Below are 55,651 nucleotides of genomic sequence, written 5' to 3' on the forward strand. Positions count from 1 at the left end.
AGGGTTACAAGCCCGTGGGGGTTTGGTTGTACCAACCCATCAAGAAGCCTCGTGGCCAGGAATTGAGTATGGAGCAGAAAGCCTACAACCAAGCGGTATCGCGAATTCGGGTTCAGGTTGAACACGTGATTGGGAGTACGAAACGATATCGAATCGTTCGGGATGCATGTCGGTTGCGAAAAAGCGATTTTGTGGGTACGGTGATTCACTTGTGCGCTGGCTTGCACAATTTCAGAGTGACACGAAAGCCTGTTCAGTATCCTAATCATCCTAAGCCTAAATTGACATAAACTCTAATATCTGAAAGTAGGGCTGCAGAATTAGGTTTGGGTCAGGTTTCTTCACTTGAGCAACATATCCGCTCATATCGAAACGGTAGAGATTTGACCTCAATACCAAGGGGAGTGAAGGTAATTGATTTGTTCGGTCTGAAGGCCGAAGATGTATTAACACGTTTCCCCAAAGTTTATCAGCACGTTTTGGAGAACGTAAAGCCGGAAAGAGATGTCAACCGGGATAGGTCAATTCGAGACAATTGGTGGTTATTTGGTCGTAACAGAGATGAAATAAGAACGGCTATAAAACCATTAAAACGTTATGTTGCAACAGTTGCTACAGCGAAATACCGAATTTTTCAGTTTCTGGATACAGATATATTACCAGACGATAAACTTGTAGTAATTGCATCTGATGATGCATACATTTTAGGAATTTTATCTTCGTCGATTCATGCATATTGGGCATCAGCTACAGGTGGGCGGATGGGTGTTGGGAATGATCTTGTTTACAATAATTCCAAGTGTTTCGCTACTTTTCCATTCCCCAATATTGAACTGGAACAGCAAACCCGTATTCGTGAACTAGCTGAACAATTAGACGCGCACCGTAAACGCCAACAGGCCGCAAACCCTACCCTGACACTAACGGACCTCTACAACGTCGTTGAAAAGTTAAGGCAGTCCGATGGGTCGGCGGGTGAACCCTTAACCGCCAAAGACCAAACAATTAACCAACAGGGGTTAGCATCGGTGGTGCTCAGTTTACACCAGCAGATTGACGCGGCCGTTGCCGATTCCTACGGATGGCCGCACAACCTGCCAGACAGTGAGATATTAACCCGCCTTGTTCAGCTAAACCATGAACGGGCTGCTGAGGAATCCGCCGGACAAATCCGCTATCTACGCCCGTCGTATCAGGCCCCCGGCCAACAGCAGTTAATTGGACTGACAACCACGGCAACCAAAACCAGTGCCCCCGTTGCCGATGCTGTAAAACAGGAATGGCCGAAAGAGTTAGCCCAACAGATGCAGGCCGTTCGGGATACGGTGCAACAGTCGGGCGTTCCGCTCAGTACCAAACAGGTTGCCGCCTTTTTTGCGAAAACACCCCCCGGCAAAGTACAACCGTTGCTGGATACCTTAGCCGCCCTTGCCCTCCTGCGCCAAACCGCTGACGGAACCTATGCCATGTAAAAACACCAATTCAGATAGGTAACTCATACGGGGTGCCTTTCCAATAGTTGAGGGTTTGGCGTTCGCTATCGCTGAGGATTAGCATCTGAGCGGGTGGGAACAAAGGCAGTTGCCCCCCGCCCGCCCCGTTGATAGCCCGCAACACCCTACGCCGTAAAGTATTGGGCGGGTTAGTGATCTTATTTCTGGCGTTGTGTGCCGCCTGACTGTATGGGTCCTCTTTCGAGCCTTTGGCGTACTGTCTGTGCTGGCTATCGAGCATCAGCATCAGGTCGTCGTCGTTGCGTAACATAGTGGCCGATACAAACCGTTGCCCCGGTCGGGGTTTCTCAATCAATACCCCCGTTACCGGGCAAATAACCGGATCGGGTTGGGTGGTAGTTGGTGTGTTTACCGTGTCAGGTTGTAACCCTGAATACAAGGGGTTAATTCGTGACAAATCGGGGGTTTCGATGTTGGTTAATTCGTGACAGGTTGAGGGCGATAAATTCCCACAATCGGGAATGACTAACCCGGTTAATTCGTGACAGGTTGAGGGCGGGTTTATAACAGCTCCATTACAGCTATTGGGGATTTGTGGAGGGTCCGTTTTTGGCGGGTTTCTCTTATTAACCTCTACTCTTTCGGCCTGATTTTCCTCTGGTAAAATACCGTGTTTTGTCAGGTGCTGCCATGCCGCCCGGCGTTCGTCAATACGTGTCAGCAGGTGGTCGGGAACGGTGGTTAATTGCTCCCACGTTTGGGCAATCAATGCTGCCGTTTGAGCGGGCCGATTTTCGCCCCGTCGGTGTTTGTCGAGTAGTGCCCGGTAACGTCGTTCTGTGCGTAGCAACCGTTGATTGTGGGTGTTTGCCTGGGTTGTGGTCAGGTTGTCGGGTATCTGCCAGAATCGGGGGTTGCATCCATCCCGGTAAATCTCCCGTTCGCGGGCTGTCAGTGCATCAGGTTTGATTGTTGGGTCGTCAAATAGAATCCGGTTAAAGGTATCCATCAGCAACGCCCCCAGCGGGCGGTAATTGGTTACAGTCAGCAGATCGGCCAACGTGTTGAGACGCACCCCCGTTTTATCAAAGTAAACCATTTTGGCAACCTTCACCTCAACCCGTAGCAGGTTCCCATCCAACCCCCGCTGTTTGCCCTTGTCGTACAACTTCACCGTAAACCGCTGGAACCGGCATTCATGGTACGGGGTCTTACTGCCCGTATCACACCTAAAAGGTTTGTTCTTATAGCAGATCAGGTTATCCAGTAGTTGAGCAACCGGAAAAGGCAGTTCCACATTTACCCCAAATTCAATGGTGTTGATTTTTGAGTTGAACGGGTCGATACCGTATAGGGTCACTAATTGATCGAGCGTCAGCAGCAGGTCGGTAGCCGTGAACTGATCGGCGTTATGTTCGCCGTAGTTGCCGAACTTGTGTAAACTACCTTTTGTCTCAACCCGCTGGCCTTCGCCCGTTCGTCGGGGAACGAGCCGGAAGATCAGCCCCCGGTCAAAGGCCTTCCGTATTGGGTTGAGAATAGCCCCGGTATTGGTATCGACCAACGCCCCGAACGTCAGCCGGTCATTATTCAGCAGAACCGGTACGCCGTTCGGGTCATTCCATAGTCCAACGTCCAGCATTTTCATACCATCAACCATAGTTGTAGTAAACCGCCCGACACGAGCGGCCGGGCGGTTGGGTTACGATGTGGATAGAATCAGAGAAGCCCGCGATTGATAACCGTCGATACAAACGCGTCCCGTTCTTTGGGATACGGATAATAGGCGGGAAAGTAGCGGAGGGACATACGCCCGGCATCCGTGGCAAATCGTACTAGTACGCCGTTCTGAACCTTACTGCCATTGCGCCCGAATGTCAGCACGTTGCCAATATATACGCCGGTATGGGCGGTAGGTTGAAGACCCGTAAAAAACGTGATCTTCCGTTTTCCCCCTTTGCCCGTTCCCTCTTTCTTTTCGGTGTTGGGACCGCGTAGAATGAAGTTAGCGTCTATGTTGTCATTGAACCGTCGGTCCTCTGCAATCAATTCACGCGGAACCTTGCAAAACCCCGGCTCACATTCTTTAACAATATACCGGCCTTTGTCGGGGTCGAGCGTAAAGGTCAGGTAGTGCGAAGCTGGTAAATACATCATCGGCCCCTACCCTCCACCGCCTTAGTGTGTTTAAACCGTCGGGATTCTTTCAGTGCGGCCAATACGTCAGCACGCCGATAACGAACCCGCCCGTTTATTTTGAGCGGAACCAGAACGGCCGGGCGGTCGTCTGAATCTTTGGCCCAATCATGAAGGGTAGTCAGTGACACCTGAAACCGGTCAGCCGTTTGCCGACGGGTCAGCAGTTCGGGTAGGTCAGCCCCAACAGGCGGGGGTGGTGTGTAGGTCGCTAACTCCGAGCGAACCGCCCCGCGTACCAACTCTGTCAGTTGGTCGGGGGTAATCTGAATTTGTGTGATAGTACCGTACATTTTGAACCGTAGTTTATTGTCTACGTTTCAAATTACGCGGGTCTGTATTCGAGCGTCATTCCACTGGAAGGCAACTGGAATGAATTTTTATTTTTTCTGCGAGCGTGCTACCCGTGCCTGCATCAACTTTTGTAAGGAATCTAAAAACGTCTTTCCGTCAGCGTGTTTGTACGTATTAAGTATTCGTTTGCTAACAAGCCCATCAACATCTAATTTTTCAATCCCAAACAAGGTTTCAAACTTTTGTGTCAGTTCGGCAATAATCACTGGTTTATTACTATCTACATTAACTATTTGCTCTGACTTCGCTAATGCCCAAATCACTTCTGCCAAATCGGTTTTATCTCCTTTCCATTGGAGTTTTACTTCTGGGATAATGGGTGTGGGCTCTTGATTATCCACAGTAACACCGATAAACTCTTTAACACTTATATACTTACGAAACTCATTTGAATGCCTTTTATAAATTTCAGGCGCAAACTGTCTTATTAAATGAATGACACGTCGGTTTAAACTTTCTAACCACTGACCCCATAAGTTTAAAGTAATTATGTTTTCGTTAATATACTTAAATTCAAAAACAGGGATAGGGTTGCCAGCGTCATCGGTAACTAAAGAATTAATATCCGTGACTTTTGCCCTCTTCAAAGCGGCCTTTAAATCTTGTAGATGGGTTTTTCTATCTTGTAAATGAGACAATTTCTCAAAAACATACTTGTTCACCCGTAGCCACTGATCTAGGAGTACTTCTATTAATGTTTTAGCATAAATTGTCTGTAATGCCGTTTCGTTTCTGGATACAAAAAATTCCTCTAATACCTCCCCTAATTCGTTGGTTTTAACAAAATCTATGACCTGTTTATTGATTTCTGTGTCTATCGAATGAGTCGAAAGGTCGGTGAACATTAGGGTTAGTTCAATTCTGGTATTCAGGTTGCTAAAAGAAGTAACCCAACTATTTGGTGTTGGCATGGTTGACATCTTGGTTTGGTCGGTAATCACTTTCAATAAGTAACCGTACTCAGATAGTGGGTATGGTTTTACTTAATTCGGAAAAGATGCAGAGAGCGAGGGATTCAACCCCCAGGTACCCCTGAGAGTACTTTGCAGCCGTATTCCTTCAACCACTCGGACACCCCTCTACAACGTATCAGGCTGCGGTTTCCAACCCGTTGTAATGCAACATAACGCGGCCTAAATCAACGGCCCGTACTTCGTCAGCATTCAGGGTTTCAACCCCAACTGTGTCTCCTTTGGCCGGTCCGCCGGTGCGGTTTATAAATTCCACTTCGTACAAATCGTTACCCGCATCGGCGGACCGACCGTAAATATGAACGACGGTGCCCACATCACCCCGGCGCAATCCGAGTGCCGGGCGGTCAGTCAGCAAGGCTACTAATTCGAGTTCCTGAATCATACGGTTGTTAGATAGTTCGGGTCAGGTAGTCAGCTAATCGTTGCAACAGGTCGGAGTGTAATCCATCCGGTATGTAGCCAATGGCCCGGTCTAGGTCAGCAGCCGGTATGGCAATCAGGTTAGCCAGCCGAACAACCGACGCAACCCGTAGCCGATTGTCAGGATTTGGCTGTAACACCTCATCGAAACCCGGTACGGTTTGCCGTAGCTGGGAGGAAATACCACATACCAGAAAATCACCGTAGCCGGGCAACTGACGCAATAACAGAACCGGGCGCGGTTTGTAGGCTCCGTCTGATTGCTGAATTGATGCAATGGCTATATCTCCCTCCTGCATGGTTAAGAACGGTTGCGGGCGGTGTAGGCGGGTACGTCAGAGTAATCAGGCTCATTGTCACCATAGGACCGATTCAGCGCAGCATGAGCAGCAGCCCGAAAATCAGCGCGTTCGGTTTCTTCTGCCTGTTGCTGTATCAAATCCAGCAGACCACTAACAAAGGGGTCTAACTGGTTATCGTGTTGCTCAATATCAATCGTCAGAATTTTAGGCTGTCCCTGTGGGTCAGTAATGAGTGATACACCTTGCATATTGGGTATTGGTTGAGGTGAAAAATCAGGCTACTTTGTGTAATGAAAGAACCGGAACGGCTGAATTGATACCGGAAAAATGCGGATGCTCCAGCATCAGCAGGGCGTTTTGCTCCGATGAAACTTTAATGTACTTCATAAACATTACCTCCGACTTGTGCCCGGTTATTTTCATAATCGAAACCGTTGGCACAGCCGCCAGAAATGCGTTTGTAGCGAACGAACGGCGGGCGGTGTGCGTGGTTAGCATTTCCCATTTTTGCGCGGTCAGCGTCGAACGTTTGCCGCCCTGGGTACGGGTCCGCTCTACCGGCGTTGTTAGCCCGGCTACCTGTCCCAATTCTTTGAGGTACTGGTTAAACTTTTGATTCGACATGGTGCGGGGTGGTACGCCTTCGTATTTGGCGAGTATAGCCAGTACATTCGGGTTGAGGGGTATCGAAACCCGGGCGGCTGTCTTTTGGGTCGTTACGCTCAAAATACGCCCCCCGTAGGTTATGTTTACCGGGCGTAACTCCGAGTAATCCGAAAACCGTAACCCCGTATAGCAACCAATCAAAAACAGGTCCCGAACCCGGTCGAGCCGTAAATCGTGGGTCAGGTCGAGGTTATAGAGGGTTGTCAGTTCGTCGTTATCAAGGTAGATGGTATCAACCTCCTCCTCAATCTTTTTAAAGTCTCTTGACTGAAAGTCGGTGTTTTGGTGTAATCCTTCGGCGTAGGCGTGTTTCAGCAGCATTTTAACTCCGTTTAGCACCGCCCCCACATAGTTGAGTGAATGCCCCTGCGCAGTCAGGTACTTTTTGAACCGGTTGTAGAAGTCGAGCGTAAAGGCATCGTAATCCAGCCCCCGCCCGATGGTTTGCTGATAGTCGGTCAGGATATTCCGAAACTTGATGAAGTTTTTGAGAGTCCCATCGGCAAACCGCGAATTTTTGGCGTTCAGCCGTTTCCCGGCCTTTGCATCGGCTACGAACCGGGTAATAAACTGCGTAAACGTTTCTTTCTCCTCAACCTTTGCCGGTTTAGTTGCCCTGATTCGGCCTAGCTGATTGTCGAGGTGGTGTTTGATCGCTGCGTTATCGAACGCCCCCCCAGCCAACTGCAATGCATTCATAACCCGCACGAATGCCGCCCGGTGTCGGTCGAGGTGGGCGTTAATGGTTTCGTGTTGTTGCCGAACGATACGGTTTTTCTGGTTGGTGTAGGCGCGTTGGTTATCGGTATCCCATTGGTAGGGCTCAATAAATTGCCCGGTTGAATAGACAAACCGTCGGTTTTCGTAGCGGAAAATCAGTGAAACGAGGGTGGCATCCGTGGTGCGGGGGTCTTTGAGCAGGAATTTTACATCTGCGGCAAGGGTATTTTGCATGTCATAACTTGGTTTGGTCGATACCAAGTTACGAATAATCCGTCAACCAGCCTATATCCAGTTGACGGATTGGTTGACGGTTTTACTTTGTTTTATCGAACTATTCTCAATAAAGTACAATCAAGAAAAAAGGCTAATCAGTTGATTTTGAGCTACTTTAACTCTAATCTTGATTAGCCTTAATTTGTAAAAAGTGATCCGGCTGGGATTCGAACCCAGGACCCATACATTAAAAGTGTATTGCTCTACCAGCTGAGCTACCAGATCGTTTTCCCTTCGTTTCGACTATTTGTCGTTGTTTGGGAATGCAAAAGTAGGTGTTTGCTTTTCTAAACGCAAGCGTGATTTAAAAAAAAGTTAGCGGTTGGGTTAAATTTATGGCCTCTACGGCCTCCCGAACGTCATGTACCCGTAGAATGGACGCACCTTTGAGCAGGGCAGTCGTGTTCAAAACAGTAGTCCCGTTTAAGGCCTCATCGGCACTGATTTTGAGTGTTTTCCAGATGGTTGTCTTCCGCGAGAGACCCACCAGTAATGGCTCCCCGAATACCTGGAAATCCGTCAGATGGTTGAGTAAAAAAAAATTTTGTTCGACGGTCTTTGCAAAGCCAAATCCGGGGTCTAAAATGACATCTTTTGCCCCAAAAGCCCGTAAACTTATCAGTTGACTAGCCAGTTCATCGATGACTTCGGTAATCAAATCGGTATAAATAGCCAGCGAATTCATCGTTTGGGGCGTACCGCGCAGGTGCATCAGTATGTACGGAACGGAATCGGATTGGTTCAACCTGCCAACAGTGGCAAACATGGCCGGGTCGAGCGTGCCACCCGATACGTCATTGATGAGGGCCGCTCCTGACTCAATAGCCTGACGGGCTACGTCTGCCCGAAAGGTATCAATCGACAGCAGGGTATCAGGAAAGGTAGCAAGAATGGCTTCGATAACGGGGAGCACCCGGTCGGCTTCTTCGGAGGAGCTTACCGCATCGGCACCGGGGCGGGTGGAGTAACCACCAACATCCAGAAAGGTAGCGCCTTCGCTCAGCATCCGTTGTGCTACCTCAATAGCCCGATCAATGGATGCGCTGTCGGTACTGATCCGGCTACCGGCAAAGAATGAATCGGGTGTAGCATTCAGAATACCCATTACAACGGGCTGCCCCAAATTGACCAGCCTTCCCCGGCAGTTCACGGAGTGCCGCCCAACGGAGTGCCGTCCAAGTGTTTTTTTCGTATCTTTCGGCATTAAAACTAGTCAGTTGGTTAGTCGGTGAGTCAGTTGGTATTTTCTGTGCCCGCACTGACTGACTAACGTATCGATTTCTTTGTGAACACAGAATCCCAATATCGGCAGGTTATTCAGCACTGCAAGGATTTATTCCTGAAAAAAAATAAAGACTATGGTACAGCCTGGCGGATTCTGCGTCTGCCCAGCATCACCGACCAGATTTTCATCAAAGCCCAGCGCATCCGTACGCTACAGGAGATGGGCGCTACCGGAGTATCAGGGGGCCGTGTGGGGGAAGGTATAGAACCGGAGTTTGTGGGTATTATCAATTACTGCGTAATGGCCCTGATTCAACTTCAGTTAGCTAGTGACAGTAATAATGGGTCGGCCAGTATGGACATTCCGGTTGGTGAACTTGAACAACTATATGACGCAGAAGTTAATCGGGTTATGGAGCTGCTGTTTGCCAAGAACCATGATTACGGCGAAGCCTGGCGCGACATGCGGGTTAGTTCCATGACGGATATTATCCTGATGAAATTGCTCCGTACCAAACAAATTGAAGACAATCTGGGTGCTACCCTGGTTTCGGAAGGCATTGATGCCAATTATATGGATATGATCAACTACGCCGTTTTCTGTTTGATAAAACTTAGCATTGAATGAACCCAGCGACCTTATCCCCCAAAATCAAAACCGGTACGCCACCGATGCTGATTGCTGCCCGAATTGCCCGCATTCTGGTTGGGTGCGTTTTTATCTTCTCGGGCCTGATTAAACTGAACGACCCGGTGGGTACGCAGATTAAGTTTGAGGAATATTTTGAGGTCTTCGCCCAGGACGTACCCATGCTGCATGATTTCTTCATGGCCCTGGTACCCTTTACGCTGGTGATGTCGGTGCTGTTTTGTGCGGCCGAAATCATTCTGGGAGTAGCCCTGCTGGCATCCTACAAACCCAAGGTTACGGTCTGGCTGTTGTTCTTCCTGATTACTTTCTTTACGTTCCTGACGTTCTATTCCGCTTATTTCGACCGGGTAACCGACTGCGGTTGTTTTGGGGACGCTATCAAACTAAAACCCTGGACATCGTTCGGAAAAGACGTTGTGCTCACGGTGCTCATTCTGTTTATCATCGGTCACCGGAACAGGCTGCGTTCCCGAAAAACGGGCTGGCTGGTTGCCCTGACCACCGTACTGACCCTGGGACTGGGTATCTACGCCGTTCAGTTTCTACCCCCCGTCGATATGCTGCCTTATGCCGTGGGTAAAAGCATACCGGCCGGTATGAAACCCTCGGAGCCATTGCGGTATAAGTATGTAATGGAAAAAGACGGGAAGACGGAAGAATTCGAGGCCTACCCTGCCGATAAGGCGTACACCTTCAAGGAAATGGTGCTGGTGAATGAAAAAGCAAAACCAAAAATTACGGATTACCGGGTCTGGAATGATGCAGGGGACTTTACGGAGCAAACGTTCGAGGGAAACAAGCTCTTTATCATCATAAAAGACACCAAAGACATCGACCCCGGAAGCCTGCCCGCTATCCGGTCGCTGGTAGAGGGTCTGAAAGGGTCAACCGTCTCTCCCTATATTCTCACCTCTACGAATGACGATGACATAAAGGCCTTTCAGAAGGAGTATCAGCTTACAACCGTGCCCTACTACAAAGCTGATGCTACCGTCCTGAAAACGATTATGCGCTCTAATCCCGGCACCTGGCTTATGAGCAATGGAGTCGTTAAAGGCAAGTGGCATTATAACACGACTCCGAATGCGGAGGAAATAAAGAGAATTGTGAATGAGTGAATGAGCGAGTGAGTGAATCGGTATGCTCAGACCAACTGTGTATATCAGTTATTCACTCATCCACTCATTTGCTCATTCGCTCATTGCGAATGAAAAACATCTTCCTGATTGGCATGCCATCGTCTGGCAAGAGTACGCTGGGTAAGCGCATTGCCGCTATCCTTCACTACCGTTTTGTTGATACCGATAAAGTTATTGTTCGTGAAGAAGGACGCTCAATAGCCGAAATTTTTGCCCGGTCAGGCGAAGCGTACTTCCGGGAAACCGAACGGGATATGCTGCGTTCAATCCGGGCCGGATCGAACCTGGTAGTCTCGACGGGTGGTGGGATGCCCTGTTTTCATGGCAACATGGACTATATCAACGCTACTGGTGTGTCTATCTTTCTGGATGTGCCGGTACCTGTGCTTGCCCGGCGTATTCTGGCTCACGCGCATGAAGACAGGCCACTCAATAACGCCAGCGACCCCGAACTACTGGCCACGCTACAGAAACGCTACGAAGACAGATTCCCGGTTTATACGCAGGCCAACATCATTATTTCCGGCGAAACAACCGAGGATGAAGTATTAAGACGGGTGGGTGAATGGCTTTAAGCAAAACAGGCCTTTCGCGAGAGAGGCCTGTTTTGCTTAAAGAATGCGCTGATTTCACTCAGAAAAAAGTACCTACAGACAGCGTAACGGTTGTGTTGTTGTTGTTGATTTGAGCGGATCCGTAGTTGGCCGTGTTGGGTAGCGTATAGGGCGTATAGGCCGATTTAAACGTGTTGAATGTGCCCGCCACATCCGCAAAGAAGCGATCATTCCGAATGCCAAGCCCACCCGATACGAGAAGTTTACTCCGGTCTATATTATCCAGCTGACGCAGGTAGGGATCGGGTAGATAGGCAGCTCCCCCCCGGATACGAAACAAGCCAGCCCGAAACTCCGCCCCAGCCCGAAAATTTATCGTGTTCTGGTAGGTATTCTGAACGGACGTACGCACGGAATTTTTGAAATCACTATTCGCCTGTGCGTTGCTGTTGTCGGATGTGCTGGCCCGCAGACCACCGTAACCGACGTATTCGGCCGAAGCGGTCAGGAAACCAAGTTTACCTTTCCCCAAAAACACCGTAGCGCCCCCCGATGCCCGGAATGGCGATGTTACGCTGTAATTGAAATCATTGGGCTGAACATCCACCGTACTATTGTTAAGTAACGTACGATCAAAAGCCACCGCACTCACGCTCTGCGAGAACGTTTCCCGTAAACTCATGAACGTTGGCGTGGCCACGTTCGCACCAATCTGTATGTCAGGCGTTAGTTTATAGATGGTACCAACCGATACGTTAAATCCATTGCCTTTAACGCTTAACTGATCGCGTTGCGAGTAGTTGTCAAGCACGGTTCCGTTCACAACGTACTCAGTAAGCACATTGTCGTAAGTGTACCGTACGCTGGACAGGCCCAGGTTTATACCCAGATAGAGTTTATCGTCCAGATTTCCCGCGTACCCGAATGTCCACTGCGACTGCGCCCCGGATGAGGTGAAGGTATTGCGCTGGTCGCGGGGGTTGAGTGGATCGAACCGGCTGTAGGGAGGACGACTGTTAGCCTGCCCCTGAGAGTCGGTAAAGGGCGTGCCATCGATCAAATACTGTTGATAGGCTGCAGCAAGCAGATCAGTGGCCTGATTGGTGTTCGGGTCATACTGGGCATCTATCTGAGCACCCGTTACATTACGGCTGTTGGCATCCAGAATGATTGGGTCGATAAACGAACTGCGATTGTTGCGCCCCTGAAAGGTAAACTGATTGAAATAGTTGATATTCTGGTGATACCCTACGCCAAACGTAGAGCGTTTCCAGCGACCACCGTCTTTACCACCCCCGGCAAAAATAAGGCCCAGCTGCCCGACGGAGAACTTGGCTCCGTTATTCGGGGTGGTAGTGCCCAGATACGCTGACTGCGTGTTGTTCAGGTTGATGGTCGGGCTAATACTGACCTCGGAGCGGTTGTAGAAGGCAAGACCCGCCGGGTTGCCGAACAGCGAACTGGCATCCCCACCGAGCGCGGTCTGGTTCCCGCCAAGCCCCCGAAAACGGGCAGTACCATTCTGTTGTATCTCCGAGAACCGGAAGGCCTCCCCCGCGTAAATATCGCCGGTTTGCCCGAAAGCTATGTCAGCACCCAAAAGAAAAGCTGACAGAAAAAATAGTCGAGTAATCATGGATATAATTTTGATAGGTCCGTATATATCATTTGACAGAAAATACGGCTTTATGTTTAATCCTACTACTATTAATAACGAAAAAGCCCATCGTTTGTCCTAAACGATGGGCTTTTATTTCAACTATTTTATCAGATTTTACCGGGGGCCTCTGGAACCACCCCCGCCACCACCACCACCACCGGAGTAGCCTCCACCACCTGACGGGGCACTTGGTGCGCTGTAGGAACGCTGGGGAGCACTGTAGGTTGGTTGTGATTGCTGAAAACTACGCTGTGGTGCGCTATAGGTTTGTTGCGAAGGTTGATAGCTTGGCTGGCTGGCACTCCCACGAGACCCGTTGTAACTACCTAAGTTACTGGGTGAACTATAGCTTCCCCGGCTGTTCTGACGGGGAGTGGCGTAATAATCGCTGCTGGATCGGCCACCCGACGAAGGCGTTGAACTGTTGTACGACGGTGCGGGGCTGTTAACCGAATTGCCACCTCTGGACGAACCGTTGCCGTTGTCATAGTAGTAGCTACTACCACCCCGGGTACCGCTGCGCGGAGTAGCATAATACCCGTTTGATGTATTACCGCCGGATGTATTACCGGTATAAGCGGGTGTACCGGCCGTTCTGCCACCGCTGCTGCTGCGGGGCGTATTTACAAAAGCGTCATTGTACCGGTTGGTTGAACTTCCGGCACGGGCACCATACGTACGGTTACTGGCACGGTATGGGTCAGCCCCGGTTACGTAGCTGTTGTTAACGTAGGAATTACCATAGTAAGAACTGCCATAATAGCCTCCGTATCCACCACCGTAGTAGCTACTATAGAATGGACTATTGTATCCGCCAAATCCATACGAGTTGAACGGCGAATAGAAACTGTTGTAGCCAAAAGGCGAATAGAACGGGCTATACGCATAAGAACCGTAGAAGGGAGAGTAGAACGGGCTGCCGAAGCCAAACCCAAAACTATTGTACCCATAACCACCCAGCCCCATGCCAAGTCCTAAGCCCAGACCGTTATAAAAACCCGTGTTGTTATACCCCCAGCGATTCCAGCTGTACGCCGATGTAGTGGCTGAGTTGTATCCATTTACAAAGCCGGAGTTATAGGCATTGGTGCCATCATTATTCCAGCCCGGATCGGGCGAAAGGCCCCGGTTCAATTTGCGGGCACTCAGTTCCGTATAGTACTCATCTGTATTAGTACCGCCATTGGCCGCGTACTGCTCGTCGTTGTAATCCGGATTAGCATTACGAAGCGAACGTTGCTGCTGGCGGCTATACCGCTGTGATGGCGCATTTCTGGAAGCCACCGAGCTATAGTCGGATGAATTGCTGGCGTACACGGCAGCATTGCCGGAATTGCCATACAGGTCATCCACTTCACCAGCGTTCTGGGCAGTCTTGAGGCTGGAGCTACAACTCCAGAAACCCATCAGCAAAGCCAGTGTCAGGTAAGAATATGGTTGTTGCTTTTTCATTTGGCAAGGGAATTAAAGTAAAGAAGGCTCATATAAACTCTGCTCTAAATATATAACACAGAATTACCCTGTTTGATTACAAAAATAGCGCAAAAAACTATCTTTGCAAGTTATCAGGTATTAGATTTCAATTAACCAGTCAAGGTTTAATCCTACATTAAAAAAAGCCGGTAAGGTAGTGAATTGGTCAGCCACTCACTACCTTACCGACTGACTAACGCATGGCAAAAGCAATTCCGTCCCGTAGTGAAAACTACTCCGAGTGGTATAATGAGTTAATTAAGAAGGCCGACCTGGCCGAAAATTCAGCCGTCCGGGGCTGTATGATCATCAAGCCCTATGGCTACTCCATCTGGGAAAAAATGCAGCGGGCGCTGGATGATATGTTCAAGGAAACGGGCCACTCCAACGCTTATTTCCCCCTGTTTATCCCAAAATCATACTTAAGCAAAGAAGCTTCGCACGTGGCGGGGTTTGCCAAAGAATGTGCCGTTGTGACGCACTACCGGCTCAAAAATGCGGAAGATGGCTCGGGTATTATTGTAGACCCCGATGCCAAACTGGAAGAAGAACTCATTGTGCGGCCAACCTCGGAAACGGTCATCTGGAGTAGCTACAAAAACTGGATTCAGTCGTACCGCGACCTGCCCCTGCTTATTAACCAATGGGCCAACGTGGTACGCTGGGAAATGCGTACCCGGTTGTTCCTGCGTACCGCCGAATTCCTCTGGCAGGAAGGCCATACGGCCCACGCCACCTCCGACGAAGCCCAGGCCGAAACCCGGCAGATGCTCGACATATATGCCCAGTTTGCGGAAGAATGGATGGCCGTACCGGTCATAAAAGGGGCCAAAACGGCCAACGAACGGTTTGCCGGGGCCGAAGATACGCTCTGTATTGAAGCGCTGATGCAGGATGGCAAAGCGCTTCAGGCGGGTACATCCCACTTTCTGGGTCAGAATTTCGCGAAGGCGTTCGATGTGCAGTTCCTCACCAAACAGAATCAACTGGAGTACGTTTGGGGTACCTCCTGGGGCGTATCAACCCGGCTGATGGGCGCGCTTATCATGGCCCATTCCGACGATGATGGCCTGGTACTGCCGCCTAAACTGGCTCCCATTCAGGTCGTTATTGTCCCCATTTACCGCACAGAAGAGCAACTAGAGCAATTGTCGGCCAAAATAAAGCCGTTGGTGAAGGAACTGAAAAAGGCCGGTGTTCTGGTCAAATATGATGACTCCGATGCCAACAAGCCCGGCTGGAAATTTGCCGAGTATGAACTGCGGGGCGTTCCCGTTCGGCTGGCCATGGGCGGTCGTGACCTGGAGAACGGTACCGTTGAAATAGCCCGGCGCGACCTTAAAACCAAAGAAACGGTACCCTTCGATGGACTCACGGAACGAATTGTGGCCCTGCTCGACGACATTCAGCGGACTATCTACGAGAAAGCCCGTGCCTTCCGGCAGGAAAACACGTTCCGGGTCGACACGTTCGAGCAGTTTCAGGAACAAATCGAGAAAGGTGGCTTTATACTGGCGCATTGGGACGGCACATCAGAAACTGAAGAAACCATCAAGGAAATGACCAAAGCCACTATCCGCTGCATCCCCTTTGATCAGGAACCGGAAGAAGGAACGGACGTGTATTCCGGCAAGCCATCGAAAGGGCGGGTCGTGTTTGCCCGGGCCTACTAGCGCCAAATAGATCGACGGCTTGACCCGGGTTAATTCGGTATAAAACAGGGGCAGGTAAACCGAAAAAAAGAGGATAGTGTGCTGGGGGGGGCTCCTTCCAGCACACTATTCGTTCATTTTCTGGTCAAAATCCTGAACTTTTGACCGCAGCAACGAGTTGGTCAAAAGTTAGCGTACAACCAAACCATGTCGGAAAATCCGGTATTTAATGACTACGCTCCCAACAAAACACATAGCATTATGGCACAAGCAAAATCTGGTGACACCGTTCAGGTGCATTATACCGGAACCCTCTCCGATGGCACTATATTCGATTCATCGGAAGGTCGTACTCCCCTGGAGTTTACCGTGGGCAGTGGTCAGGTGATCAAAGGCTTCGATGATGGCGTGGCGGGTATGAATCCCGGCGAAAAAAAAACCATAAATATTCCGGTAGAAGATGCCTACGGGGCAACCAACGAGGAAATGATCTTTACGCTGAACCGGACGGATATACCAGAGGATATTCCACTGGAAGTGGGCTCAACCCTCAATATGCATGAGGACGGGAATCCACGCCCTGTTCCCGTTATTATTCGCGATCTGACCGATACCAGCGTAACGCTCGATGCCAATCATCCCCTGGCCGGTCATGCACTGACTTTTGACGTTGAACTGGTCGGCGTGAAATCGCCATCAGGCTTGATTTTATAAGTAACAGGTACCGAAAAGGAGGAGCGGGAAGAGAATAATCAAATTATTCCCTTCCCGCTCCTCCTTTTCGGTATTATTCGTCAAGGGTTACTAAGTCATCTAATTCACGCAGGGCTGTTTGAATACCCCGCAGATCGGCGCGGGCTACGTAAGCGGCCAAAGCCACCGTAAGTGCGCCTACGTTAAGGGCAACGGCCACATTCCGGATTCGTTGCAGGCTGCCCCTGGCATTGGTTATGGCTTTCTCAATGCCAGCCGAAACGGTAATGGTATTCGTATAAGCGGGTCGGATGGTCCGTAAAATTAAATCCTGCGCCCGATTAAGGAGACTGTTCTGATACGCATTAAGGTCCAGCTGCTGCTCATGCGAAAGCTCAACCCAATGAATAACCTGATACTCATTCAGCGCACGAGCCATACTGAAATAGCCTTTGGTAATGCCGTTAATTTGGTCTGGCGTAAGATCTTCCATATACAGATTCAGTTCTGAATCAGGCTACTCCCCAAAGTCGCTCTATTACGCTGCTTAAGTTATAGTAAAGCCTGTTTAGTAACACCCAACTTTTTAACGAACGGTCAGAATTAAGCGAAAATGATCCTCCTCCCTGACGATAACGAGCCTATTCTGCTCATCGCAAAAAAAGCCCGCTACTTTCTGACGAAAATAGCGGGCAGAATGGAGCTGACGGTCAGGCCTGTCCGAAAAGACTGACCGCACAGTATGTGTTGAGGTAGTGAATGATTAACCCCCAAAGGGGCATACAGGTTGCTTAGTGCTGAATAGCGATACGCGCTGTGAACTGCTTCTGATCCGGTCCAACCACGAAGGTATAGGCTCCATCGGGTAAACCTGACAAATCGAACCGGCGCACCGACCCTTTGAACGAATCCGTCTGTACCAGTACGTTCTGAGGATCATAAATCGCTACGGTAGACTGCTCGACATTACTAACCGGCAGCACCACTTCAATCTTATTCTTCTCGTAGGCTGTCAGCGTAGGCTTGGCAACCTGCTGGATGTTACGCTCGTCGACGTTGACCGAATTGGCTTTGATTGTCAACCCCTGCGACATCCACCAGGCATTGTTACCGGCGGTCAGATAATACTGCCCATCGGGTAGGTTGTTCAGATTGAACGAAGTTGCATGTTGCTCATTCTTGGCGATAACGCCCCGGTAAAGTACATTGCCATCGGCATCAATAAGTGCCAGATCAACGGAGGTACCAGGCTTTGTATATACACGTACTTTCTTGCTAGCGGACTTCTCAACTTTCACACCACCCATTCCTGATCCATTGTCGGCTTTGGCCACTCCCAGACCTGCCAGACTCCATACTGATAACAGTACTGCGATTGATAAACGGAATTTTTTCATGGTTGTATAATTAATTTTCTTCGGTTGTATAGTTTGTTTTTCCGTGACAAAGGTGTGGCAGGAATGCGATTCGTTGCAAGAGTGTCCCCACTGAAAACCAATGTTTTACGAAAACTTCATTTTATAATTATATCTATTCTAACCAAATTAGGGCGTTTATTGAAAAAGTACAACAAGTCCCTATTTATACCGCATGAATTGTATTTTTCTAATAATTCAAAAAAGTTGTACTTTAGGAATTTCAGGGCCTATTTTTCATATGCAAAGTGCAATTCGTTTAAAACGGGCCGCGTACGCCCATGGCATTCAGGCGGCAAAAATTCACCTTTTCGTCGCTGATTATAGAAAATAGCCTACAGTTCCCGGGTGTCCTGGTGCTATACCGGACCGGAATGGAAAGAATGCATGGTAAGTGAAGTAGCCGAAACAACCCCGCCAGTGCAGTAGCGGTATCGGAAATTGGCCTGCCAGCCATCACATGAGAATATCCCGGACAGCCTGAACGCGTTTGGGCAGATTGGTTTCGCCAAGCATATCGCGGAGATCAATTTCGATATTACGACAGATAGCGGTCATAGGCACATCATTGATACTATTTTCAAACGGATTTTCACTGGTATCCCCTACTACTTCCATCGTGTTAAAAATCCACGCGATAACGGTATAGAACGGAACTGTGAGCCAAATATGCCAGCCACTGAACTTCGCCATCTCGGGTAACAGCCCGTACGGCAGGACAAAAATGAAGAGCCAGGTAAACACGAAACTAAAAAAAGCGTACTGACGCGGAAAGGGAAAAGATTTTATCCGTTCGCAGGCCCCCTGCTGGTTGTAAAACTCGGTTAGCATTCGTTCCATATCGACGTGGTAGTAGTCGTTCAGGTATTGCCCGTTCCGTAGCGCTCGTAATTGGGCCGATTGCTGGCGCAGTAGAAACGTAGCCGGATTGGGATGCTTAATGATTTCCTGGATTTCCTCATCGGAAAGAAAGCGGCTTAGTTCTTTGTCCAGACTACACTGCTTGAATGCCGCAATGCGCTCGATAAGGTCATGAGCAATATCGTGATGAAGTTCCCATACTGGTTTTTGGCGTAATTGTACCCGTAGTGCGGTGATATAGGCCAGATGCCGATAGATGAGTTGCCGGTGTATCTGTTCAACAGCAACATCAGGCTGGGTATTCCTGTTTGAGGAAATGATATAGTCGAGTACCAGGATACTCCACGACCGGCTGGCGTTGGTGATGCTGCCCCATATCCGTCGGGCTTCCCAGAGTCGGTCGTAGGATGAGTTGTTTTTGAACCCCACGTAAAAAGCAACAGCAGTACCAATGGTAGCGACCGGAACAAACGGAATGGCCAGGAACGTCCATTCGAAATATGAGTAAAGCAGGCAAACAGAGGCCGAATAGGAGAAGAAGAAGAAAACGGACGGCCAGGCGAAAGGAAAAACAATACGAAGGGGAACACGTTTGGCAGTAAACATAGGATAAGCAGTAGCGTTAATGTCTTACAGGCGTATTTTTCGAAAGGGAAGCTACTAAAATATCCAATAAATCTGGTCAGCAAGTCTGGATTTTCCCTGAAATATCCCTTAATGAAAGCCAGATTAACAGTTGATTAATTTATTGTTTGCCCGCCTGGCAAGCCGTAGTTTGCGCCCGCAAACTGGTCCGGTTTAGTTGACAAGACCGTTCAAGTAATACCAATAAAGAGTTGAAGGGCCTCATAAGGAAAGACACGCTTTGGGGCCAAAACCATTAACCAGAACAACTTTTTACCTTTATTCATGCGTCTATTTTCGGCTGGGTTAGTATAACTGACCGTAAAAGAGTTACCCTAAAAGATAGTTCTGACAATTCATGAAAAACACACTGGAAGGCCAAACGGCCATCATCACGGGTGCCAGCAGTGGCATTGGAACGGGCGTTGCCAAAGCACTGGCAGCTGCCGGGGCTACCGTCGTTATCAACTACCCCGTCGAGTCGTCAAAGCCGGATGCGGAAGCCGTTTTAACCGATATTATCAATGCTGGTGGTACGGGCATGACGGCCCAATGTGATGTGAGTAAGGAAGACCAGGTCATCAGGATGTTTGCGGCTGTGGTAGCCCAATACGGTACGGTCGACATCCTGATCAATAACGCTGGCTTACAGCGTGATGCGAAGTTTGATGAAATGACCCTCGACCAGTGGAATACGGTCATCAATGTTAACCTGACAGGGCAGTTTCTGTGCGCCCGCGAAGCCATCCGGGAGTTCCTGCGCCGGGGGCCGCGCCCGGATGTATCACTGGCTACCGGTAAAATTATCTGCATGAGTTCGGTGCATGAATTAATACCCTGGGCGGGGCACGTCAATTATGCGACTTCCAAAGGTGGTCTTAAGATGCTGATGCAATCGCTGGCTCAGGAGTATGGCGACCGGAAAATTCGGGTCAACAGCATTTGTCCCGGTGCTATTCAAACCGCTATTAACCGGGCAGCCTGGGAAACACCTCAGGCACTAAATAGCCTGATGAGCCTGATACCGTATAACCGAATCGGCCAGCCCCAGGATATTGGCAATCTGGCCGTGTTCCTGTCGTCCGATTTATCGGATTATATCACCGGTGCCAGTATTTTCATTGATGGTGGCATGACCGTATTTGAAGGCTTCGCCACGGGGGGGTGAAAACTGGTTATTAGTAGTCACTTGTAGTCGTTAGTTGTCATTAAACCGGCCTTTTTGGCCAAACTGGCTAATGACAACCAATGACAAAAAAATGAAAATTCCCGACCATTCATGTCCATAGAAAAGCAGCGTCTTGACGACCCCGCCTGGCGGCAATGGGGCCCTTACGTGTCCGACCGACAGTGGGGAACCGTGCGGGAAGATTACAGTGCCAATGGCGATGCCTGGAATTACACCACCCACGATATGGCCCGCAGTTATACGTATCGGTGGGGCGAAGAAGGGATAGCAGGCTTCTGCGACGAGAAACAGCAGCTCTGTCTGGCGCTGGCACTCTGGAACGGGCAGGACCCTATTCTGAAGGAACGGTATTTTGGGTTATCCAACAGCGAGGGTAATCACGGCGAAGATGTCAAGGAACTCTATTATTACATCGACAATACCCCCACGCATTCGTACCAGCGGATGCTGTATAAATACCCGCAGGCTGCTTACCCCTACGAATGGCTCGTTCAGGAAAATCGCCGGCGAACCCGGCAGGACCCCGAATTTGAACTCCTCGATACCGGTCTCTTCGATGATGACCGCTACTTCGATGTAGTTGTCGAATACGCGAAAGCCGGGCCGCAGGATATACTGATGCGGGTAACGGTGCATAACCGGGGGGCCCAGGCCGCTGACCTGCACCTGTTACCCACACTATGGTTCCGGAATACGTGGGTTTACGGGGATGATACGGATGGAGTCCCTAACTACAAACCAGCCCTGGTCCTGCTGCCCAACGGTACCGTGTCGGTCGAGGATTCGGCCCTGGGTCATTACGTTTTGCATGCGGATGAACAGCCGGAATGGTTGTTCTGCGACAATGAATCCAATATCGCCCGGCTCTACAACACGCATACTGGTTCTCAATACCCAAAAGACGGTATCAATGATCATGTAATTCACGGAGGGAATACCGTTAACCCGGACCATACGGGTACCAAAGCAGCCGCGCATTATAGAGTGACCATCGACGCGGGTCAATCCGTCACCCTGCGTTTGCGGCTTGAACTGGCTTCGCTACCGAATCCCTTTGCTGATTTTGACTTTATTTTCTCGAAGAGGCAGGTAGAGACTGATGAGTTCTACGCCACTGTTCAGCCTAACCAGGCTACTGACGACGAAAAGCGGGTGCAGCGTCAGGCTTTTGCCGGTATGCTGTGGAGCAAGCAGTATTATTACTACGACGTATCGCGCTGGCTGGCCGGTGACCCAAACAGCCCCCCCCCACCCCCCGAACGCCGGAACGGGCGTAATCATACCTGGCTGCAACTCATCAACGCAAACGTCATTTCAATGCCCGATACCTGGGAGTACCCCTGGTATGCGGCCTGGGACTGGGCGTTCCATTGCGTAACTCTGTCCATTATCGATCCTGGCTTTGCCAAGCAGCAGCTTATGGTGCTGACCAACGAGTGGTATATGCACCCCAATGGGCAACTGCCCGCCTACGAATGGAACTTCTCCGACGTGAATCCACCCGTGCAGGCCTGGGCGGCCTGGCGAATTTTCCACCTTGAAATGGAGCGTAAGCCTCCGGGCGAGGAAGATTTGACGTTCCTTCGGGGTATCTTCCACAAATTGATGATCAACTTTACCTGGTGGGTGAACCGGAAAGATGCATCGGGAAATAATATTTTTGAAGGAGGTTTTCTGGGCCTGGACAACATCGGCGTTTTTGACCGTAATACCGTGTTTCCCGATGGCAGTCATCTGGAGCAGGCCGACGGAACCAGCTGGATGGCTATGTATGCGCTCAACATGATGCGCATTGCGCTGGAACTGGCCCGCCATGACACCGTGTACGACGAGATGGCCACCAAGTTCTTTGACCACTTTCTGTACATCGCCAGTGCCATCACTAAAATTGGCGGCAATAATACGGGGCTTTGGGATGAAGAGGATGCATTTTTCTACGACCAGCTTCGGATGAACGACGGCACGGTACACCGGATGCGCGTGAAAACACTGGTGGGGCTCATACCACTCTATGCCGTTGAAATACTGGACGACAAATTGCTAAAATCAAACCCTTCCTTCGTGGAGCGAATGGACTGGTTTCAGAGTCACCGCCCGGATCTGTATAACCAGGTATCGCGCTATACCGAAAAAGGGATGAACCAGAAGCGGTTGCTGAGTCTATTGCGCGGCTTCCGGTTGAAAGCCCTGCTGAGTAATATACTGGATGAAAATGAGTTTTTAAGTCCGCATGGTGTCCGGGCGGTATCGCAGGTGTATCGGGAGCACCCGTATCAATTTACCCTGGATGGTACTACGTTCACCCTCACCTACACTCCTGCCGAAAGTACGACCGATATGTTTGGGGGCAACAGCAACTGGCGTGGCCCCGTCTGGATGCCGACCAATTACCTGCTGGTGGAGAGCATAGAGCGGTTTTATACTTATTTCGGAGACGAATTCACGGTCGAATACCCCATCGGGTCGGGTCAGCAGATAACCCTCAAAGCCGTGGCACTGGAGCTGACGAACCGGCTAATCAGTCTGTTTACGAAAGACAGTGCCGGTAACCGCCCCGTGTTTGGTCAGCACCCTAAATACCGGGACCCCCACTTTAGCGATTACGTCCTGTTCTACGAATATTTCGATGGAGATAATGGCCGGGGTGTTGGGGCCAGCCACCAAACGGGCTGGACCGGCTTAGTGGCCGAACTTATCAATCGGAAGTACCAATAGGTATAGACTATTGGTAGTCATTGCGCTTCGCGGTCATATTTTGTCATTGATGGTCATTAAGCAACTACGGTCAATGACAAAATATGACCACTAGTATCTACGCCCGCGAGGGTCGTAATACCGTAAACCGCTGCTGAAGCAGGTAGTAGCTACCAAACAGCACCGCACTAAAAAACAGGTCACCCAGCAGTGCGTTCAGGAAGAAGGAAGTGCCGTTATAAAACGCAAGCCCGGATACGTAGCAGCTCATCAGACCAGCCGCCGTTTGTGGATAAAAAGAACTGCCGTACCATACCGCAAAGTTGGTGATCAGAAAGAACAGGATGGACGAGGCAACGGATGCCAGGGCAATACGACCGGCCGATGGATGCTGCAGACTCCACAGACCGATTAGCCACACCAGCGCAAAGCTGATGTAAACGGCTTCCATGCTGTTATGAAATCCAATTAGTACATCACTCAAAAGCATAGCCGCAAGCGGAATAAACAACCCCAGCCACTTACGATCGAAGGAAGCGGCCCCAAACAGAGCCAGCGCAGCCACGGGCGTAAAATTAGGCCAATGGGGTACTAACCGAAACAGGGCCGTAGCCAGAATGAGTATAGTCAGTAACGTCAGGCGAATCTGTAAAGGCTTCATGTGTATGATATCAGCAGTTAAGGGATCAACATAAATGGTCGCTACCAGCGAGTGCCGAATTGATCCTGAAATGTATTGTGCAAAGATAACCCCATAAATACTTATGACAAAGTCTACCGGTCGTTGTGCCACAAAACAGCGTTGATTTCGTAAACTCAACGCTTGCCTGTCGGGGATTGGGAACGACCAACCGGTGCATGAACACCTCACTCCTACTCCTCCTTGACCGGGATAAAATGGTTGTCCCTAACCCGTCGTTCGAAACATTCCGATTCAAGGGTCTTCGTCGTACTGACTTTGCTCAGGTATAGGGCAAGTTTCAGGTATAGGACAAGTTATTGTTTTAGTCCCATCGGGGCTTCTTTCAAAACCAACTACAAACGTATCTTCCCCCCTTTACTTTCATCCCTGCTTTTCTCTCGGTGAAATAATACGGGATGGAATCGCGTGTGGCCTTAAGAAGGTAAAAACAGTTTCGTCAAAGGAAGTGTAAAGTCAACCTTGTTCAGAAGAAAAAGACAGTCCACTTCCGTTTATCCTGTTATATATCCTTTCATCACAACAAATAGCCATTCTTATATATTTAGACATTTACCTAATTAACTAATTAGACATTTACCTAATAATTTAATTAAGTACGTATGAACAATCTATTTAAAGCCTTGAATGACCCGACCCGTCGGCAGATTCTGGACCTGCTGCGTGGGGGCGATCTGAACGCTGGTGACATTGCCGAACAGTTCGATATGACGAAGCCTAGTATTTCGCACCACCTCGATCTGCTCCGGCAGGCTGGTTTGGTAGAAGCAACCAAGCAGGGGCAGTTTATCAACTACAGCCTCAACACAACCGTACTGGATGAGTTGCTGGCCTGGCTCATCAGTTTTCAAAAAAAGGACGAGCCACTTAACAGCACCACCAAAACCAACCAACCGTCTTAATTGCCAAAATCCCTTATTACTCATGAAAACAAACACTACCGCTGCCGAAGTCCTGATGATTACCCTCGTGCTGGCACCGCTGGCCTACGTGGCCCTCATCTGGAATGAACTCCCCACCGAAATCGCTACGCATTATACTATAAGTGGCAAGCCCGATGGCTGGATGCGTAAAGAAAACGCTGCGTTGTTTCTCGGCGTACTATCGGTCTTTCTGTACCTGGTGCTCCGCTATTTACCAAATATTGACCCCAAAGGACATTTACAAACGGCCAATTTCTTAAAAATGAGGGTGTTGATTACACTTTTCTTTTCGGCGATAAATGGTCTCGTATTCTACATGGCCGCTCACCAGTCCGATAAAAACAAACTGATAAGCAGCCTGCTGGCACTGACAGCCCTGCTGATAGCTGGTCTGGGAAATTACATGACCACTGTGAAGCCCAACTATTTCGTAGGCATCCGTACGCCGTGGACGCTTCAGAGCGATGCCGTATGGCGAAAAACGCACCAAATGGGCGGTCGGTGGATGGTTGCCGGTGGGCTACTGTCTGCGGTGCTGGTCTTTGTGGTACCCATGCCCTATACGGTAGGGGTTGTGGTGGGAATTATTCTGCTTTCCACTATCATTCCGGTTGTGTATTCATACATCTATTTCCGGCAGGAGAAAGCCCGTCAACTGAGCTGAATGCGAATGCCTTGCCGGGTTAAAACCCAGTGCGCCTTATCATCAATCAACCTTCTCCAACAAATCCATTAACTACGCATTCTCCATGACCCGCTTCCTATACTCCGCTTTATTGTCTATCATCGTCTGCGGATCTGCCCTGGCCCAGACGGAAGAACCTATGCAACTCGAAATGGCGGATCTGGTACTCGATGGAACACTGACGTTGCCACCGGCGGGTACAGGTCCGGTACCCATTGTGCTACTCATTGCCGGGTCGGGACCAACCGACCGCAACGGCAACAACCCTATTCCGGTCGGTCAGCCAAACAGCGTCAAGGCAAACGCATACAACATGCTGGCCGATAGCCTGGCTGCGTTAGGCATCGCCACGTTGCGGTACGACAAGCGGGGCGTGGGACGCAGCATTAAAATGGGCATGACCGAACAGAGTATGACCTTCTAGACATTCATCAACGACGCTACGGCGTGGGGTAACAAACTCAAAGCCGACAAACGGTTTAGCAAGTTAATCGTGGCGGGTCACAGCGAAGGTTCTCTGATTGGTATGATAGCCGCCCGGCAAACCCATGCCGATGCCTGCATCTCGCTGGCGGGCCCGGGGGATGACATTACCAGTAAGCTAAAAACGCAGTTAAAACCTCAGTTACCGGAGACTGACCGGGAGGCTGTGTTCAAGGCCCTGGATTCCTTAAAAGCCGGGTATACGCTGGGTAGCCTGCCAACGGCGTATCCGGCTATTCATCAGCTATTCCGGCCCAGTGTGCAGCCCTACCTGATTTCGTGGATGAAATACGATCCGGCGGTTCAGCTAAAAATCGTCACCATACCCGTGCTGATCATACAGGGCAGGCGGGATGTTCAGGTACTGGTGCAGGACGCCGAACTATTGAAAACAGCCCTGCCTGACGCTCAGCTGGTTCTGTTTGACGCGATGAACCACTGTTTTAAGCCTGTAAAGACAAATTCGATGCAGGAAGCTCAGACGTCCTACAACAACCCTGATGAGCCGTTAACCCCCGGCCTGGCCACTACTATAGCCCGGTTTGTGAAGTAAATGCTGTATATCGACATGGGAGCGAGTGGTACTACTTTATAATAGGGCAGTACCACCCGCGCTCATATTGGTTGAAATCAGTTTGCTGAGTAGTGGTGCAGAAACGTGACCAGACGCTCGAAATGAAGTTGCTCGTGGGAATTTTGCGTCAGTCTGACAAGCGAGTGCCGGTATTCGTCTACCAGCTTATTGAAATAGGGATTATGGTTCAACCGGGCCGCTATAAGGCCTTTGTAACAGCGATGGGTCTGGTTGTATACATAGCGACAGGGCTGGTCGGGCTGATCGTTTAACAACTGATCGATAACGGCTAAGGTGGAGGACCTTTGCATAAACTCAAATCCCTGCTGATCAAAAAACAATTCGATCTGTTCGCAAACGTGAACGAGTTCATCCTCCGAATGAATCTTATACCGAAAATACTGTAGGCCGCTAAACCGACCAATAGACAATAAAAATGTGTTGGCATCAGACCTGAACTCAGTCAGGTTGTGTAGAAATTGCTGGGCAATCTGTTCAATCTGATCGTTTCGACAGCCAAAATTCACCTCCAGCATAGTGTCGTCTGGATACGGAACGGAGGAAAGAACGATGTTCTGAAACCCATTGACTGTTTCCCGGCGAAACTGTTTTTTTTCGGGCAACAAACCATAACCGTGTTGCGCAAAAAACGGTGCTAAGCACTCATAGAGTTTCGTTTCAAAAGGAGTAATGGTCATTTCATTCAACGCTACAGGCAACGTTACGGGTCACCTTCCTGTACAACTAATATGGCCGCATATTGTTATGAGATTTGCCAGTACCGGTTTTATTGCACTGAGCAGAACTAAACAGGGCAGTGGACAGTTACTTTGTTTACACGCCCAAAACAGGGCCGTTGATTTTGGGGACGACCGGAATTGACAGCTTGCAGAGGTCGCGTGTAAGCATGCCGGGAGTTGACGGAATTTCCCGCCCAAACAAATCGTCAAAACAATAACAGGCGAGTATAACTACGCCATGGCTGCCTAATCCGGAGGATTAAGCATTAGCCATTGTCTCCCCGGCCTACGTGCTGCTGGCTGGATCAGGAGGCACCATCTCGCAGCGCTGGCTCAATTTATGGTGTTAACGGCTGAGCGAGACACAAGCACCTACGGATGACGATTGGTTTGGTACACACCGGCCTGATTCCCGACAATCCCAAGCGTACCTAAGCATGTAGAAAGCACGACGGGTTCCTTGACTGGACGAGGGTTCAAATCCCTCCGTCTCCACCTAAAGTGAAAATCCTCAGCACACATTTGTGTTGAGGATTTTTTACTTTTAATGCGGATGTATTGACCGTGTAAAACTACTGCACAGGAAATGTATCAGCTTGATTTCTTCACCGGAACAAAGCGCATTAATCAACTGATCTATTTGATTTAGTTACCCCATTTACGTTTATTCCATACTACCATTTTTAAATAAAAATCCCAGAAAACACACAAACTGTTCAACTACTTTTTTATCATTTAAATACGAAAATAGCTGAATAGAGAAAAAAACTGGTGATATTCAAAACGATTACTGTATTTGGCATTGAGACTTATTATATTTGCGTTGTCAGTGTCCCAGAACTTAAAATTTATTATCGAATGAAAGCAAAACAAATTCGATTCTTTTCTCAGGACGAGAATAGCGAAACAAAACAGAGCAAGAAGAAAACAGAAGCTAAACCTACGCCAGCCACCGGCTATATTTCAACAGCCGGTAAGGTCGTATTTCCGAATAAAACGATCGATCAATTAGGATTCGACCCACAGGATAGCTGGTTTAAAGTAGGGACACAGGAAGGTAAGCGGAAAATAAAATCGCTTTTCCTGGTTCCCGGTGCCAGTGGGCAGGAGGAAGCGTTCGAACTGGAAAAAGCAGCTAAAAGTTACAGTATTTCGCTGCCTTATATTCTGCAGAAAGGCGGTATCGATTATTCCAGTAGTAAACATACGTTCACGGTTAAACCATTCGACTATGACGGTGATGTACAGGGATATGAATTGAAATTAGCCAGCGATACCCCAAAAGCCGCCTATACCGGCAAGCCCCGCGGCCGTAAGCGTGCTACCGAAGCTGCGGAGTAACATACACCATAGTTAATATATTTCGCAGGGACGTTACCAACAAAACGAATGAAAAAAAGCAGCCGTTAGTCCTGTTTTTTTTCATTCGTTTTATTTATAAATAGTACCAAAAATAAAAAAAACGACAACTCTACTTAGAAAGTAGAGCAACAACACCCCGAAATCCTTAGTGAACTGTGTACTAATTTTTTTACAAGAAAAAACATAAATGGTATCAGTTCAGCATAAACTACGCGAGTTTCACCCGTTAACAATTGACGCTGCAAGGCCGAAAATTAGTTGGAAACAATGCGGGCTACAAACAGTTTTCTGACCATGGATCGCAGCCAACTGGACGAACTTATTGCCCAGGGTGAACACACCCGTTTAGAATTCAAACGTCAGCTTTCGGCATCCAGCCGGATAGCCCGCACCCTGGCTGCTTTTGCCAATACATCGGGAGGAATATTGCTGATTGGCATTGCTGATGATGGAAAAATAAAGGGCGTTTCGTCGGAATTTAAGGAAGTTGAAAAAATTGAAGATGCCACCGACCGGTTGATTCAGCCAGCCCTGGCAGTCAGTTACGAAAGGTTGTCGCCCGATGGCCGGATTGTCCTCATTGTAACGGTTCAGGAGAGTACCGAAAAACCCCATTACCTCATCGACGATTCGGGGAAACGAACGATTTACGTTCGGGCAAAAGACAAATCAATCCCTACGAACAAACTGATTATTACGTCCGACACCGCAAGTCGGGAATTGTTGAAATCGCCCATGGCCCGAACCCTTATTCAATACCTGCGAAAGAACGATTCCATCACCCCCGACCGGTTTGCCAAACTCATTAACATCTCGGATTACCGGGCGGGTAAACTCCTGCGCCAACTGGCGGATCGGGGTCTGCTGCTGCTAATCGATAAACCTCGTCCGGTTCGCTACGCACTCAAACTGTCGGAGTAATCCTGTTGTATCTTTGCGCTGCATATGACATCAGAACAGACACTAACGAAAGAGACCATTTCGGCGACCTTCATGGATTTGCAGGACCGTATCTGTCAGGCACTCGAAAAAGCGGATGGCACCGGAACATTTCGTGAAGATAACTGGCAACGACCGGGGGGGGGCGGGGGCCGCTCACGTACCCTCACGGAAGGTTCCATTATCGAAAAAGGGGGCGTCGGTTTTTCGGCCGTACACGGCGAAGCGACGGAGGCAACGCTGCGGGCGCTGAACATTACAACCCCGCCCGGCGAAGCACCGCCTACGTTCTACGCAACGGGGGTATCCATTGTGCTGCACCCGCACAACCCAATGGTACCCATTATTCACATGAACGTTCGGTATTTTGAGATGAGTACCGGGCACAACTGGTTTGGCGGGGGCATCGACCTCACCCCTCATTATGTAGTGGCCGATGATGCCCGGTGGTTTCACCAGTCCCTCAAAACGATTTGCGACCGCCATAGCGTCGACTACTATCCCAAATTCAAGCCCTGGGCCGACGACTATTTTTACATTCCGCACCGACAGGAAACGCGGGGTGTTGGCGGCATCTTTTTCGATTACCTGAAACCCGAAAATGCCGCTCACAAAGCCGACCTGTTTGCGTTTGTTCAGGATATAGGGAATACCTTCGCTCCTATTTATACGCACTTCATGCAGCAGAACAGGCAGTTGCCTTTTGGCGAGCGTGAAAAAAACTGGCAGTTGCTGCGTCGGGGACGATACGTGGAGTTTAACCTGGTTTGGGATCGGGGCACCCGGTTTGGACTGGAAACTAATGGTCGTACCGAGTCCATTCTGATGAGTATGCCGCCACAGGCCAACTGGCTATACGATCATACGCCCGAACCCGGCAGCCGGGAGGAAGAAACGCTGCGTTTACTGCGCAAGGGAGTAGCCTGGGTTTGACCCGTAAAGGAAGACCAGCACCGTTCGATAAATGCCTCACGACAACGCTGCTGTCTGACAGTAGCTTTACGGGCGTCTAACGTTTCCGGTGTTTCCCTTACTGACTTATCGATGAAATTCTTCTGGGTTTTGTGGGGTTTCGATGCGGTCATTGCCCTCATCTTCCTTTATTTTTTCTTTGCTGGGCTGGCTGATGGCAGCGTTTCCTCATTCAATAGTGGGTTGTGGTTTCTGATACTGGGGGCCTTGGGGGCAATCCTGTTGGGTGGCTACTGGCTCCGGAATCATCAGCAACAGGGCTGGGCAACGGCGTTATTATGCATGCTGGCCATACCGGGATTATTGGCTGGCCTGTTTTTTTTACTCCTGCTGATTACGAACCCCCGCTGGAATTAACCCGGCAGGGGAAACATACAAATCAGTCCACAAAACAACCTGTCCTATGCCTTTACGACCTGATGAACGCACGAAAGCCGACAAAACCCTGCATAGCCTGGCACAGTATATTGCGCTGACGGGTACAAACTGGCTGCCAAACCAGCCCGATGACAGCCATACAAACATGGTCTGGAATAACGAACGGCAACGACTGGAAGGCAGATCCTTTAAACGGGAGGACCAGCAGATCCAACTGGTAGTTGATACCTCGACCTTCAGCCTGCTGTTTGTCGATGAGCAGCAACACGTAGTTGCCTCCTTCCCTATTGAGGGCAAAACACCCGCTGAAGCAACCAGCTGGTGGCAGTCCCTGATGCATGATTGGGGAATCGTAGAAATAAAAGGGCTGAATTACACGCTGGCCGAACCACCTGTTCCGAACAATACGCCCTATGCCCACCCCGTTGGCCTGAAAGCCTGGGGAGAATGGCGAAAACTGGCGCAGACCGTACTGACTACCCTGAATGAGTCGAGTGGTCAGGCGAGCGAAGTCCGTATCTGGCCGCATCATTTCGATACGGGCGTTTATTATTCATTTCCCGGCGAAACGGGTGCTGAGCAGGCCGCCATCTGGGCCGGTTATGCAATTGCCGACGCGGTGAGTTACGAACCCTATTTCTATCTATCGGGCTACGACAGTCGGCAACACATCGATTTCGCGGCCACTCGGTCCCTTACTACCGGCACATGGCTGAATACCCCATCCTGGCAGGGTGCTATACTGCCCATTTCGTTAGTGACTGGCGCCGAACAGATTAACGCGTTTCTCAGCGAGAGTTATGCCTGGCTAGCGGATAAAACAGGTAGAAATACAGCCCGTAAGTGAACCGAAGTACCCGGAACGGCTGTTCCGGCAATCAGTCTTTACCAACTAAAATAAGCCTGCCCCGTTGGGCTGTTACGAATGAAAAAACATGTATTTACGCTGCTGTTCTGCTCCCTGCTCCTGGGCAGTTGCCAGCAAGCCAATCAAACCCCCTGTACCCAGGCTACCGTTACAACCGAAGCCCCGCAGGAAGAGGTTTCCAGCCTGAAGCAGTACATTGAAACGAATAACATCAGCGCTACTGCCGATAAGCGGGGGTTTTATTATAGTATTCAGTCGACCGGGTCGGGGACAAAGCCAACCGTGTGCTCCAGCGTAACGGTCAATTACACGGGCAAACTAACGAACGGCGAGGAATTTGACAGCGGCAGGGGCGTTAGCTTCGGTCTGGATCAACTCATCGTTGGCTGGCAGGAAGGCATTCCGCTGGTGGCACCCGGTGGCAGTGTCACGCTCTATCTGCCGCCCAGCCTGGCCTACGGTTCGCAGGAACAGAATGGCATTCCGGCAAACTCCATTCTGGTGTTCACCATTGACCTGATTAAGGCTAATTAACGGGTCCACCCTGCCAGGTCGTTAAAAACTTACCGGGTTAACGTGTCCTGTCTCCAGTCATACCAGCCTTACCGATGCCGACTCAGGCGTTTCGATTGAAACCGGTTTTTTCACCGCTACCAGGGTAATAATTGCCGCAAGAAACAGTGAGCCTGCCATGAACAGATAAGAGGCTCCAAACCCGCCGGTTGTGCCGTTCAGATAACCGACAATATAAGCACCAATAAAGGAACCCAATGCCCCGAAACTGTTAATAAGGGCCATGGCGCCCCCCGCTACGTTTCGGGGTAAAATTTCGGGGATGATGGCGAAAAAAGGGCCGTAGGGTGCATACATAGCTCCACCGGCCAGGACGAGCAGGACAAAAGACAGCCAGAAATTATTCGGGCCGACCAGGTAAGACCCGTAAAAAGCGACAGCACCCACTAGCAGGAAGGGCCAGACAAAGGCTTTCCGATTCAGGGTTTTATCCGAAAAATACGAGGCTCCCAGCATACCAATAATGGCCAGTACATACGGCACCGAGGATAGCCAGCCGGTTTTGACGATGTTCATGTTGGGAGCCGCATTCAGGATGGAGGGTAGCCACATCACGAACCCGTACACGCCAATACTCCACAGCGCGTACTGGAAGCTCAGCAAAATAACCACGCGGGATTTGAACGCTTCGGCGTAGTTTTTAACAGGCTTTATACCCTGCTGCTCCTGTTCCAGCTGGACCGCCAGTGCCTGTTTTTCGGGTCGGGTAAGCCAGTTGGCATTCTCGGGTTTGTCGTCCACCAGTCTCCACCAGAAAAAAGCCCAGATAATGGCGGGCAGCCCTTCCAGAATAAACATCCATCGCCAGCCCACTGCCTGAATCAGGTAGCCCGACAGCACCGACATCCAGAGAATAGTGACCGGATTACCCAGAATCAGGAACGTGTTGGCCTGCGACCGCTCCTTTTTGGTGAACCATCGACTCAGAAAGAGCAGCATGGCCGGCATCACCGCACTTTCGACCACGCCCAGCATAAAGCGAATACCGATCAGGGCATTTACGTTGCTGATAATACCGGTGGCCATTGCCAGCCCCCCCCACAAAATGAGCGACCAGAATATGAGTTTTTTAGCAGACCGGTTTTCGGCATACACCGCCCCGGGAACCTGAAAGAAGAAATAACCCAGAAAGAAAAGCGAGCCTAACAGCGACGACATCGCGGGCGTGATGTGCAAGTCCGCAGCCATACCACTGGCAGCTCCGAACCCAAAGTTGGCCCGGTCCAGATAAGCCAGACTATAGGTGATAAAAGCGATTGGCAGCAGTCGATACCAACGGGATTGTGCCAGTAGTTTGTCCATGTACGGTTACCTTGATTATCCGGCAACTGGTGCTGATATACACCATACCGTCGTCCCTATAAAGGAACAGGACAGGGTTACTCTACTGAAAAAGCGGAGCACTACTTCTGTTGCCGTAAAAAGTGCAGGAATTGAACTATGTTTTTATGGACAGCGATAAGCCCAATAAACAGGAGAGTACCGGCCATAAAAGACCAGACAGACAAGGTTATCCGAAAATAGAAACCAGTAGTGCCCGTAAAAACCAGTTGCGCTGAAGGCCAGCGTTAGCGGGACATGTGTGTGGCTTGAGGCAGTCCAAAATAGCCTGAACGGGCTGGGGCCAGCAACGATGTTGAGACGCAGGAACGAAACCCGGAACCGGGTGCAGGTACCATCAACGTATTGACTGCTCTAAAAGCGTACTTTAGCGCTTTTAGAATACAAGATTAGAAACACCGTACCAGAAAAGAGCGGTAGCTCCTGCCAGAATAGACCAGGCTGCGACCTTCTGTACATCAGCCGTTGTAAGAGTAGTAGTAACAATTATCCGAATCTTAAACATAGTATAGTTTGGGAGCTAGTATATACTGTATTTAAGCAAAGTTCGTACCAAAAAAAAGGTCGATTAACCGAATTGATACCGTAAAAAAAATAAACAGGAAGATGGTATATAAAAAATATTGTCACCTAATATAAAATATCATGAAAGAACATGGTAAAAATATCTCACAGGAAACTATATAATAAATAAACATCAACTGTTTAGCAAACTTTGCTGTCTTTTGTTGATTCAAAATTAACATACAAAGATTTATACTTAACAACAAGTTACCTATTTTTAATAAAGCCTTTGGTATACCATCATACGTCAACTGATCTTTGTCCAGAAAACGGAATTAAATCGTTAAAATCGTTGGATAAACTACCTGAAACAGGCAAATAAGGGATACATAGGGCCATCGGCAGTACAACGCCAGACCAACCAGCGTTACAACGTGACTCCTTCCTCTTTCTCATCGAAAAAGAGATAATTTAACAGATCGCAGTAGGGTTTTATGATCCGGCAACCCTGTATAATGTCATCGGCAAAATTAGCTTTTAGCACATCCTTATCCGTAAAGCGATGCATAAAGAATAATTCTTTCCGGCGCAGCAAGTCTATTTCGGGATGGTCCGCAGGGTAGCCTTTAGGCGTTGTTTTCATTACCTCGCCGGATGCTTCCGGAAAATACGTTTTGAACGCGTCGGCTTCAATTATATTTTTTAATTCGGCGGCATTATAATCTACCTCCTGCCGAAATTTGGCGAGGTTGGCGGGGGTCGGGTTCCACATGCCCGCGCCAACAAATGATTGATTCCCCGGCTGGATGTGAACATAGTAGTCAATCCGGCCGGAGTGCCGCCCGCCGGGACCTATGGCAAATGCCAGATTCGATTTATACGGGGCTTTGTCTTTAGCGAATCGAATGTCGCGGTTGATCCGGAAAATACAGTCTTTGACGGCGGTGTTGGCCAGTGGTTCAAAGGGACTTAACCCCGTCAGTACCCGTTCTACAACGGCACAGAGTTCTGCTTTGGCGGCATCGTAGCGGGGGCGATTTTCGTGAAACCACTCCCGGTTATTATTTTTAACAAGGTCACGCATGAATGCCAGCGTGGGGGCCGTAAAGGCCGCTTTTGGGGTAGGTTTCGCTTTCATAACTATCCCAAAGATAAGCAGTTTTCAACGTACCTCCCCTATCCGAATGGCGGTTTGCGCTAAACTGACTGAGTGGTCCTGAACCATAAAAAGCCGTTTCTGTACGCCGGTTTTACGTCCGGTGTAATCAGGCACTCATAGCTACTTTATCTGACGCTTGAATTGCCGGGGGGATACCCGTTCGATGGCCCGGAAGGTATTACTGAAGTGCGTAAGGCTGTTGAAACCAGATTCGTAACAGGCATCTGTCACGGTTTTGGCCGGATTGCGCAGAATGGTTTTGGCCTGCTGGATGCGTTCTGTCAGGATAAACTGGGCGGGCGAAACCCCGAGTTCACTTTTAAACAATCGAAAGAAATGGGATTTGGACAGGCATGCTTTATCGCTCAGTTCCTCTACAGACAGTGCGCGGGTCAGGTTCTGCCGGATGTAGGCCACCACGTAGGCCAGTCGGTTTGTATTAACATGCTGGCTGGTCTGGAGCAGTAAATTTGTGCGAACCTGGGTTTGTGACAGTCGGACGATGAGCTCCCGGAGAGTATTCTTGATGTAGAAAGGCCGGAACGCATTGTTCTCCCGAAACAGTCGGGTGAGTTTATCCGTCAGCGAACTGATTTCGGGATTGTTCTGCATCAGGTAGTTGTCCGTATTCAACTGCCACTGGTCAACGGCTTCCACGCGGGGCACTTCCTGGTTTAGCTGGTGTATCGTTTCGCGGATAAATTCGTCCGAAATTGTCAGCGCCATGCAGCGAGTCGGCTCATCGATGGTAGCGTCAGGAAAGTCGATCTGCATCAACCGGTCGGATGGTAACAGTAACGATTCGCCGGGGCAGTAATCGAACGGGTCCGTTTCGCGCAGGTGCATCACTTTACGGCCACTCAGCATACTGGTCATCACGGGTGCGTTAAACCGTAGCTGAATCAGATTGGCCTGCTGAAATGTTTCGTATAGATGCAGTTCTGCTTCATCGTGACTGAGCGTCAGCTTATTTTCTACCAGCGTATCCAGCCTCGCTCCCCAGGCACTCACCGCTTCGTTGGCTGTCATTTTCCCTGATTTCTCCATGCAATCTGACAATGGTACTATTCCGCAAGTATTTGAGAGTATAACGCAATAATCGTTGTACAATTTCGACAAATTTTGTGAAGAAGTTAATTAGGTCACGAAAAATCCTTTATAAATCATGCAGACTGCCGAAGCGCCAAGCAAAACAATGCCCCGCCCCATGTTCAAAACCCAGTACGAAAACTACATCGGGGGCAAGTGGGTACCACCCGTCGGGGGTGAGTATTTTAACAACGAATCGCCGGTAGATGGCAGCCTGATTGCCCGGATGCCCCGCTCCAAAGCCGCCGACGTCGATATGGCCGTTGAAGCTGCCCAGAAAGCATTTGAAACCTGGGGGAAAACATCCGCTACGGAGCGTAGTAAAGTACTGCTTCAGATTGCCGATGTCATTGAGCAGAATCTTGAGTTTCTGGCTCGGGTCGAGACCGTTGAAAATGGCAAAGCCCTTCGCGAAACGATGGCGGCCGATATGCCTCTTGTAGTGGACCACTTCCGGTATTTTGCCGGAGTAATTCGGGCGGAAGAAGGATCGGCGACCGAACTTAATGCCGACACCTTATCCCTGATTATCAAGGAGCCCGTAGGCGTAGTGGGTCAGATTATTCCCTGGAATTTCCCGTTGCTGATGGCCACCTGGAAACTGGCACCGGCATTGGCCGCTGGCTGCTGCGTGGTGATCAAACCGGCAGAGCAAACTCCTACGTCGCTGGCAATTCTGTTCGAACTGCTGGAAGGTATCGTTCCGGCGGGCGTGGTCAATATTATTCAGGGATTCGGACCGGAGGCCGGTAAGCCTTTGGCCCAGCACAAGGGTATTAACAAGGTTGCCTTTACGGGCGAAACCACCACCGGGCGGTTAATTATGCAGTATGCCTCGGAAAACCTCATTCCCGTTACGATGGAACTGGGTGGGAAATCACCGAATATCTTCATGAAATCCATTGCCGATCATGATGATGAATTCTTCGACAAGTGCGTGGAAGGTGCCGTTATGTTTGCGCTGAACCAGGGCGAAATCTGTACCTGCCCATCCCGCCTGCTGGTGCACGAAGACATCTACGACAAGTTTATGGAGCGGGTTATTCAGCGGACCGAGGCCATCAAACTGGGGCACCCCCTCGACCCGGAAACCATGATGGGCGCGCAGGCCAGCAACGACCAGTACGAAAAAATCCTGTCCTACATCGACATCGGTAAGCAGGAAGGTGCCGAAGTACTAACGGGTGGCGGACCAGCCAACAGTGTGGAGGGAGGCTTTTATATTCAGCCAACCATCTTCAAAGGCCATAACAAGATGCGGATTTTCCAGGAAGAAATCTTCGGTCCGGTACTGTCCGTTACCACGTTCAAGGATGCCGACGAAGCCGTAGCGATTGCCAATGATACGCTGTACGGACTTGGTGCCGGTTTCTGGTCGCGGGATGCGCATGAACTGTACACCATTCCCCGGCAGATTCAGGCGGGACGCGTGTGGGTCAACTGTTACCACGACTACCCGGCCCACGCACCGTTTGGCGGTTACAAGAAATCAGGTTTTGGTCGCGAAAACCACCTGATGATGCTGAACCACTATCGTCAGGTAAAGAACCTGTTGATTTCGTACAGCAAGAATAAGCTTGGTTTCTTTTGATTAAAGAACGACTGGACGAAAGAGTGACTGAATGAAAGCGTTACCTTGTGGGGCTTTCACTCAGTCACTCTTTATATTCTTTCGCTTAATCACTCTTTCATTCTTTCACTCATTACCCATGGTCCGTCTAGTAGTCCTTTACCCGAAAACCGAATCCAGCCAGTTTGATTCGGCCTATTACCTCGACAAACACATTCCGCTGGTCAAAGAACGGCTAACTCCCTTCGGGCTGGTTGGCGTCGATATGCAGGAGGCCTTACCCGGCGATTCCCTGCCCCCCTACGCCATGATTACCGGACTTGCCTTCAATACGACCGACGAACTGGAGAAAGGGATGGGCACGCACGGAGCCGAGCTACTGGGCGATATTCCCAACTTCACCGATGTACAGCCCGCCACACAGGTGTGCCGGGTTTTGTAAATCGATCATAATTAACGCTTACCTATGATCGCTCAAACAACATCCCGCGTTGACGTAACACCCGCTGCGGCTGACATTATCCGTACCGTCAGTGCCGAACACGGACCACTAATGTTCCACCAGAGCGGTGGCTGCTGTGATGGTTCATCCCCCATGTGCTTTGCAAAAGGTGAATTTCGTATCGGTCAGTCCGACATACTGCTGGGTCAGATCGAGGGGTGTGATTTCTGGATGTCGAGCGACCAGTTCGAGTATTGGCAGCACACCCATTTGACCATCGACGTGACGCCCGGACGCGGGGCTAGTTTCTCGCTCGAAATTCCACTGGGTGTCCGTTTTTTAATTCGGTCGCGTCTGTTTGAACCCGAAGAGTCTGAACACCTCGCCCCCGTGCATGTTGGCCCGCTGGAGGATATGTAGCCCAAAATTGATAAACACAAGCCTGTAGACGAGCGTTTAGTTGATGAACAGGCAAATATAGTTCATCAACTAAACGCCTTGTTATGAGTACGCTTAACTCAACCCGATACACAGCAACCACCATTGATGATGCCCTGCTGCTGCTGCGCATTGGCTTAGTCTGTTTACCCGACTGACAACCATCCCGTTGATTATCACCATGCTGACGGCCTTGTTTATGGCCCATAGCGGAGCCCTGTTCGGCGATGGCAAAAAAAACGGACTATTTATACTGATGTTCCTGACACTGCTGATTCTAGGGACGGGTGCCTATAGCCTCGATGCCCGGATGAGTCGCCGGCAGTTGGTACGTTAAAAAATGTAACGGATGGTACACCAGGGTATTTCATCCCGTAGCAGTTGTTCAAAAACGGCCACCATCTGGCGTTTCAACTGGTGCCTGTACCGAATATTCCAGCCACCAAACTGGCTGACTTTACTTTCCTGCAATGCAGGTACCCATAATAATTCCTCCGCCTTCGGATTGATGGCCAGGTTTGCCTGATGCTGCCCCTGGTTGTGGGTCAGGAAAATAACTTCGCTTTGGAGTTGCGCCTTCACATCGGGCCGGACAGCCGCATTGAGCTGGCGAAACAGGTCTCGGTAATCGTTACGCCACGCTTTCGGGTCGCCGTCGGCACCGCCATACACAATTACGGGGGAAAAATTGACGTGTACTTCGTATCCCGCGTCGTAAAAATCATTGATAGCCGCCAGCCTCTTTTCGATACTATCGGTACGAACGTCGACCAGTTTGCTCACGTGACTGGGCATCAGGCTAAACCGGATGCGTACTTTACGCTGTGGGTTGAAATCGAGCAGGGCGGGGTTCACGAATTTGGTGGCAAACGTAGCCTTGGCGCGGGGATGGTCGCGGTAAAAGGAAAACACCTGCTCAATACCATCCGTCAGGCTGTAATCAATCGATATATCGGAGTTACAGCCAATATCATACGTCCAGTAGGCTGGGTCGGTCTGGTTGGCGGGTTTGGGCCAGTCGAGGGCGTTCACATGGGCGCCAACGCTCGCCAGATTCTCGTCGATGTTGGTGAACAGCGTAATGGGATTCACGTTTTTGTGCCGGTCCACGTAACAGTAGGTGCAGGCGCCAAAACAGCCATTGGCCAGACTCGGCGCAATGTAATCCGAACTCCGGCCACTCCATTTTATGTCCTGCGTTTTGAGTTTGCCCAGCACCAGCACATCAGACTTGACCTTGAAGTGGTTCATCCCCAACTCCGGCAGTCGGTTATGCTGCTTTATCTGTAGCGTTTCAGCCTCCGGGAATTGGGCCAGTACCGCTTCACCCCGTTCGTTGAGCGCATCGGCAGTATAGAGTATCAGGGAAGGATTAAAGTCGGGCATGAACAGACAATCAGGTTGTTACTATAAAACATACCAGCCACGCCAATAGTTCACCAAATACACTACACAATGAACTGAAAATCAGCTATTTAATTGCCAGTATTAACGTTTCATTCCCTGCGTTATTCCCGCCAGCTGTACCCTGTCCCCTACCTTAAATTGTCCCCAGGCCGGGTTGGCCGATTGTACCCGCGAATTCGTTGTTTCTACGACCCAGCGTTGCTGGTTTTCATCGTACTCAATCTGCGTGATGCACTCCTGTATCAACGGGTTGAGCGGGCGGTCTCCGATCAGTTCATCCGTTTGAATGTGGCCCTCTACCAGGCGAATAACCCGATCGGCCAGTGCCTGCACATCCGCATCATGGTGGCTTACCAGCAGCGTGGTCGTTTGCCATCGCTGATGTAGTTTTACCAGTACCTGCTGCAATTGCTGACTGGATTGAGTATCCAGCGCAGCAAACGGCTCATCCAGTAACAGGAGCTGTGGCCGTCGTACCAGTGCCCGGGCCAGCGCCACCCGTTGCCGCTGACCACCCGACAACCGACCCGGTTTCTGATCGACAAACGGCTCCAGACCTGTCCCCTCGATCAACTCATTCACGAACATCAACTGATCATTTGGGGCAGCGTAGGTGATGTTTTCTCGCACGGTCATGTTCGGAAAGAGGGCCGTATCCTGAAACACGTATCCGATGGCCCGTTGCCGGGGTGGCAGGTTGATACCCTGTTTCTTATCGAACCACACAGCCTCATCGATCGTAATTCGGCCGGAGCGGGGCGTTTCCAACCCGGCCAACAGCCGCAGAAGGGTTGTTTTCCCGGAGCCGGAAGGGCCGACCAGTGCCGTCAACCCGCCGGATTCCAGCGTAACCTGTACCTGAAGTTCGGTGGCTCCTTCGGCAAACAGACGCGGCAATAGGACATCAATATGAATCATACCGTTACGCGTTTATTAATGCCGTACACCAGCAGCAGGATGGCGAAGGAAAGGCCCAGCAACAGCGCAGCATAGATGTGTGCCGTATCGAAGTGCAGTAGTTCGACCTCGTCATAAATCGCGATGGAGGCCACTCTGGTTTGGCCGGGCAGGTTCCCTCCTATCATCAGTACCAGCCCAAACTCGCCAATGGTGTGGGCAAACGTCAATACGATACCCGTCAGCAGGGCGGGTTTGCAGTTGGGCAGCAACACCCGGAACAGTGTCCGCACGGGTGACTGCCCCAGGGTGTACGAAGCCTCGCGCCAGGAAGCAGGCAGATTTTCCAGCCCCGCCTGAATGGGATGTACCATAAACGGCAAACTGTACAGCAACGACGCTACAACCAACCCTTCGAACGAAAACACCAGTTGCAGATTGACCGTTTGCAGCAACCACGCACCAAACGCACTGGTCGGACTAAACGCGAGAAGCAGGTAAAACCCGACTACCGAAGGCGGCAACACAAGCGGCAGGCTAATGAGGGCTTCCACCACCGGTTTGAGCCGGAACCGGCTCAGGGCCAGCCACCCCGCCAGCGGAACGCCGATCAGTAACAGTAGTAACGTGGTGATGCCAGCCAGTCGTAACGTCAGCCAGATGGGGTCCCAGTCGATGGGCATGAGTTAGTGGGTATAAAATCAGGAATTAGGCGAACGGTAGCCAAATTGTTGCAAAATACGCCGGGCATCCGGACTACGCAAAAACTGCACAAACTGCCGGGCAACCTGCAACTGACTCGTTCGCTTTAGTATAACGATCCCCTGCGCAATGGGTGAATATCCTGTAGTGGGAAGGTCGATCCAGTGCCCGCGTTGTGTAAGACTGGGGTCAAGCACGACCGATTTGGCCGTAAACCCGACCTCAGCGACACCCGTCAATATGTATTGATTTACCTGCGCAATACTTTCGCCATACACTATTTTAGGTTTTACCGGGTCCAGTCGTTTCCTGTATTTCAGGAACGAAACAGCCGCTTCGCCGTAGGGGGCTGTAGCTGGATTGGCAATAGCGACATGCCGGACGGCAGGATTCGACAATACGCGCAGGTCGGCAGTGAGGGGCAGATTACCCAGGGTCCACAGCACCAGCGAGCCGTAGGCATACACCACCGGCGCAGCTGTCGTCAATCCGGCTTTGTGCAGCGTTTGGGGGTAGTCCATATCGGCCGACAGAAAAACGTCGTACGGGGCACCCTGCTGAATCTGGGTGGTAAGCTTACCGGATGAACTGACAATCAGTTCCATAGTCATACCCGTCTTTTTCTGGAATGCTACCTTCACCTGCTCCATAACAAACTGTGCATTGGCAGCCACCGCCACCCGAAGGGGTTGCGCCAACAGGGTTAGGGGGCAGCAAAGTAGAAGAACAAGTAGTTTTTTCATGCGTGATGGAATTCATGGTAGACCGGTCAGCTCAGGGAGCCAACCGCACCTCGATTGCTTTCACGTTCCGAACCCAGCGAGTGGCCCTTTTTTCATCCGGAACGACCAGCCGATACGGCCCGACGCCCGGCACAAATGGGGCACCATCCACCGCGTCGGCCAGCAGAATAGTCTGCGTAGCAAATTCAGGATCGAGTTCGGGGAGTGCGAACAGCACCTCATACGCATCTGCCCCTTTGACCAGCACAAACTTTCGCAGGTTTTTCCCTCTCAGTTCGCCCCCCAGCGTGGTTCCTGCCTGTTTGAGGAGTTCAACCAGCGCCACGCCTGCATACCGGTGTTCGTTGCCATCGTGGTCTTTGGCCGTCACCTCGGTGTGGGGCATGTTTTTAACCTCCGCTTCCTGTAATGTTACCGGCTTCGTTACGTCGCCGGAGATGGTCAGTGCGGTTTGCGCCCGACCCCTGATCGGGACGGCGTACAGAATGGCAATCAGACTGATGTAAATCCAGCGGTCAAACCTGACGGATACAATCCGGTTATTCATGACTTTTTACCTGACAGACGTTGGCTCAGCGTTATATCTGCACAAATATAACGCTGAGCCAACATCAGTCAAAGCGGACTAGCTACCAATACTCCGGGCCAGTAAGCTATTTTCTGGCTTCAGTGCCGTTATCGTCTACAGATTTTTGGTACTCTTCAATGCCCAGTAGACCAGCAGGGGCTGGAAAAATAAACGGCCCAGTCGTTTACCATCCGTGTCTAGTCCGAACGCGCTGCGCTTGTTGACATACTGGGAGATATTGCCCGGAAAGATGGCCGTAAAGAACGTGGCGGCTACTTTCCCCACCGTTTTCTGATGCTTTTTATTGGTCAGTACCAGCGCACTGCCCAATGCAATTTCGGCGATACCCGAATACACGACTGTATCGTCAATGTCCAGTGGAACCCAATCCGGCACCTGGGCTTTGAACGCTTTTCGGGCGAAGGTCATGTGGCTTACACCGGCGAAGATCAGGGTGCCACCCAAAACTAGTCGAGCTATTTTTCTTGCAGTTTTATCCTTCATTGCTGGCTGTCTTTTCTGAAACGTGTACAGGAACTAGTAACTGCTTACTGCCCTCCGGGGTTTAGTGAATCAGGAAATTAGGTGTGGCTACCCAAATTCAATTCGAAACGCTGTCCAGCCATCGTCGTTGGTTCTGAGCGAAAATGAAAATTGGTGATTCAGCAGAATCTCACGGCTCAGGGTCAGACCTATCCCCTGCCCTTCGGACCTGGTACTATAGAATGGATTGAACAGGTTAGCGGCAATTTCTGCCGGAATAGGCTGGCCGTTGTTGCGAATAAGCAGGTAGTTGGTCCGGCTGATGACGTCGACACACTGCCCCGGTCCGCAGGCTTCGAGCGCGTTTTTCACGACGTTCACCAGTACCTGTTCCATCTGCTCCACGTCAATGAGCTGATTGGTGTACAGCAGCGGCTGAATCTGGCCAATCCCGAACGGAATACCCTTGTAGAGCGTACTGTCCTGAATAAAATTATCGAACCGCTGGAGCTGTTTCTGCACGAAAACAGTACCACCCGTGGGCGCAATGGTCTGGCTCAGCAACAGGTTCAGGGTTGAGTTATTACACGATGCCGGCTCAAACCGAATGTTGCCGTCGGGTTGAGTCACCTGCACATACGAGCGGGTGAAATTGGGCGGTGTGCCGTCCAGACTCAGTTGTCGCCTGAAAGGAGATACTGCCAGTAGACTGATAATGACCCTGCTCGAAAGCCGGAATAACCTCACCCGTCGCATTCAGGGTGTTTTCAACGGGCCCAACCTCCGCCGTTGCCAGCCGTATCTTATCGGCATCCACCGATGTTTTGATCACATCCCTCAGACCGAAGATAGCCGCCAGCACGACCAGCAATATGCCCCCACCAATGAGCAGGGTTCGATTTCGGTCGTGGCTGACAAGTTCCGGGGCAAGTTCTTTGTCCATGACGAATGGATTGATTTACCCCTACTAAGCCAAACAATATGCCAGTAAACAACACTTTGACAATCAACACTTTACCCATAAATCAACCTGATAAAAACGTGCGAAATCGCACCAATAGCTGCGATTTCGCACAACATAGTACCGGGTTTTCAATAAAATAGCCAGGGATTGTAAAACTTTGTCAGGCTAATTCCAGTTTATTTAATTGTACACAATTTAATTGTAGACAATGAATCGTTTAACACTGACCAATCAGGTATGTTTTCCGCTTTATGCCCTGTCAAGGCAGGTAACGGCCCACTACCGGCCCCTGCTCGAACAACTGGACCTGACTTATCCGCAATATCTGGTCATGCTCCTGTTGTGGGAAACGGATAACCAGTCCGTCAGTGCTATTGGCGACCGGCTGCTGCTGGATTCCGGTACGCTGACCCCCCTGCTGAAACGGCTGGAGCAGAAGGAACTCGTTAGCCGGACGCGAAATATGGCCGATGAGCGGCAGGTAAGCATTCAGCTAACCGACACGGGTAGAGCCCTGCGCGAACAGGCCGCCACCGTTCCGGAACAACTTCAGCAGCGTTTGCAACTCACCGACCAGCAGGCGATTAGCCTCCGCGACCAGTTGGTTACGCTGTTGAATCAACTCACCAATGAATAATCAATTACGCACAATAATCCCGCAGGAAATCCCTGTTCAGATATGAAAAACAAGCAAATCAGTTTAGCATCGCGCCCCACCGGTATGCCGGATGCGGCCACTTTCCAGTTCGATACCGTAGAACTGCCCGCCCTGAAATCCGGCGATATATTAGTTGAACCCACCTATTTCTCCGTCGACCCGTACATGCGGGGCCGCATGAATGCCGGCAAATCATACATCCCTCCTTTCGACGTTGGCCAGCCTCTGTCGGGTGGTGCGGTAGCGAAGGTTATTGAGAGTCAGGCCGATGGATTTACCCCCGGCGATGTGGTGACGGGTAGCTTACCCTGGGCAACCCAGTCTGTTGTGTCGGCTGATGGGCTGAAAAAGATTGACACGAATCTGGCACCCGCCAGCTACTACCTGGGTATTCTGGGTATGCCGGGCCTGACAGCTTATTTCGGGTTACTGGACATCGGTAAGCCCAAAGCAGGTGAAACGGTCGTTGTGTCGGGAGCCGCCGGAGCGGTGGGTATTCTGGTAGGACAGATCGCGAAGATTCAGGGTTGCCGGGTCGTGGGCATTGCCGGTTCGGATGATAAGGTGGACATGCTGACCGAATCGTTCGGCTTCGATGCCGTGGTGAACTACAAAACATCCCCTAACCTGAAAAAATCCATTGCTGAGGCCTGTCCCGATGGCGTCGATGTGTATTTCGACAACGTGGGGGGTGAAGTGTCTGATGCGGTCATTGCCAATATCAATTTCCACGCCCGTATTCCGCTCTGTGGACAAATTGCGTTTTATAACATGACCGAAACGCCCGTTGGTCCCCGCATTCAGCCAATGTTACTGACCCGGAGCGTGTTGATGCAGGGCTTCATCGTGGGTAATTACAGCAAGCGCTTTAACGAAGGTATTCAGCAGCTGGCCACCTGGATTCAGGAAGGCAAACTACACTACACTGAGACGACCCTCAATGGATTTGACACCTTACCGGAAGCCCTGCTGGGGCTATTTTCGGGTCAGAATACCGGAAAGATGATTGTTGAAGTGTAGGAAATATCCGTATAGCCCTGAAATAGCCTGACAGATTTAAGGCTCATTTGGAGTGACCAATATAACTTCTTTCTGGTGTATTTTTTCGGTGTTTCGGTGTTTAGATTTACGCCACCCTGGAGCTGACTCGCCTTCCATCTTATGGGCCTGCTCCGGGGTGTCATAGTTGCAACTTCCGGGCAGTCGTAAGGCGCATGCTACTGATCTCTGTGTACAGTAAATCAGCAGGATATTCGGTTAAAGTGTCGATTGTGGAAACGGTAAGGTTTGGACGCAGAGCCAAGCTAAAAAAGTATGATTATTTTTAGCTCGGACGTATAATTGCACTTTGTTTGATTACATTTTTATTTAAAGAGAAGAAAGTAAGAAAGCCACCTGCCTTTCTGCTAGTTTAATGTTGAAGACGTACTATAATGAGATCACTGCTATTTTTCCTGAGTTCGTTCTTGTTTTCGATTCATGTATCATCAGCGCAGGTGGGAAGTCCCGAACTTGGTAAAGATCCAGTTTTTGTTGCTGTCCTATCCCGACGCATCATGTACCCTGCTGATGCTGAACGGTCAGGCGTTTATGCTAAGATTTACGCAGGGTTTCGTATTGATAAAAGGGGACATATACAGGATATAAATATTCTCAATCCGACTAAAATTGGCTATGGATTTGAGAGGGCAGTTACGAATAAGTTGAAATCACTTCCTCCATTGAATCCTAATTACGAAGGTAATTATGCTTTGCCGGTAACCTTTGCTTTAGTTGACTATACTGATAGAGCCAACGTGATAAGCCCATCGGGGCACCTATCGAACACCTATTTTAAAGATCGATTGCTTTTGAGTGAACTTAAGGTAATTGGGAGCAAAACACCCATTCAGAAAGGGAATGAGCTGGCTCCATACGGGAGATCGGTAGACCACTGACCTTCAATAGATCATTCTTGTTGTGCAATCAGTTATGAGTTAACCTAAGTCCTGTTCCTACTGCCAGATTGAACCAAAATTCATCTCCAAAATACAGCGAAAAAAGCCACGATATCCTATTTATTCCGCCAGGTAATTCCCAATCCCCACCACCACCGTAGAGAAAACGACCAGGGCGATACCGGTCGTAATAGTCCGCATGGTAGCCTGGTTGGCGCCTTTCCATTCGTGAAGGTACAGCCCCCAGAAACTGCTGAAAGCAATGATGAAGGCCATATGCAGTGTCCAGCCCGAAAAGCGGTATTCGCCCATTTTACTGTCGCCCATGCCGTAGAAGAAGAACTGAAAATACCAGGTAAAACCAGCCATCGCGCAAAAGATAATGTTACGTACGATAGGGGTTGAGATGTTCCGGTAGTCGGTATACGTACGGTTTTTAAGGTTCAGGTAGATCGTCCAGATGGCATTGGTTGTCAGACCACCCAGCAGGAGGATGACCAGAATTGCATTATTCATGTAGAGCGAATCGGCTCCATTCTGAACGGCTATTTCGGCAATAGGCTGCCCAGCAGTAAGTCCGAACGAAAAGCACGCGCTCATGATGCCCGAAAAAACGGCCACCATCAACCCTTTTCTGATATCGAACTCAGCAATTACGGCCTTCTTCTGGGCCTCGGACAGAGACCGCTCTTTCATCATACCGGCAATACCGCAAACCGAGATACCCAGCACACAAACCCCCAGGCCCAGCATAATAACCTGCCCGGAGGTGGTCGTAATCAGCCCCTTAAACTGCCCCTGCCAGATGGGAGGCACCAGCGTGCCGAATACGGCGCAAAGCCCCAGGGTGACGGCCATCCCCAAAGACAGGCCCAGATACCGCATGGCCAGTCCGAAGGTTAGTCCGCCAAATCCCCACAATACGCCCCAGAAATACACCCACCAGAGCGTTTCGGAGGGCGATTGAGCCAACACATCAATCAGGTGAGGAACGGTAAGTAAACCCAGTATCCAGGGAGCGGCCAACCAGGAGAAAAGCCCACCCACGAGCCAGTAACTTTCCCAGGCCCAGCCCTTCACTTTGTTGTACGGTAAATAGAAACTCCCGGAAGCAAAACCTCCCAGCGCATGAAACAGAACACCCCAGAGTACAGCCACTTTTCTTTAGTTTTTTCAAATTTATCCTGACCGGGTTCTAAAACTTACCTGTTCTCTCCTGTAAATGCGCTTGGCTGGCGTAACCAGACTTTTTTTGTTAACACAACAGGAGAGTACATGAAGCAGGAGAAAACCGGGAATATGTACTTTGCCTTAAAACAAGTTATCAGACGAATACTACTTACTACCGATCTATGAACACAACACAGGCGTTCAACTATGTTAGTTACCTCTGGGATGATACAAAAGCCGCTGAACTGGCGGACGATGAAGTAGCGCTGTTTATTTACCGTTCCAATCTACTCGGCGCTGACCTGCGCCTGACCAATTACGCCGGGGGAAATACCTCGGTGAAGGTGATGGAAACAAACCCCGTTTCGGGAGAGCCCGTCGAGGTGATGTGGGTGAAAGGCTCCGGTGGAGACATTGGAACGCTCACCAAAAAAGGCTGTGCTAACCTGTACGTTGAGCGACTTCAGGCGTTGAAAAAGCGCTATCGGGGTCTGGAATTTGAAGACGAAATGGTCGAACTCTTTAACCACACCCTGTTCGACCCAAAATGTGCCGCACCGTCCATCGATACACCCCTGCACGGTCTGTTGCCTTTCAAACACATCGACCACCTCCACCCCGACGCGCTGATTGCCATTGCCGCCAGTAAAGATGGGGAAGCGATCATGCACGAAATCTGGGGTGACCAGATGGCCTGGCTACCGTGGCAGCGTCCCGGCTTCGATCTGGGCCTGAAACTGGAAGAAACCGTTCGCGCCAACCCAAACCTGCGGGGCGTTATTCTGGGCGGGCACGGCCTGTTTACCTGGGGCGATACCTCCTACGAATCGTACATGAATACGCTGGAAGTGATCGAGCAGGCGTCGGAGTACCTGAATGCGAACTTCGGCAAGAAACGCCCCGTTTTCGGCGGCCCTGCCGGTCAGAGCCTGGACGTACAATCGCGCCACAAGCAGGCGGCTGCGTTGATGCCCACCCTGCGGGGACTGGCATCCGGCCATCGGCAGATGATCGGGCACTTTACCGACGACGAGCGGGTACTGGAATTCGTCAACTCCAACGACCTGCCCCGGCTGGCCCGGTTGGGTACGAGTTGCCCGGACCACTTCCTGCGGACTAAAATCCGGCCGCTGGTACTTGACCCAGCCCAGCTAGCCGGAGAGGATAGTGTTGCCTATCTTGAAAAAGCGTTTGCCGACTACCGCGTCGATTACACGGCGTACTACGAGCGGAGCAAGCACCCCAACAGCCCCGCCATCCGTGACCCGAATCCGGTGGTATTGCTATTGCCGGGCGTGGGTATGTTCACCTTCGCCAAAGACAAGCAGACGGCGCGGGTGGCCGCTGAGTTTTACACCAACGCCATCAACGTCATGAAGGGTGCCGAGGCCGTATCGGACTATGTTGGTTTGCCGGAGCAGGAAGCGTTTGATATCGAATACTGGTTGCTGGAAGAGGCCAAGCTCCAGCGTATGCCGAAGCCGAAGCCCCTGTCGGGTAAAATTGCGCTGATTACGGGTAGTGCGGGCGGTATCGGTAAAGCCATCGCCAAAAAATTCCTGGCCGAAGGAGCTGTTGTGGTCATCAACGACAATGATGCCGACCGGCTGGCGGGAGCCAAAGAAGAGTTTCAGAATGAGTACGGCAAAGATGCCTACGCATCAGCGTTGCTCGACGTAACGAAGGCCGACACGATCAATACGGCTTTCGACGTGGCCGCACTAGCCTTCGGCGGTGTCGATATTGCGGTAAACTGCGCGGGTCTGAGCATCTCCAAGCCCATTGAAGACCACACCGAAAAAGACTGGGATTTACTGTATGACGTGCTGGTAAAAGGTCAGTTTTTCGTAACTCAAAAAGCCGTTGAAATCATGCGGAAGCAGAAGCTGGGTGGCGATATACTGAACATCGCCAGTAAGAACGGACTGGTTTCCGGCCCCAACAACGCGGGCTACGGTTCGGCCAAAGCCGCACAACTGCACCTGAGCCGCCTGAACGCGGCCGAACTGGGCAAAGACCACATCCGGGTCAACGTAGTCAATCCCGATGCCGTTATTTCGGACTCGAAAATATGGGCGGGCGCCTGGGCCGAAGGGCGCGCCAAAGCGTACGGCGTAACGGTAGCGGAACTCCCAGCCTACTACGCCAGGCGGACACTGCTGAACGAAATTATCCTGCCCGACGACATCGCCAATGCCTGTCTGGCCTTCGTAAACGGACTCTTGTCCAAATCCACGGGCAACGTCCTGAACGTAGACGGTGGCGTTGCCATGGCCTTTGTGCGTTAATACGCATTCCTGCATACCACCCCCAACCCCCTCCTAAAACAGGAGGGGGCTTGGAAAAAGGGAATTCTTTCCTCTAGCCCCCTCCTGTTTTAGGAGGGGGTTGGGGGTGGTAAACGCCAACCGAAAACCTTAAACCCCTCATGAACCTCGAACCCGATTATATTGCCGATTATAACCAGAGCCAGCTGGAAGCGCACCAGCGTAAATTATCGTACTGGACACAGGAGGTAGCTACGGCCGAACCTATTATCCGGAAACTGGTTGATTTCCAGATTGCCATTCCGAGTTGGGCACTGGGAACCGGTGGTACCCGTTTTGGTCGTTTTCCGGGTGGCGGAGAACCCCGCTCACTGGAAGAGAAAATGGCCGATGTGGGGCTGCTTCACGCCCTGAACCGGGCCAGTGGGGCCATCTCCCTGCACATCCCGTGGGACATTCCAACCGATGCCGGAGCCATCAGACAACTGGCCAGTCAGTACGGACTGCGCTTCGACGCGGTCAACTCCAATACGTTCCAGGACCAGCCAGACGCTGAACAGAGCTACAAGTTTGGTTCACTCCAGCACACCGACCCCGCCGTCCGGCAACAGGCTATCGACCATAACATCGAAGTAATCAAACATGGCGTGGCCCTGGGTTCTGATGCACTGACCGTTTGGTTATCGGATGGGTCATGCTTTCCGGGTCAGCTTAATTTTCGTAAGGCGTTCGACCGTACGCTGTCGAGTCTGGAAGCGATTTATGCTGCCCTGCCCGATGACTGGAAACTGTTTGTCGAGTACAAAGCGTTCGAGCCGAATTTTTATTCGATGACCGTGGGCGACTGGGGAAGTAGTTTTCTCTACGCCAACAAACTCGGCCCTAAGGCCTATACCCTCGTGGATTTGGGCCACCACCTGCCTAACGCCAATATCGAACAGATCGTGGCCATCCTGCTCCATCAGGGCAAACTGGGTGGTTTTCACTTCAACGATTCCAAATACGGCGATGATGACCTCACGGCGGGCAGCATCAAACCTTACCAGTTGTTCCTGATTTTTACCGAACTGGTAGACGGACTGGATGCGAAGGGGATGAATCACGCCAAAGACCTCGGCTGGATGATTGATGCCAGCCACAATGTAAAAGACCCGCTCGAAGACCTGCTGCAATCGGTCGAAGCCATCCAGCTTGCCTACGCACAGGCGTTGCTGGTGGACCGGGAAGCGCTGGAAGAAGCCCGCGAAGCCAACGACGCCGTTCGGGCGCAGGAAATTTTGCAGGACGCATTCCGAACCGACGTTCGCCCACTGGTTGCCGAAGCCCGACGCCGGGCCGGAGGCTCTTTGAACCCACTTGCCTTATACCGCCAGCTAAACGTTCGCCAGCAACTCATCGACGAACGCGGTGCCAAAACCGTAGCGACGGGACTGTAAATCAATGGTGGAAGAGCGAAAGAATGAAAGAGCGAATGGCTGACGCAAAACTCTTCCACTCTTTCATTCTTTCGCTCTTTCACTCTTTCACTTATGACCTCCGTTATTGCCATCTTCGACATTGGGAAGACCAACAAGAAACTGTTTCTCTTTGATGAATCGTATCAGATTGTCTGGGAGAAGTCGGAGAATTTTGTGGAGATACCGGATGAAGACGGCGACTTTTGCGACGACGTTCACCAGCTAAAGAGTTGGGTAGCCTCTTCGCTAACCGAGGTAATGGCGTTGCCCCGGTTTACGGTGAAAGCGGTAAACATTTCGGCTTACGGAGCCAGTCTGGTACACATTGACCAGACGGGGCAGCCCCTCACTCCGCTGTACAGTTACCTCAAAGTATTTCCGGCCCCGTTACAACGTCAGTTTTTCGATACTTACGGCACAGAGGCCGACATTACCCGGCAAACGGCTTCCCCGCTGCTCGGTAACCTGAATTCCGGCCTTCAGTTGTATCGACTGAAATATGAACAGCCGGACGTAATGGCGAAGCTGGCTTTTTCGCTGCATCTGCCGCAATACATCAGCTTTCTGGTAAATAACAAACCTGTTTCTGACCTGACCAGTATCGGATGCCATACCATGCTTTGGGATTTTGATCGACAGGTCTATCATGCGTGGGTCAGCCAGGAAAACCTGGAACGGTACTTAGCCCCGATCGCTGCCTCGGATTCGGCGGTGCCTGTTACGATTGATGGGAACCGGGTGCAGGTGGGTGTTGGCTTACACGATAGTTCGGCGGCCCTGATTCCGTATCTGGCCTCCTTTCAGGATCCCTTCGTGTTAATTTCGACTGGCACCTGGTGCCTGAGTATGAACCCGTTCAACAACAACCCCCTCACGCCCGAAGAATTACAGTACGACTGCCTGACGTTCATGCACTATAAAGGTCGGCCCGTGAAGGCGTCGCGGTTGTTTGCCGGCAATGAGCACGAACAACAGGTAAAACGGCTGGCTATTCATTTTCAGGTACCGATTGATGCGTACAAAAAAGTAGCGTATAGTCCGGAGTTAATCAAACAGTTGCGTCAGAACGTGTCGCAGGTGACGACGCGTGAATCAAAAGGGGATCAGCTCATTTCCATGCACGGTTCCCTGTTCCGCGACCGAGACCTGTCGACATTTACCAATTACGGGGAAGCCTACCACCAGTTGATGCTCGACATTATGGCGCAGCAGCTGATTTCCACGTCGCTGGTACTGGCCGACTCGCCCGTCCGGCGCATCTTTGTTGACGGTGGTTTCGGGAATAATCCCATTTACATGAATCTGCTGGCTATTGCCTTTCCGGATATCGAAGTATATGCCGCATCGGTAGCCCAGGCATCGGCGCTGGGTGCCGCGCTGGCCATGCATCAGCACTGGAACCCGAAATCCATCCCCGACAATTGTGTAACCCTCAAAAAGTACACGGCAACCCCGCCAGTCCATTGACCAGCCTTGCGGGACTACCGCAAACAGAGGCAACGGGTTTTCACCCATAGCTACCGCAAAACGTATGGAACGGAAACGGTTTATCAACCGACCTATACTCTTTTTTTGTGCCCTGATTGCCCTCACGGCAGCGGGCCAGAAACTCCCCGCCAAAAAAGAAATCGTTGCCAGAATGACCCTGGCCAACGATTATTTTATGAAAACCTGGCCTGATCCGGGTAAGGAAATCGTAACCAATAAAACCCGGCCCAGCCACATCTGGACACGGGCGGTTTATTACGAGGGGATGATGGCCCTGTACGGCATCGACAAACAGCAGCGGTACTACGACTATGCCGTGGAATGGGGCGAAAAACACAACTGGGGGCTGCGCAGCGGCATCAACACGCGCAATGCCGACGACCAGTGCTGCGGACAAACCTACCTTGATCTGTACCAGATAGACCAGGCCCTCGGACGGGCCAAACCGGAACGGATTCACGACATCAAAGCGTCCATTGACGCGATGGTGAACAGCGATAAAGTGGACGACTGGAGTTGGGTAGATGCCCTGCAAATGGCCATGCCGGTATTGGCCCAACTGGGCGCAATGGACACAGCGCATAGGGCCGGTACGTCGCCCTACTACGAGAAAATGTACCAGATCTATAGCTACACAAAAACCAGACACGGGGGCAACGGACTGTATAACCCTAAAGACCATTTGTGGTGGCGGGATAAAGATTTCGTGCCGCCGTACAAAGAACCAAACGGGCAGGATTGTTACTGGTCGCGGGGGAACGGCTGGGTAGTGGCGGCCCTGGTGCGGGTGCTGGACATCATGCCGAAAAATGCGCCCCACCGGGACGAGTACGAAAAAACGTACCGGGAGATGATGCAGGCGTTGCCGCCCCTGCAACGCCCCGACGGTTTCTGGAACGTGAGTTTACACGACCCGACGAATTTTGGCGGTAAAGAACTGACCGGAACCGCTTTATTTATCTACGGCATGGCCTGGGGCGTTAACCACGGTTTACTCGACGGGAAGAAGTACCGGCCCATCATTGCCAAGGCCTGGAACGCCATGGCTACTGAATCCGTCCACCCGAACGGCTTTCTGGGCTACGTGCAGGGGACCGGTAAAGAACCCAAAGACGGCCAGCCCGTCACCTACGACAGCAAGCCCGATTTTGAAGATTATGGCCTCGGCTGCTTCCTGCTGGCCGGAACGGAATTGTGTAAGATGAAGTAGATAAACACTAAACCCGAAACGCTATGGAAGAAATTGCGTTTACAATGAAACTGAAGCCCGGCGTGGAGGCTGAGTACCAGCGTCGGCACGACGAAATATGGCCGGAGCTGACAAACGTGCTGGCCGACGCGGGCATCCGTGATTATTCCATTTACCTGGACCGGGCCACGGGCACGCTGTTTGCGGTGCAGAAACGAACCGATACCCACACGGCGGATACGTTGTCGGGCTTACCCGTGATGCAGCGGTGGTGGCTGTACATGGCCGACCTGATGGAAACCAACCCCGATAATTCGCCGGTCGTCGTGCCGCTGGAACAGGTATTTCATCAGGATTGATGGGGGGCTGAGCCGGGTGCAACAACGTATGTCAGGCGAAGCAATGATGCAGACAGTTTTGGGAAGCTTTTCAAGTTGATGAGATTACCAAAAACGAGCGTCTGAAGGATATTCGCGAGATAGCTATTTTACAAACGTATCACCAACATCATACGTTTGTAAAACTAGCTTTTAGTTAGCGTATAGTAGCTCGTTTATGGATGTGCTCGCTGAACTGTGTCAGCGGGGTTTAGTCGAAGCGATGGGCTTGAATGCGTTCGTCAAAGATAATACTGAATTGGTTAATCAACTCCTTCCAGTTATAGGTTGTCGTCTCCCACTTGGTGTGTAGGTTTTGGATCGTCAAATAGACCAACTTTTGCAGGGCTACGTCTGAGCTAAAAGCGCCTTTCGTTTTAGTCACTTTACGCAACTGACGGTGGTAGCCTTC

59 protein-coding genes, 1 tRNA gene, 1 other RNA gene and 1 pseudogene are annotated in these 55,651 nt (G+C 50.6%); 32 read left to right on the plus strand and 30 right to left on the minus strand.

Annotation, left to right across the window (positions count from 1 at the left end):
• Together B157_RS35905 and B157_RS39840 are read left to right on the plus strand one after the other, a co-directional pair.
• Positions 1-290: transposase family protein (locus B157_RS35905; protein WP_020603222.1), on the plus strand; the 290-nt coding region annotated here is incomplete at its 5' end.
• Positions 291-404: 114 nt separating this feature from the next.
• Positions 405-1,472: a type IIL restriction-modification enzyme MmeI gene (locus B157_RS39840; protein ID WP_020605658.1), complete on the plus strand. Its 1,068-nt coding sequence runs from the start codon at positions 405-407 to the stop codon at positions 1,470-1,472.
• A gap of 10 nt (positions 1,473-1,482) precedes the next feature.
• Here B157_RS39840 and B157_RS0122975 read toward each other — a convergent pair whose 3' ends face one another.
• From B157_RS0122975 to folP, 10 genes are all read right to left on the minus strand, one after another.
• The gene (locus tag B157_RS0122975) at positions 1,483-3,102 is read right to left on the minus strand and encodes a hypothetical protein (RefSeq protein WP_245565226.1); all 1,620 of its coding nucleotides are present in this window, start codon (positions 3,100-3,102) and stop codon (positions 1,483-1,485) included.
• 71 nt (positions 3,103-3,173) lie between these two features.
• Positions 3,174-3,611, minus strand: coding sequence for a hypothetical protein (locus tag B157_RS0122980; protein WP_020605660.1), 438 nt, complete (start codon positions 3,609-3,611; stop codon positions 3,174-3,176).
• The gene (locus B157_RS0122985) at positions 3,608-3,943 is read right to left on the minus strand and encodes a helix-turn-helix domain-containing protein (RefSeq protein WP_020605661.1); all 336 of its coding nucleotides are present in this window, start codon (positions 3,941-3,943) and stop codon (positions 3,608-3,610) included. The genes B157_RS0122980 and B157_RS0122985 overlap by 4 nt, the downstream gene beginning before the upstream one ends.
• A gap of 87 nt (positions 3,944-4,030) precedes the next feature.
• Positions 4,031-4,915 carry an RteC domain-containing protein gene (locus tag B157_RS0122990; protein WP_020605662.1) on the minus strand — a complete coding sequence of 295 codons (885 nt, stop codon included), beginning with the start codon at positions 4,913-4,915 and terminating at the stop codon, positions 4,031-4,033.
• 178 nt (positions 4,916-5,093) lie between these two features.
• A complete protein-coding gene (locus B157_RS0122995) occupies positions 5,094-5,360 on the minus strand; it encodes a DUF4926 domain-containing protein (RefSeq protein WP_020605663.1) in 267 nt (88 codons plus the stop codon).
• Between the two features lie 7 nt (positions 5,361-5,367).
• Positions 5,368-5,697: a type II toxin-antitoxin system PemK/MazF family toxin gene (locus tag B157_RS0123000; protein WP_020605664.1), complete on the minus strand. Its 330-nt coding sequence runs from the start codon at positions 5,695-5,697 to the stop codon at positions 5,368-5,370.
• Between the two features lie 2 nt (positions 5,698-5,699).
• Entirely contained in the window at positions 5,700-5,948 is a 249-nt protein-coding gene (locus B157_RS0123005) for a hypothetical protein (protein ID WP_020605665.1), read from the minus strand.
• A 25-nt stretch (positions 5,949-5,973) separates the two neighbouring features.
• Positions 5,974-7,320 carry a site-specific integrase gene (locus tag B157_RS0123010; RefSeq protein WP_020605666.1) on the minus strand — a complete coding sequence of 449 codons (1,347 nt, stop codon included), beginning with the start codon at positions 7,318-7,320 and terminating at the stop codon, positions 5,974-5,976.
• 194 nt (positions 7,321-7,514) lie between these two features.
• Positions 7,515-7,587: transfer RNA gene (locus tag B157_RS0123015), tRNA-Lys, on the minus strand.
• 79 nt (positions 7,588-7,666) lie between these two features.
• Positions 7,667-8,566: a dihydropteroate synthase gene (gene folP, locus B157_RS0123020; protein WP_020605667.1), complete on the minus strand. Its 900-nt coding sequence runs from the start codon at positions 8,564-8,566 to the stop codon at positions 7,667-7,669.
• Positions 8,567-8,647: 81 nt separating this feature from the next.
• On the opposite strand from folP, the gene B157_RS0123025 reads away from it, so the two are divergent.
• From B157_RS0123025 to B157_RS0123035, 3 genes are all read left to right on the plus strand, one after another.
• Complete coding sequence (locus B157_RS0123025; RefSeq protein WP_020605668.1) at positions 8,648-9,214, plus strand: DUF1599 domain-containing protein; 567 nt, start codon at positions 8,648-8,650, stop codon at positions 9,212-9,214.
• A complete protein-coding gene (locus B157_RS0123030; protein WP_020605669.1) occupies positions 9,211-10,356 on the plus strand; it encodes a BT_3928 family protein in 1,146 nt (381 codons plus the stop codon). The genes B157_RS0123025 and B157_RS0123030 overlap by 4 nt, the downstream gene beginning before the upstream one ends.
• Positions 10,357-10,445: 89 nt before the next feature.
• Positions 10,446-10,952, plus strand: coding sequence for a shikimate kinase (locus B157_RS0123035; protein ID WP_020605670.1), 507 nt, complete (start codon positions 10,446-10,448; stop codon positions 10,950-10,952).
• Between the two features lie 58 nt (positions 10,953-11,010).
• On the opposite strand, the gene B157_RS0123040 is transcribed toward B157_RS0123035, so the two are convergent.
• Both B157_RS0123040 and B157_RS0123045 read right to left on the minus strand, forming a co-directional pair.
• Positions 11,011-12,567, minus strand: a complete 1,557-nt coding sequence (locus B157_RS0123040) for a PorV/PorQ family protein (protein WP_020605671.1) — start codon at positions 12,565-12,567, stop codon at positions 11,011-11,013.
• 138 nt (positions 12,568-12,705) lie between these two features.
• Positions 12,706-14,043: a pilus assembly protein gene (locus B157_RS0123045; protein WP_020605672.1), complete on the minus strand. Its 1,338-nt coding sequence runs from the start codon at positions 14,041-14,043 to the stop codon at positions 12,706-12,708.
• A 221-nt stretch (positions 14,044-14,264) separates the two neighbouring features.
• On the opposite strand from B157_RS0123045, the gene proS reads away from it, so the two are divergent.
• Complete coding sequence (gene proS / locus B157_RS0123050; RefSeq protein WP_020605673.1) at positions 14,265-15,737, plus strand: proline--tRNA ligase; 1,473 nt, start codon at positions 14,265-14,267, stop codon at positions 15,735-15,737.
• A gap of 240 nt (positions 15,738-15,977) precedes the next feature.
• On the plus strand, positions 15,978-16,430 hold the full coding sequence (locus B157_RS0123055; protein ID WP_026308908.1) for an FKBP-type peptidyl-prolyl cis-trans isomerase: 453 nt from the start codon (positions 15,978-15,980) through the stop codon (positions 16,428-16,430).
• 73 nt (positions 16,431-16,503) lie between these two features.
• On the opposite strand, the gene B157_RS0123060 is transcribed toward B157_RS0123055, so the two are convergent.
• The 3 genes from B157_RS0123060 to B157_RS0123075 form a co-directional block, all read right to left on the minus strand.
• On the minus strand, positions 16,504-16,902 hold the full coding sequence (locus B157_RS0123060) for a hypothetical protein (protein WP_020605675.1): 399 nt from the start codon (positions 16,900-16,902) through the stop codon (positions 16,504-16,506).
• Positions 16,903-17,200: 298 nt separating this feature from the next.
• Entirely contained in the window at positions 17,201-17,806 is a 606-nt protein-coding gene (locus tag B157_RS0123070) for a hypothetical protein (RefSeq protein WP_020605677.1), read from the minus strand.
• Positions 17,807-18,280: 474 nt separating this feature from the next.
• Positions 18,281-19,291 (minus strand): bestrophin family protein, encoded by a 1,011-nt coding sequence (locus B157_RS0123075; RefSeq protein WP_020605678.1) that lies wholly within the window; start codon positions 19,289-19,291, stop codon positions 18,281-18,283.
• 376 nt (positions 19,292-19,667) lie between these two features.
• On the opposite strand from B157_RS0123075, the gene B157_RS0123080 reads away from it, so the two are divergent.
• Both B157_RS0123080 and B157_RS0123085 read left to right on the plus strand, forming a co-directional pair.
• Positions 19,668-20,477, plus strand: coding sequence for a glucose 1-dehydrogenase (locus B157_RS0123080; protein ID WP_020605679.1), 810 nt, complete (start codon positions 19,668-19,670; stop codon positions 20,475-20,477).
• Positions 20,478-20,588: 111 nt separating this feature from the next.
• Positions 20,589-23,213 (plus strand): MGH1-like glycoside hydrolase domain-containing protein, encoded by a 2,625-nt coding sequence (locus B157_RS0123085; RefSeq protein ID WP_020605680.1) that lies wholly within the window; start codon positions 20,589-20,591, stop codon positions 23,211-23,213.
• A gap of 97 nt (positions 23,214-23,310) precedes the next feature.
• On the opposite strand, the gene B157_RS0123090 is transcribed toward B157_RS0123085, so the two are convergent.
• Complete coding sequence (locus B157_RS0123090; RefSeq protein WP_020605681.1) at positions 23,311-23,853, minus strand: DUF6580 family putative transport protein; 543 nt, start codon at positions 23,851-23,853, stop codon at positions 23,311-23,313.
• 641 nt (positions 23,854-24,494) lie between these two features.
• On the opposite strand from B157_RS0123090, the gene B157_RS0123095 reads away from it, so the two are divergent.
• From B157_RS0123095 to B157_RS39850, 4 genes are all read left to right on the plus strand, one after another.
• Positions 24,495-24,794 (plus strand): autorepressor SdpR family transcription factor, encoded by a 300-nt coding sequence (locus B157_RS0123095; RefSeq protein WP_020605682.1) that lies wholly within the window; start codon positions 24,495-24,497, stop codon positions 24,792-24,794.
• 22 nt (positions 24,795-24,816) lie between these two features.
• Positions 24,817-25,479 carry an SdpI family protein gene (locus B157_RS0123100; protein WP_020605683.1) on the plus strand — a complete coding sequence of 221 codons (663 nt, stop codon included), beginning with the start codon at positions 24,817-24,819 and terminating at the stop codon, positions 25,477-25,479.
• A gap of 85 nt (positions 25,480-25,564) precedes the next feature.
• Positions 25,565-25,924: an alpha/beta hydrolase family protein gene (locus B157_RS39845; protein ID WP_020605684.1), complete on the plus strand. Its 360-nt coding sequence runs from the start codon at positions 25,565-25,567 to the stop codon at positions 25,922-25,924.
• A gap of 69 nt (positions 25,925-25,993) precedes the next feature.
• Entirely contained in the window at positions 25,994-26,536 is a 543-nt protein-coding gene (locus tag B157_RS39850) for an alpha/beta fold hydrolase (RefSeq protein WP_020605685.1), read from the plus strand.
• Between the two features lie 77 nt (positions 26,537-26,613).
• On the opposite strand, the gene B157_RS0123110 is transcribed toward B157_RS39850, so the two are convergent.
• On the minus strand, positions 26,614-27,255 hold the full coding sequence (locus B157_RS0123110) for a hypothetical protein (protein WP_020605686.1): 642 nt from the start codon (positions 27,253-27,255) through the stop codon (positions 26,614-26,616).
• A 166-nt stretch (positions 27,256-27,421) separates the two neighbouring features.
• Here B157_RS0123110 and ssrA point away from each other — a divergent pair.
• From ssrA to B157_RS0123140, 7 genes are all read left to right on the plus strand, one after another.
• Positions 27,422-27,795: a transfer-messenger RNA gene (gene ssrA, locus B157_RS37155) on the plus strand.
• Between the two features lie 360 nt (positions 27,796-28,155).
• On the plus strand, positions 28,156-28,638 hold the full coding sequence (locus B157_RS0123115) for a hypothetical protein (RefSeq protein WP_026308909.1): 483 nt from the start codon (positions 28,156-28,158) through the stop codon (positions 28,636-28,638).
• Between the two features lie 315 nt (positions 28,639-28,953).
• Positions 28,954-29,580 carry an AlbA family DNA-binding domain-containing protein gene (locus B157_RS0123120; protein ID WP_026308910.1) on the plus strand — a complete coding sequence of 209 codons (627 nt, stop codon included), beginning with the start codon at positions 28,954-28,956 and terminating at the stop codon, positions 29,578-29,580.
• A 24-nt stretch (positions 29,581-29,604) separates the two neighbouring features.
• Complete coding sequence (hemF, locus tag B157_RS0123125; protein WP_020605689.1) at positions 29,605-30,531, plus strand: oxygen-dependent coproporphyrinogen oxidase; 927 nt, start codon at positions 29,605-29,607, stop codon at positions 30,529-30,531.
• A gap of 111 nt (positions 30,532-30,642) precedes the next feature.
• Positions 30,643-30,927 (plus strand): hypothetical protein, encoded by a 285-nt coding sequence (locus tag B157_RS0123130; RefSeq protein WP_020605690.1) that lies wholly within the window; start codon positions 30,643-30,645, stop codon positions 30,925-30,927.
• A 46-nt stretch (positions 30,928-30,973) separates the two neighbouring features.
• Complete coding sequence (locus B157_RS0123135; protein WP_020605691.1) at positions 30,974-31,795, plus strand: hypothetical protein; 822 nt, start codon at positions 30,974-30,976, stop codon at positions 31,793-31,795.
• Between the two features lie 78 nt (positions 31,796-31,873).
• The gene (locus B157_RS0123140; RefSeq protein ID WP_020605692.1) at positions 31,874-32,350 is read left to right on the plus strand and encodes an FKBP-type peptidyl-prolyl cis-trans isomerase; all 477 of its coding nucleotides are present in this window, start codon (positions 31,874-31,876) and stop codon (positions 32,348-32,350) included.
• 57 nt (positions 32,351-32,407) lie between these two features.
• On the opposite strand, the gene B157_RS0123145 is transcribed toward B157_RS0123140, so the two are convergent.
• From B157_RS0123145 to B157_RS0123155, 3 genes are all read right to left on the minus strand, one after another.
• Entirely contained in the window at positions 32,408-33,691 is a 1,284-nt protein-coding gene (locus tag B157_RS0123145; protein WP_020605693.1) for an MFS transporter, read from the minus strand.
• Positions 33,692-34,661: 970 nt separating this feature from the next.
• Positions 34,662-35,372, minus strand: coding sequence for a DUF2461 domain-containing protein (locus B157_RS0123150; protein WP_020605694.1), 711 nt, complete (start codon positions 35,370-35,372; stop codon positions 34,662-34,664).
• A 141-nt stretch (positions 35,373-35,513) separates the two neighbouring features.
• Positions 35,514-36,422, minus strand: a complete 909-nt coding sequence (locus B157_RS0123155; protein ID WP_020605695.1) for an AraC family transcriptional regulator — start codon at positions 36,420-36,422, stop codon at positions 35,514-35,516.
• 136 nt (positions 36,423-36,558) lie between these two features.
• Between B157_RS0123155 and B157_RS0123160 the strand changes: the two genes are divergently transcribed.
• The 4 genes from B157_RS0123160 to B157_RS38470 all read left to right on the plus strand — a co-directional run bounded on the left by B157_RS0123160 (position 36,559) and on the right by B157_RS38470 (position 39,269).
• Entirely contained in the window at positions 36,559-38,073 is a 1,515-nt protein-coding gene (locus tag B157_RS0123160) for an aldehyde dehydrogenase family protein (protein ID WP_020605696.1), read from the plus strand.
• Positions 38,074-38,191: 118 nt separating this feature from the next.
• A complete protein-coding gene (locus B157_RS0123165) occupies positions 38,192-38,494 on the plus strand; it encodes an EthD family reductase (RefSeq protein WP_020605697.1) in 303 nt (100 codons plus the stop codon).
• Between the two features lie 24 nt (positions 38,495-38,518).
• On the plus strand, positions 38,519-38,914 hold the full coding sequence (locus B157_RS0123170; RefSeq protein WP_020605698.1) for a DUF779 domain-containing protein: 396 nt from the start codon (positions 38,519-38,521) through the stop codon (positions 38,912-38,914).
• 187 nt (positions 38,915-39,101) lie between these two features.
• Positions 39,102-39,269 (plus strand): DoxX family protein, encoded by a 168-nt coding sequence (locus B157_RS38470; protein ID WP_157618555.1) that lies wholly within the window; start codon positions 39,102-39,104, stop codon positions 39,267-39,269.
• Here B157_RS38470 and B157_RS0123185 read toward each other — a convergent pair.
• The 8 genes from B157_RS0123185 to B157_RS39100 form a co-directional block, all read right to left on the minus strand.
• The gene (locus B157_RS0123185; protein WP_020605701.1) at positions 39,266-40,318 is read right to left on the minus strand and encodes a spore photoproduct lyase family protein; all 1,053 of its coding nucleotides are present in this window, start codon (positions 40,316-40,318) and stop codon (positions 39,266-39,268) included. The two genes, B157_RS38470 and B157_RS0123185, sit on opposite strands and share 4 nt — an antisense overlap.
• Before the next feature lie 102 nt (positions 40,319-40,420).
• Entirely contained in the window at positions 40,421-41,257 is an 837-nt protein-coding gene (locus B157_RS0123190) for an ATP-binding cassette domain-containing protein (RefSeq protein WP_020605702.1), read from the minus strand.
• Positions 41,254-41,919: a molybdate ABC transporter permease subunit gene (modB, locus tag B157_RS0123195; protein ID WP_020605703.1), complete on the minus strand. Its 666-nt coding sequence runs from the start codon at positions 41,917-41,919 to the stop codon at positions 41,254-41,256. The genes B157_RS0123190 and modB overlap by 4 nt, the downstream gene beginning before the upstream one ends.
• Before the next feature lie 18 nt (positions 41,920-41,937).
• Entirely contained in the window at positions 41,938-42,681 is a 744-nt protein-coding gene (modA, locus tag B157_RS0123200; protein WP_020605704.1) for a molybdate ABC transporter substrate-binding protein, read from the minus strand.
• A 31-nt stretch (positions 42,682-42,712) separates the two neighbouring features.
• On the minus strand, positions 42,713-43,228 hold the full coding sequence (locus tag B157_RS0123205) for a molybdopterin-dependent oxidoreductase (protein WP_020605705.1): 516 nt from the start codon (positions 43,226-43,228) through the stop codon (positions 42,713-42,715).
• Between the two features lie 135 nt (positions 43,229-43,363).
• Positions 43,364-43,678, minus strand: coding sequence for a DoxX family protein (locus B157_RS0123210; RefSeq protein WP_020605706.1), 315 nt, complete (start codon positions 43,676-43,678; stop codon positions 43,364-43,366).
• A gap of 162 nt (positions 43,679-43,840) precedes the next feature.
• Entirely contained in the window at positions 43,841-44,362 is a 522-nt protein-coding gene (locus B157_RS40305) for an ATP-binding protein (protein WP_020605707.1), read from the minus strand.
• The gene (locus B157_RS39100) at positions 44,331-44,675 is read right to left on the minus strand and encodes a hypothetical protein (RefSeq protein ID WP_020605708.1); all 345 of its coding nucleotides are present in this window, start codon (positions 44,673-44,675) and stop codon (positions 44,331-44,333) included. The genes B157_RS40305 and B157_RS39100 overlap by 32 nt, the downstream gene beginning before the upstream one ends.
• Positions 44,676-44,904: 229 nt before the next feature.
• Between B157_RS39100 and B157_RS0123225 the strand changes: the two genes are divergently transcribed.
• The 3 genes from B157_RS0123225 to B157_RS35920 all read left to right on the plus strand — a co-directional run bounded on the left by B157_RS0123225 (position 44,905) and on the right by B157_RS35920 (position 47,291).
• Complete coding sequence (locus tag B157_RS0123225) at positions 44,905-45,333, plus strand: MarR family winged helix-turn-helix transcriptional regulator (RefSeq protein ID WP_020605709.1); 429 nt, start codon at positions 44,905-44,907, stop codon at positions 45,331-45,333.
• A gap of 42 nt (positions 45,334-45,375) precedes the next feature.
• The gene (locus tag B157_RS0123230; protein ID WP_020605710.1) at positions 45,376-46,374 is read left to right on the plus strand and encodes an NADP-dependent oxidoreductase; all 999 of its coding nucleotides are present in this window, start codon (positions 45,376-45,378) and stop codon (positions 46,372-46,374) included.
• A gap of 413 nt (positions 46,375-46,787) precedes the next feature.
• Entirely contained in the window at positions 46,788-47,291 is a 504-nt protein-coding gene (locus tag B157_RS35920) for an energy transducer TonB (RefSeq protein ID WP_157618557.1), read from the plus strand.
• A gap of 120 nt (positions 47,292-47,411) precedes the next feature.
• Here the strand turns inward: B157_RS35920 and rhaT are convergent, their stop codons facing one another.
• Positions 47,412-48,449 carry an L-rhamnose/proton symporter RhaT gene (gene rhaT, locus B157_RS0123240; protein ID WP_020605712.1) on the minus strand — a complete coding sequence of 346 codons (1,038 nt, stop codon included), beginning with the start codon at positions 48,447-48,449 and terminating at the stop codon, positions 47,412-47,414.
• Positions 48,450-48,643: 194 nt separating this feature from the next.
• On the opposite strand from rhaT, the gene B157_RS0123250 reads away from it, so the two are divergent.
• The 5 genes from B157_RS0123250 to rhaM all read left to right on the plus strand — a co-directional run bounded on the left by B157_RS0123250 (position 48,644) and on the right by rhaM (position 55,221).
• Positions 48,644-50,749 (plus strand): bifunctional rhamnulose-1-phosphate aldolase/short-chain dehydrogenase, encoded by a 2,106-nt coding sequence (locus B157_RS0123250; protein ID WP_020605713.1) that lies wholly within the window; start codon positions 48,644-48,646, stop codon positions 50,747-50,749.
• A gap of 140 nt (positions 50,750-50,889) precedes the next feature.
• Positions 50,890-52,164: a sugar isomerase gene (locus B157_RS0123255; protein ID WP_020605714.1), complete on the plus strand. Its 1,275-nt coding sequence runs from the start codon at positions 50,890-50,892 to the stop codon at positions 52,162-52,164.
• Between the two features lie 93 nt (positions 52,165-52,257).
• Positions 52,258-53,652, plus strand: a complete 1,395-nt coding sequence (locus B157_RS0123260; protein WP_020605715.1) for an FGGY-family carbohydrate kinase — start codon at positions 52,258-52,260, stop codon at positions 53,650-53,652.
• 64 nt (positions 53,653-53,716) lie between these two features.
• Positions 53,717-54,883, plus strand: a complete 1,167-nt coding sequence (locus B157_RS0123265) for a glycoside hydrolase family 88/105 protein (RefSeq protein WP_020605716.1) — start codon at positions 53,717-53,719, stop codon at positions 54,881-54,883.
• Between the two features lie 23 nt (positions 54,884-54,906).
• A complete protein-coding gene (gene rhaM / locus B157_RS0123270; protein ID WP_020605717.1) occupies positions 54,907-55,221 on the plus strand; it encodes an L-rhamnose mutarotase in 315 nt (104 codons plus the stop codon).
• Between the two features lie 229 nt (positions 55,222-55,450).
• Here rhaM and B157_RS39430 read toward each other — a convergent pair.
• Positions 55,451-55,651: pseudogene (locus B157_RS39430) on the minus strand (IS256 family transposase); the annotation flags it as partial.

It is taken from the genome of Spirosoma spitsbergense DSM 19989 (assembly GCF_000374085.1).
Taxonomy (GTDB): Bacteria; Bacteroidota; Bacteroidia; order Cytophagales; family Spirosomataceae; genus Spirosoma; species Spirosoma spitsbergense.

Coding starts and splice junctions, on each gene's coding strand:
- B157_RS0123265 (WP_020605716.1), top strand. CDS start 53,717: ATGGAACGGAAACGGTTTATCAACCGACCTATACTCTTTTTTTGTGCC.
- B157_RS0123155 (WP_020605695.1), bottom strand. CDS start 36,422: ATGACAGCCAACGAAGCGGTGAGTGCCTGGGGAGCGAGGCTGGATACG.
- B157_RS0123080 (WP_020605679.1), top strand. CDS start 19,668: ATGAAAAACACACTGGAAGGCCAAACGGCCATCATCACGGGTGCCAGC.
- B157_RS39845 (WP_020605684.1), top strand. CDS start 25,565: ATGACCCGCTTCCTATACTCCGCTTTATTGTCTATCATCGTCTGCGGA.
- B157_RS0123225 (WP_020605709.1), top strand. CDS start 44,905: ATGAATCGTTTAACACTGACCAATCAGGTATGTTTTCCGCTTTATGCC.
- B157_RS0123210 (WP_020605706.1), bottom strand. CDS start 43,678: ATGACCTTCGCCCGAAAAGCGTTCAAAGCCCAGGTGCCGGATTGGGTT.
- B157_RS0123160 (WP_020605696.1), top strand. CDS start 36,559: ATGCAGACTGCCGAAGCGCCAAGCAAAACAATGCCCCGCCCCATGTTC.
- B157_RS0123120 (WP_026308910.1), top strand. CDS start 28,954: ATGGATCGCAGCCAACTGGACGAACTTATTGCCCAGGGTGAACACACC.
- B157_RS0122990 (WP_020605662.1), bottom strand. CDS start 4,915: ATGCCAACACCAAATAGTTGGGTTACTTCTTTTAGCAACCTGAATACC.
- B157_RS0122985 (WP_020605661.1), bottom strand. CDS start 3,943: ATGTACGGTACTATCACACAAATTCAGATTACCCCCGACCAACTGACA.
- B157_RS0123110 (WP_020605686.1), bottom strand. CDS start 27,255: ATGACCATTACTCCTTTTGAAACGAAACTCTATGAGTGCTTAGCACCG.
- B157_RS0123010 (WP_020605666.1), bottom strand. CDS start 7,320: ATGCAAAATACCCTTGCCGCAGATGTAAAATTCCTGCTCAAAGACCCC.
- B157_RS0123140 (WP_020605692.1), top strand. CDS start 31,874: ATGAAAAAACATGTATTTACGCTGCTGTTCTGCTCCCTGCTCCTGGGC.
- proS (WP_020605673.1), top strand. CDS start 14,265: ATGGCAAAAGCAATTCCGTCCCGTAGTGAAAACTACTCCGAGTGGTAT.
- B157_RS0123130 (WP_020605690.1), top strand. CDS start 30,643: ATGAAATTCTTCTGGGTTTTGTGGGGTTTCGATGCGGTCATTGCCCTC.
- B157_RS0122995 (WP_020605663.1), bottom strand. CDS start 5,360: ATGATTCAGGAACTCGAATTAGTAGCCTTGCTGACTGACCGCCCGGCA.
- B157_RS0123085 (WP_020605680.1), top strand. CDS start 20,589: ATGTCCATAGAAAAGCAGCGTCTTGACGACCCCGCCTGGCGGCAATGG.
- B157_RS0123005 (WP_020605665.1), bottom strand. CDS start 5,948: ATGCAAGGTGTATCACTCATTACTGACCCACAGGGACAGCCTAAAATT.
- modA (WP_020605704.1), bottom strand. CDS start 42,681: ATGAAAAAACTACTTGTTCTTCTACTTTGCTGCCCCCTAACCCTGTTG.
- B157_RS0122975 (WP_245565226.1), bottom strand. CDS start 3,102: ATGAAAATGCTGGACGTTGGACTATGGAATGACCCGAACGGCGTACCG.
- B157_RS0123115 (WP_026308909.1), top strand. CDS start 28,156: ATGAAAGCAAAACAAATTCGATTCTTTTCTCAGGACGAGAATAGCGAA.
- B157_RS0123090 (WP_020605681.1), bottom strand. CDS start 23,853: ATGAAGCCTTTACAGATTCGCCTGACGTTACTGACTATACTCATTCTG.
- B157_RS0123045 (WP_020605672.1), bottom strand. CDS start 14,043: ATGAAAAAGCAACAACCATATTCTTACCTGACACTGGCTTTGCTGATG.
- hemF (WP_020605689.1), top strand. CDS start 29,605: ATGACATCAGAACAGACACTAACGAAAGAGACCATTTCGGCGACCTTC.
- B157_RS0123230 (WP_020605710.1), top strand. CDS start 45,376: ATGAAAAACAAGCAAATCAGTTTAGCATCGCGCCCCACCGGTATGCCG.
- B157_RS0123030 (WP_020605669.1), top strand. CDS start 9,211: ATGAACCCAGCGACCTTATCCCCCAAAATCAAAACCGGTACGCCACCG.
- B157_RS0123255 (WP_020605714.1), top strand. CDS start 50,890: ATGAACCTCGAACCCGATTATATTGCCGATTATAACCAGAGCCAGCTG.
- B157_RS0123095 (WP_020605682.1), top strand. CDS start 24,495: ATGAACAATCTATTTAAAGCCTTGAATGACCCGACCCGTCGGCAGATT.
- B157_RS0123260 (WP_020605715.1), top strand. CDS start 52,258: ATGACCTCCGTTATTGCCATCTTCGACATTGGGAAGACCAACAAGAAA.
- B157_RS0123185 (WP_020605701.1), bottom strand. CDS start 40,318: ATGCCCGACTTTAATCCTTCCCTGATACTCTATACTGCCGATGCGCTC.
- B157_RS0123205 (WP_020605705.1), bottom strand. CDS start 43,228: ATGAATAACCGGATTGTATCCGTCAGGTTTGACCGCTGGATTTACATC.
- rhaM (WP_020605717.1), top strand. CDS start 54,907: ATGGAAGAAATTGCGTTTACAATGAAACTGAAGCCCGGCGTGGAGGCT.
- folP (WP_020605667.1), bottom strand. CDS start 8,566: ATGCCGAAAGATACGAAAAAAACACTTGGACGGCACTCCGTTGGGCGG.
- B157_RS0123135 (WP_020605691.1), top strand. CDS start 30,974: ATGCCTTTACGACCTGATGAACGCACGAAAGCCGACAAAACCCTGCAT.
- B157_RS0123035 (WP_020605670.1), top strand. CDS start 10,446: ATGAAAAACATCTTCCTGATTGGCATGCCATCGTCTGGCAAGAGTACG.
- B157_RS0123145 (WP_020605693.1), bottom strand. CDS start 33,691: ATGGACAAACTACTGGCACAATCCCGTTGGTATCGACTGCTGCCAATC.
- B157_RS0123070 (WP_020605677.1), bottom strand. CDS start 17,806: ATGAAAAAATTCCGTTTATCAATCGCAGTACTGTTATCAGTATGGAGT.
- B157_RS0123055 (WP_026308908.1), top strand. CDS start 15,978: ATGGCACAAGCAAAATCTGGTGACACCGTTCAGGTGCATTATACCGGA.
- B157_RS39100 (WP_020605708.1), bottom strand. CDS start 44,675: ATGGACAAAGAACTTGCCCCGGAACTTGTCAGCCACGACCGAAATCGA.
- B157_RS0123075 (WP_020605678.1), bottom strand. CDS start 19,291: ATGTTTACTGCCAAACGTGTTCCCCTTCGTATTGTTTTTCCTTTCGCC.
- B157_RS35920 (WP_157618557.1), top strand. CDS start 46,788: ATGAGATCACTGCTATTTTTCCTGAGTTCGTTCTTGTTTTCGATTCAT.
- B157_RS0123190 (WP_020605702.1), bottom strand. CDS start 41,257: ATGATTCATATTGATGTCCTATTGCCGCGTCTGTTTGCCGAAGGAGCC.
- modB (WP_020605703.1), bottom strand. CDS start 41,919: ATGCCCATCGACTGGGACCCCATCTGGCTGACGTTACGACTGGCTGGC.
- B157_RS0122980 (WP_020605660.1), bottom strand. CDS start 3,611: ATGATGTATTTACCAGCTTCGCACTACCTGACCTTTACGCTCGACCCC.
- B157_RS0123000 (WP_020605664.1), bottom strand. CDS start 5,697: ATGCAGGAGGGAGATATAGCCATTGCATCAATTCAGCAATCAGACGGA.
- B157_RS0123040 (WP_020605671.1), bottom strand. CDS start 12,567: ATGATTACTCGACTATTTTTTCTGTCAGCTTTTCTTTTGGGTGCTGAC.
- B157_RS0123250 (WP_020605713.1), top strand. CDS start 48,644: ATGAACACAACACAGGCGTTCAACTATGTTAGTTACCTCTGGGATGAT.
- B157_RS0123060 (WP_020605675.1), bottom strand. CDS start 16,902: ATGGAAGATCTTACGCCAGACCAAATTAACGGCATTACCAAAGGCTAT.
- B157_RS0123100 (WP_020605683.1), top strand. CDS start 24,817: ATGAAAACAAACACTACCGCTGCCGAAGTCCTGATGATTACCCTCGTG.
- B157_RS0123170 (WP_020605698.1), top strand. CDS start 38,519: ATGATCGCTCAAACAACATCCCGCGTTGACGTAACACCCGCTGCGGCT.
- B157_RS0123165 (WP_020605697.1), top strand. CDS start 38,192: ATGGTCCGTCTAGTAGTCCTTTACCCGAAAACCGAATCCAGCCAGTTT.
- B157_RS0123150 (WP_020605694.1), bottom strand. CDS start 35,372: ATGAAAGCGAAACCTACCCCAAAAGCGGCCTTTACGGCCCCCACGCTG.